This is a genomic window from Peribacillus sp. ACCC06369 (genome assembly GCF_030348945.1).
GTDB lineage: Bacteria > Bacillota > Bacilli > Bacillales > DSM-1321 > Peribacillus.
Genome location: NZ_JAUCEN010000002.1, coordinates 5,072,225 through 5,129,895, shown reverse-complemented (window position 1 = coordinate 5,129,895; position 57,671 = coordinate 5,072,225). Strand labels below are relative to the sequence as shown.

Here is a 57,671-nt window from a genome sequence, read left to right as displayed (position 1 = left end):
CAAATCAGCCATCAACTTAGAGCATCAGCGTCTTGCCGAATTGGAAGCAGCTCGTAAAAAAGCGGCAGCCGAAGCGAAAAAACGTGCAGAGCAAGAAGCGGCACAAGCTGCAGCACAAGCAGCTTCACAAGCTTCCGAAACAAAAAAACAATCCACTTCTTCAGGATCTAGTGCAAAAAGCAACAGTTCATCATCTGCACCATCATCTTCACAAGTTTCGTCTAATGTAAGTCAAGCGCCAGCTGTATCATCAGGTACTTTCACTAGACCAAGTGCAGGATATGTATCTTCAACAATGGGTGAACGTTGGAATAAACAGCATGCCGGCATCGATATTGCTGCAAGTGGAACGGTTCCGGTTGTAGCGGCAGCCGACGGAGTCGTAAGCCGTTCTTACTTCTCAAGTACATACGGTAACGTTGTCTTTGTTACCCATTCAATCAGCGGTCAGCAATGGACTACTGTGTATGCACATTTAAGTTCTAGACAAGCAGGCGAAGGTTCTGTTGTTGCCAAAGGTCAACAAATTGGCATCATGGGTAACACAGGACATTCATACGGTCAGCATTTACACTTTGAGCTACATAAAGGCGCATGGAATTATAGCAAGTCAAATGCTGTTAATCCATTAAACTATATAAATATTTAATACCCAATATATCATCGGAAAAAACAGACTAGGATAAATTCCCTAATCTGTTTTTTTTGTGGTGCCGCCATTTTCTTCAAGCATATTCTTACCAACCCCCTCATATAGTGAATTACATATCAGGTCAGAAATGGGGATAAATATGGTCAAAAAATGGGTACTTCCTCTAGCAATCATCATGTCACTAGCCATTGGAGCAGTGGGGGGCATATATTGGACAAGCCTTCCGGATAAGAATGAAGCAAAGGATGAAAGCCAAACAATATTGAAGGATAAGGAATGGGCAAAAGTGGAACAAGCTTACGGTTTGATCGTAAGTCAGTATGTAGAACAGGTGGACGGTTCTAATCTGGTGGAAGGTGCCATCCAAGGCATGCTGTCAGCATTGAAAGATCCTTATTCCGTATATATGGACAAGGAGACCGCTAAGCAATTCAATGAAACCTTGGACTCCTCTTTTGAAGGGATAGGTACTGAAATTGGTATGGAAGATGGTAAGGTCATAATCGTATCTCCTTACAAAGATTCGCCTGCTGAGAAAGCTGGATTAAAGCCGAAAGATCAAATCCTTAAGGTGAATGGTGAAAGTGTAGAAGGTTTGGATCTGTATGAAACACGCCTGAAAATCCGTGGTGAAAAAGGGTCACCCGTCAAAATGGAAATCAAGCGGGCGGGGGTTTCCAACCCACTTGAATTCAATATGGTGCGTGCCGAAATTCCATTGGATACCGTATTTTCATCAATTAAGGAAGTCGCCGGGGAACAAATCGGTTACATCGAGCTGACCACATTCTCGGAAAATACTGCGAATGATTTCAAAAAGCAGATGAAGGAGCTGGAAAAGAGGGGGATCGGAGGCTTGGTCATAGATGTACGCGGCAACCCAGGTGGCCTTCTTTCTAGTGTGGAAACGATTCTTGGCGAGTTTATCACAAAAGAAAAGCCCTATTTGCAAATTGCAGAAAGAACGGGAGAAACACAATCGTTTTTTACAAGCCTTAAGAAAGCGAAAAGTTATCCAATTGCCGTCTTGACGGATAAAGGCAGCGCTTCGGCCTCTGAAATCCTGGCTGGCGCGATGCAAGAGGCGGGAGGCTATCCATTGGTCGGCGAGAAGACCTTCGGGAAAGGCACAGTACAGCAAGCAGTACCAATGGGTGATGGCAGTAAGATTAAACTTACGTTATATAAGTGGCTGACGCCTTCAGGGAACTGGATCCATAAAAAAGGGATCGAACCGACCATCAAAGTAAAACAGCCCGATTACTTTGATGCCCATCAGCTGGCTGTTGAGAATGTCTTGCAGCGGGATATGAATGATGAACAAATCCAGTATGCCCAAAGCATTCTGAAAGGACTTGGATTTGAACCTGGTCGTGAGGATGGATATTATGATTGGAATACAGAAATCGCCGTAAAAGCATTCCAAAAACAATTTGGCCTGAAAGTGACAGGTAAGCTGGACGCAAAAACCGCAGCACATCTGGAATCCGCCATTCTGGACAAGATCCAGGATGAAGATAATGATATTCAGTTACGCACGGCTTTGAATTATTTAGTTAAATAACTGTAGTGCGCCGTTCCCTTGGAGCGGTGCCTTTTTTGCGTTGGATCAACGCCTGTCTGCAAACATGAAGGCAGTATAGGGAAAACATGAGATAAAGCTATTTTTTCTGCATCTTAATAGGCATGGAGGTTACATTTTTGATAGAATAGGAGGTAACTGACCAGAACGAAATTTGACAAAATATTGATACTTTGAGGATGGTGGAAAGAAATTGACAACGGATTGGCTGATAGCATGCTTAATGGGATTAGGAAAACTCTTCCTTCATCCTTTGCTTTATGTTTCGATTGCCTATTGTTTATTCATCGGCTATCTTCGAGTTAAACGGGAACGACATGATTTTAATACGAAGATCTACAGAGTTTCCATGGAGCTACGTTCCATGCTACCACAAGGATTGATATGGGGATTGATCTTTTCTGTCCTCACGTTGGCTTCGGGAATCACCATTCCTTTGGCGGCACTGTACATCATGGCTGGGGTTACGATCTTGTCCATGTTATCCATGAAAAAGCGGTTTGTTTCCCCCGTTTATACAGTGGGACTCACCTTCTTCATCCTTTTTTTTCTATATGATAGAGATATCAAGCTGACGGTATTTCAGGATGTTTTTAATCAGCTTGATCGGTCCGTGTATCCGACACTTGTTATTTTAATAGGGTTATTACTGATTGCTGAAGGGTTTTTGATTGTTGGCAATGGAAGCAAAAAGGTCTCCCCTCAGTTGGAGGTATCCAAGAGGGGGCAGCCGATTGGTGTGTATGTTTCACAACGAATCTGGCTAATTCCCATGTTCGTCATGATTCCGGGAGGACAACTTCCAGTTCCCTTCGAATGGTATCCGGTTTTTTCAATCGGGGACACATACCTGTCGCCAATCTTGCTTCCCATTTTAATCGGCTTCAAGCAAAAAGTTCATGGGACGCTCCCGGAACAGGCCATAAGGGCGCAAGGCAAAAAGGTAGGGGCATTGGGATTTGTGATTACGGCATTGGCAGTGGGTAGTTACTGGTACCTCCCATTGGCAATCATAACGGCCGTTTTAGCAATCTTGGGTCGTGAATTCCTTCATTATTCCCAAAAGGCATTGGATGAAAAGCTGCCTTTTTATTTTTCGAAAAGTAAGCTTGGTGTCCAGATCTTAGGCGTTATCCCTCAATCTCCGGCGGATAAAATGGGGTTGCTAAAAGGCGAGGTCATTTCGAAAATAAATGGTGTCGTCGTCAGGGAAGAAGAAGAGTTATACAGGGCTCTCCAAATAAACCGGGCGCATTGCAAGCTTGAGGTCATCGATAATAATGAACAGATTCGTTTTGTGCAAAGAGCTCTTTTTGACGGGGAGCATTACGAATTGGGCATCTTGTTCGTTGACGATCAATTGAAGGAAAGCGGACAAGTGGGTTAATGCCGCAAAAGCGGTGCACATGCATATAAAATAAAACGGCCTTTCTCGAAATATATCGAGAAAGGCCGTTTTCAATAGAAACGTGTTATTACTTTTCAAGCATGATCTTTTCTATATCATCCAGCATTTTATTAGCTGCAAGTACTCCACCAGCTGTATTCCATGTTGCGTCGCTAACTTCATGAGCATTTCCATTTTTGACTGCATCAAGGTTTTTCCAAAGTGGATCATTTGTCCATTCTTTTGCTGTGCTTAGAGCTTGTTTGTCGCCTTCAGGAGCGTAGGTGAAGTAAAAGAGAAGATCTCCATCCATTTTAGGGATGACTTCTTTTCCTACCTCGATGGCAAGGTTACCTAATTTATTATCTGCAGTGAACAGTTCCTTTTGTTGTTCTGCACGCTTAAATCCTAATTGATCGAAAATCACTCCAGAGAATGAGTCTGTGTAATAAATACGAGTAGTTCCAGCCATGAAACGAACAACGGAAACTTCTTGATTTACCTTATCACCCAATTTAGCTTTAAGATCTTCTGTGTGTTTATCGAATTCTGCAATTACGTCGTTTCCTTTTTCTTCAAGGTTCAAGGCTTTTGAATATAGTTTAAAGTTTTCTTTCCAATCTCCTCTTAGCGTTTCAGATAATACGGTAGGGGCAATTGCATTTAATTTATCATAAACAGCCTCTTGGCGAATCTTGCTTCCAATAATCAAGTCAGGCTTCAGTGATGCGATTTTCTCTAAGTTAACTTCATGTTCTACACCAACAACTTCGACTCCATCCATATCATCTTTAATATGGTCGTACCAAGGGTCGCCAAGCCATGATTGAACGGCACCAACAGGTTTGATTCCTAAAGCAAGTAATGCTTCAGTACCTTCATTTGTCAGAACGACCACTCTTTTAGGCGTTTCTTTCAATTCAGCAGTGCCCATGGCATGCTCAATTGTGTAGCTTTTCTCTTCTTTCTTGTCTTCAGCTTTATTTCCTTCGGCTTGATCATTCGAATTCCCGCAAGCTGCTAGAAGGAAGACTGCAAATATTGTAAAAATCGTTAATAATGACTTAAATCTAAACATCTATGTATCCCTCCCAATTTTTCGGCAAATGATAATCATTCGCACTTAACAGCATCATCATAAAATGAATATACTTTTCTGTCAATATATAATTGAAAATGATTCTCAAATTCGTTGACATAATCCTGTTAACGCCAGTACAATTGAATTAAATAAGATATACAAACGTGATTGGAAAGGTAACTGGATATGTTATTAAAAAATTCATGGCAGAAATGGATGGGGCTGTTCATTACCATTATTTTGCTGCTGTTTTTAATGTGCTCAAGCATAGTATACGGATATACAAATACAACATGGCAAATGGCCATTGATGCTTTTACCCATTTCAATGGGACGAATGAACACATTGTCATTCAATCAGTAAGACTGCCACGAGCCCTGATTGCATCGGCAATTGGTGCAAGTTTGGCCATCTCAGGGGTGTTAATGCAAACGCTAACTAAAAATCCACTCGCTTCTCCAGATATATTCGGTGTCAACGCAGGCGCGGGATTGGCGGTTGTCACTGGGGTCACCGTTTTTGGGATAAGCAATCTTCAAGTATTCACATGGTTGTCTTTTATAGGGGCCGCCATAGCCGCGATAAGCATATATATGATTGGAAGCATGGGACGGGGCGGCTTGACACCGATGAAGCTGACATTGGCCGGTGCAGCCATGACTGCCATGGTATCTTCACTCACACAGGGTCTTCTCGTTTCTAATGAGGCCCTTTTAGAGCAAGTGCTGTTCTGGCTTGCTGGATCAGTTTCCGGGAGAAGTCTGGACAATTTAATTGCCGTCCTGCCGTATCTTGTTGTTGGTTGGGGCATTGCCTTGATTGTGTCCGGTAAAATGAATGTGTTATCCATGGGTGAAGATGTTGCAAAAGGTCTAGGACTGAACATAGTTTTCCTTAAACTGGTTCTGGGACTGGCAGTCATCCTGCTAGCTGGAGGATCAGTAGCGGTTGCGGGTCCGATTGGTTTTATTGGAATCGTCGTTCCGCATCTTACCCGTTCTATAATAGGCATCGATCATCGCTGGTTGATTCCTTTCTCTGGACTTTTCGGGGCGGTGCTTTTAATCGTAGCCGATATCATATCCAGGTATATCCTGATGCCCCGAGAAGTTCCTGTTGGAGTCATGACAGCCATAATCGGGACCCCATTCTTTATTTATATAGCTAGAAAGGGGTTCAGCGGTCGATGAAGTCATATAAGAGCTTTCGTTTGTTTAATGAAAAAATATCATTCTTAATGGATAAAAAAGCAATGATCGTGATTTTCGCATTATTTTTAGTCACTTCATTAGTGTTTGTGATCAGTACTGCTGTGGGTGAAATGAATATCCATCCGTTGAGCGTACTTCAGGTCTTTATTGGAGGGGGGACGGAAAGCGATCGGCTTATTATCCAATCTTTCCGCCTGCCCAGAATAATTGTTGCTCTCTTGGTAGGGATGGGTCTTGCGGTAGCTGGAGGTATCCTTCAAGGGATGATTCGAAATCCACTTGCCTCCCCGGATATCTTGGGGATAACAGGAGGGGCGACTGTAGCGGTCGTTGGATTCATGGCCTTTTTTAGCGATAAGAACCATTCGTTAACGGTAAGCATCAATTGGCTTCCGTTAGCTGCATTCATTGGGGCGACAGTCGTGGCATTGCTTGTTTATTCTTTAGCCTGGAAAAATGGAGTTCCCCCGATAAGGCTTGTGTTGATTGGGATCGGGGTGATGGCTTTAATGAAGGCACTCACTACAATGATGATGATTCTTGGGCCCGTCTTTCAAGCGAGCCAGGCAAACCTTTGGATCACGGGTTCAGTATCTAACTCCACCTGGAGTAATATCGCGGTGCTGGCTCCATGGACGATTCTATTCCTTTTACTTGCCTTTCTATATGCCAGGAATATTAATTTACAGGAGTTAGGCGATGACCTTGCAACGGGGCTTGGAGGACATGTCCAAAAACAGCGGTTTACATTATTGATGATCAGTACGGCATTGATTGGTGGTTCTACCGCTTTTGCTGGAGGAATTGGCTTTGTGGGACTAATGGCGCCTCATATGGCTAGAAGGCTGGTTGGTTCGAGTTTTGGGGTGTTGTTGCCTACTTCAGCTTTGCTTGGCGGCATCCTTGTTATGGTAGCGGATTTGATTGGACGGACCTTATTCTCACCTTTGGAAATACCTGCTGGTGTCTTTACAGCGAGCATCGGTGCACCATACTTCATTTACTTACTTTATAAAACGAGGAATTCGTAATTCCGATAAAATGAATACTTTGAATAAGAAAGAAGCAGCCATCCTGGGGATGGCTGCTTCTTTCTTATTCATTAAGCTACTTTAGCAACTTCGATTTCGATGGTAAGAGTGATTTGATCGCCGATTAGTACGCCGCCTGTTTCTAATGCTGCGTTATAGGTCAAACCATAATCACTGCGTTTAACTTTCCCTTTTCCACTAAATCCCGCTTTTTCATTTCCCCATGGATCTTTTCCTTGGCCTTCGAAGGTGATGGCGAAAGTTTCTTCTTGTGTGATTCCGTTAAGAGTCACATTACCTGTTACATCGTATTCATCTTCATTCGTTTTCACGATTTTAGTTGATTGGAATGTTAATGTAGGGTTTTTTTCTACATTAAAAAAGTCAGCGGAACGCAAGTGGTTATCCCGGTCTGCATTCCGTGTGTCTATACTGGCCACATCTACGGTAAAATCAATATCTGCAGTTGTTAGGTCCAGTGGATCTGCTGAAATGTTTGCCTCGAACTTATTAAAACTTCCTTTTACTTTGGCGATCATCATATGTTTTACAGAAAATTCAATAGCACTGTGAGTCGGGTCGACTGTCCACTTTGTATTTGTCATGGTTATTCCTCCTGATTATTAATCTCGAATATATATATCTTTAATTTGAGATATCTTAACTTAATGTAATTATAAGAGGTGAAAGTAGAAGTGTCAACTGAAAGTTTTCCTTATTTTAGAAAACGTGTAAAAACCCTGTGCATTTAAGGAGCACAGGGTTTTTCTTTTTAAGAAGGGTAAAAGCTAACTTTCTTTATTAATTGGCATGTTCATTCTCTTTTTGATTAGTCACCTTACTCGGCCAAAAGGCATGGCGGCCAAGAAGGGAGGTGATTGCTGGGACCAGGAACGGGCGCACGATGAATGTGTCCATTAACACACCAAGAGCAGTAATGAGCCCGAATTGAACCAATACTTGAATCGGAAGTGTGGCAAGAACGGAAAAAGTGGCTGCCAAGATTATGCCGGCTGAAGTGATGACACCGCTAGTTTCGGCAACGCCTTTTCTAATGGCCTGCTTGATTGGCATCGTTTTTTTCTTACGCCAAATGCTTGAAACCATGAAAATGTTATAATCTTCTCCAAGTGCAACCAGGAATACGAATGAATAAAGCGGAATTGTCCCCTCTATGGCATCCACACCCATGAAATAATGCAAGATTATCCAACCTAAGCCCATAGCTGCAAAGAAAGAGAGAATGACAGTTCCCATTAAATACACCATGGCTGTCACAGATCGCAAGTAGGCTAAAAGGAGCAATGAAATCAGGACGATGATGATCGGGATGATCATGAATTCATCGGCTTTTACGGTATCCCTTTTATCAAATTGTGTCGCAGTTTGCCCGCCAATCCAAACCTTTTCATCAACAGAAGAGATATTGGCGGCCTTCAATTCTTTCTCTGCCATGGTGCGGATTTCTGGAATTGAATCAATGGCTTCAATATCGTATGGGTTTATGTTGAATGTGACTTCATAGGACTTCAGATCTTTATTAGATTTACTTGTGACGGGATCAGCAACATTTTCAACGATATTCATCCCTTTTAATGCCGACGCTAAATCGATATCTTCACCATCCGTATCGACAACCACTGTGGCTGGTGCCAGTTCGCCTGGTGAATACGAGTCGGAAATGACGGAATAGCCTTCACGTGAGTTCATATCTTCAGGGAAAGAAGAGAGAATATCATATGAATATTTTATTTGCGAAGAATATCCAGCTAAAACACTGAAGATAATCAGGCATGTAAGAATGACGGTCCATGGCTTGGTTGTGACGATAGTACCAATCCAATTACCGATACGACCTGATTCTTTATGCTTTTTGACTTCTTTTCCCTTTTTCTTGGCCCGTGCTTCTTCCATTTCTGGAGTACGCGGAACGATTGGGAAGAAGGAAGCCCTGCCGAATACAGAAAGCAATGCCGGTACAAGGGTTAAAGCTGCCAGCATCATGATTAAAATGGACAAGCTGAATGGTACAGCGAAACGGTGATAGGCTCCGTATTTGGCTACAAGCAATGTTAGCAGGGAAATGACGATCGTAAGGCCGCTCATTGCAATGGCACCTGATGAATCTTTAAATGCTGCAATCATGGCTTTCCGTTTACTTTCATGATTCCTTAATTCACTTCTGTAGTGAGAAATTAAAAATAGACAATAATCCGTTCCGGCACCGAATAATAATACGGTCATGATTGAAATGGCCTGTGAATCGACTGTAATCCAACCATGGTCTGCCATGAATCCAAGGATCGGGCTTGTGACAATATAGGCGAAGCCTACTCCGATTAAAGGAATAATGGCTAAAAGCGGGGAGCGGTAAATGAGTAATAAGACAACAAGTACAAGAATTACGGTTGCTAATAGCAATTTGAAATCCGCACCTGAAAATAATCCCGTTGCATCGACGGATATCCCTACAGGTCCTGTCACTCGAAGGGATAATTCACCTGAATCTGTTGGTACCTTGAATGGGTCCGATCCAATGCGTTCAGATACTGTTTCATTAATGCTTTCAAGATTTTTTTCCAGAATGGCAGTTTCGGTCTTTTCTTTAAAGAAAAGCGGCTGTACGAAAGTCGTTCCATCTTCCGAAACCGACCCTTGCAGAGCAGGCAACGGAATTTCATGTAGCGGTGGTAGAAAAGATTGCTGGGACAGTGGGTTATCTGTAAGTTCTTTGGAAAGGTACTGGATTTCAGCCAAGTCGGCTTCTGTCAGTCCACCTTCCCGATGCCATGTAAGCAGGGCAGGTAATCCAGAAGATTTCGGGAATTCTTTTTTAATAAGTTCATCAGCCACGACGGAAGCTGAGTCTTCGGGCAAGTCAGCGGCATTATTTGTTGTTCGATCATTTACGGCAGGCAATGTGAAGGTTAAGAGAATTGCTACAATTATCCATAAAGCAATGACAACCCAACGACTGGTTTTTCCTGTCATCATCCTGCCAAGTCTTCCTATTATTGATTCGCCCAATGAAGGCACCTCGCTTTTTGAATTTTTTATCCTTATTTCATTATAATGGAGTGCTGTTGACTTATTCAAAAATGGGTATGCTGCCTCTAAAAAGCCTTGAATGGATGATTGCCATTCAAGGCTTTCATATCATTTTATGAGTTTAGAACAGACGAAGATTTCTTTTAAATCCATAGGAGCTTGCTGTAACGTTAACCGTTGTTGAATCGGTGCGGGCCATTCGATGATCGCGGGAAGGACACAAATATCAGGATTGCTACTAAAAGGTAATTATTCTTTCTTTCATAAAGCTCGCTCCTTGTCATTATTACTAGAAAAAATATAGTGAAGTTTCTTGAAACATTAATGAATAGTCAGCCCGTTTTTAATTCGATGTTATGAAGATATGTGTTGGTGTTGTGAAAATGAACTTATTCATATATGAGAAAAGCACTCATTTATCCAATTTCAATAAAGTTTGAAGATTGAAGAGTGAAATATAGGGAATAGGGAAAAGTATAGTTGTATTGTGGAATTAATTAACATAGGAGGGATTTTTTTGTCTGATAAATCAAAAAAAACAAATGATGAATCGAAAGAAACATTAACGAACAGGCAAGGGCACCCCGTAACGAATAACCAGAGTCTTAGAACTGTAGGAAACAGAGGTCCTAGTACACTTGAGAACTACGATTTCCTGGAAAAGATCAGCCACTTCGATAGGGAGCGTATTCCTGAACGGGTGGTGCATGCCCGTGGTGCAGGTGCACATGGTTATTTTGTTCCAACTGGTAAAGCGGGGGACGAGCCGATTTCAAAATATACGAGAGCGAAGGTTTTTCAGGAAGAAGGTAAAAAAACACCGGTATTCGTGAGGTTTTCTTCTGTTATTCATGGAGGGACTTCCCCGGAAACGTTACGTGACCCCAGGGGATTTGCCGTTAAATTTTATACGGAAGATGGAAATTGGGATCTTGTAGGCAATAACCTGAAAATTTTCTTTATCCGTGATGCCATGAAATTCCCGGATTTAATTCATGCCTTCAAACCGGATCCGGTCACGAATATTCAGGACGGCAGAAGGATTTTCGATTTTTGCTCGAGTTCCCCGGAAACATTCCATATGATTACCTTTGTGTTTTCCCCTTGGGGCATTCCAGCTAACTACCGCATGATGCAAGGGTCAGGGGTCAATACTTATAAATGGGTGAATGAGGAAGGCAAAGCCGTACTTGTTAAATATCACTGGGAACCGAAACAAGGGATCAAGAACCTGACGCAGCAAGAGGCTAATGAAATTCAAGCTACGAATTTCAATCATGCCACACAGGATTTATATGAAGCGATCGAACGCGGGGACTACCCGGAATGGGATCTCAACGTACAGATCATGAGTGATGATGATCATCCCGAGTTGGATTTTGATCCTCTTGATGACACAAAGATCTGGCCGAAAGATGAGTTCCCATGGCTGCATGTCGGTACGATGGTATTGGATAAAAACCCGGAAGACTACTTCACTGAAGTGGAACAGGCTGCATTCGGCACGGGTGTCCTAGTGGATGGACTGGACTTCTCTGATGACAAGATGTTACAGGGACGTACATTCTCTTATTCCGATACACAGCGTCACCGTGTTGGCGCGAATTATCTGCAATTGCCGATCAATGCTCCAAAGAAGCCAACAGCCACGAATCAGACGGGCGGACAGATGCAATATGAAGTTGGCAGAGGTAACCAAAGCCCCCACATCAACTACGAACCATCAACTGTAGGAGGTTTGAAAGAAGCCAAGCAGACGGGCAAGGAGCATACACCTTTGGTAGAAGGAAAACTTGTTCGTGAGACAATCGATCGCCAAAACAATACGAAGCAGGCTGGTGAAACATTCCGTGAATTCGAAGATTGGGAAAAAGACGATTTAATCTCCAATTTAGTGTCGGCATTGGCTCCTGCCGACAAGCGCATTCAGGAAAAAATGATAGCCCTTGCCGAAGAGGCTGATGAAGAGTATGGCCGCAGATTAAAAGAGGGATTAGCCTCGGCTTCTGAACATACGGAATCTTCAAAACCTATGGGTGGAACGGATAACCCAGAGGATGCAGTCAGAAAAGGACATGAAGCAGATCCATATTGATTGGTCTGAAAGGAAGCAAACTTCCCTTTAAAGGGTTTGCTTCTTTTTTTAATGGGCATAATTTATGGATGGGTGGAATGGTCTTCAGGGGATGCCGTCTAAAATCAAGCAGGAAATAGATTGGCAAAAAACTTCATAATCATTTAAACTGAAACTACTCTATTTTTCTCTTATAAAGGAGATGAAAAAATGATTAAAATTCTTTCTGCCCTTTTCCTTCCTTGTCTACTTGTCATGCTATTTTCAAGAGTCACCTATAACAATGTCGTTGGCCTTGTTTTAACGGTTGCCTTGATTACAGCTTCCGCATATAAAGGTTATACGCATACAAACTTATTGATCATCGTGGATGCCTTATCCCTGACTGTGGGATTTTGGTTATCAAAAAGAATGATGAAACAAACATCCAAGAGCGCCTGACATCAAAGGTGCTTTTTTTGTACTCAACTTGTCATTCCCCTCAATACCCATCGAGTCTATAAACAAAAAATAGAATGGATGTTCGCTTATCGCTGGTTTGTTTTGAGGCGATTGTGGTAGAATGTGTATATATACATTCTTAAACCGGAATAAATAGAAGGGATATAGCCATGTCCCGTTTTCATATAAAAATATTTCAATAGGAGGCTATGCTTGGTGAAGGATAAGTTTGAGTTAGTCTCAAAATACTCTCCTGAAGGAGATCAACCTGCAGCAATTGAAATGCTTGTCGAAGGCATTAAAGAAGGCAAGGAAATGCAGACATTATTGGGGGCAACGGGGACAGGGAAGACGTTCACCGTTTCCAATGTGATTCAACAAATAAATAAACCGACTCTTGTCATTGCCCACAATAAAACGTTGGCAGGACAGCTTTACAGTGAATTCAAAGAGTTTTTCCCAAATAATGCCGTTGAATACTTCGTCAGCTATTATGATTACTACCAGCCAGAAGCTTATGTTCCATCCACGGATACATTCATCGAAAAAGATGCAAGCATCAATGATGAAATCGATAAACTGCGTCACTCGGCTACCACTTCATTGTTCGAAAGGAAAGATGTCATCATCATCGCCAGCGTTTCGTGCATATATGGACTCGGTTCCCCGGAAGAGTACCGCGAGATGGTCGTTTCTCTCCGAACAGGCATGGAAATAGACCGGAATGCCTTGCTGCACAGACTCGTGGATATTCAATATGAGCGGAATGATATTGCTTTCCAACGGGGGACTTTCCGCGTTCGTGGCGACGTGGTCGAAATTTTCCCTGCCTCACGTGATGAACATTGCGTAAGGGTCGAGTTTTTCGGAGATGAGATTGACCGTATCCGTGAAGTGGATGCCTTGACTGGTGAAATCACCGGCGAACGTGAACATATCGCCATTTTCCCGGCTTCCCATTTCGTTACTCGCGAAGAGAAAATGAGGATAGCCGTTCAAAATATCGAAACGGAACTGGAAGAGCGATTGAAGGAATTAAGGGAAGATGAAAAGCTCCTTGAAGCCCAGCGCTTGGAGCAGAGGACCCGTTATGATTTGGAAATGATGCGGGAAATGGGCTTTTGTTCAGGGATCGAGAACTATTCCCGCCATTTAACGCTTCGCCCCTCAGGTGCGACACCTTACACTTTAATGGATTACTTTCCAGAGGATTTCCTTTTGGTCGTGGATGAATCACACGTGACCCTTTCGCAAATCCGGGGAATGTTCAATGGGGATCAGGCACGTAAGCAAGTACTCGTCGATCATGGCTTCCGTCTGCCGTCTGCAAAGGATAACCGCCCGCTAAGATTTGAAGAATTTGAAAAAAAGGTCCATCAATCCATATTCGTTTCGGCAACTCCGGGACCATATGAACTCGAACATACGCCAGAAATGGTTCAGCAGATCATCCGTCCTACCGGCTTGCTGGATCCAACGATAGAAGTGCGGCCGATTGAAGGACAGATAGATGACTTGATCGGTGAAATACAAGAGCGCGTCAAAAAGAACGAGCGAGTCCTCATTACGACCTTAACGAAAAAGATGTCTGAGGATTTAACCGATTATTTAAAGGAAATTGGCATCAAGGTCCAATACCTTCATTCGGAAGTGAAGACCTTGGACAGGATAGAAATCATCCGGGAACTGCGAATGGGCAAATATGATGTACTCGTTGGAATCAATCTTTTAAGGGAAGGCCTGGATATTCCGGAAGTGTCATTAGTGACAATTCTGGATGCCGATAAAGAAGGGTTCCTTCGCTCGGAGCGCTCGCTTATTCAAACGATGGGCCGTGCAGCCCGTAATGCCAACGGCCACGTCATCATGTATGCGGACCGCATCACGAATTCGATGGAACTTGCCATCAATGAAACGAAGCGGCGCCGTGAAATTCAGGAAAATTATAACAAAGAGCATGGAATAATGCCGCAGACCATTCAAAAGGATATCCGGGACTCCATCAGGGCCACTCACGTAGCGGAAGAAGGAGAAGCGTATAAAGAAGATCTTGCACCAAGTCTCGCGAAGCTTCCTAAAAAGGAGCGCGTAAAAGTGATGGCAAGCATGGAAAAAGAAATGAAGGAAGCGGCAAAGGCACTGGACTTCGAGCGAGCTGCCGAGCTGCGTGATTTATTACTAGAGTTAAAAGCGGAAGGGTGACGAAACATGGCAATGGATAAAATTGTGATTAAAGGGGCCAGGGCCAATAATTTAAAGAATATTGATATCACGATACCGAGAGACAAACTTGTCGTGCTGACCGGCTTATCCGGATCTGGAAAGTCTTCCTTGGCTTTTGACACGATTTATGCAGAAGGGCAAAGGCGTTATGTAGAATCACTGTCCGCTTATGCCCGTCAATTCTTAGGCCAAGTGGATAAACCGGATGTCGATGCGATCGAAGGCTTGTCGCCAGCCATTTCCATAGACCAGAAAACGACCAGTCGAAATCCGCGTTCAACCGTAGGGACTGTGACTGAAATCTATGATTATTTAAGGCTGTTATTTGCACGGGTCGGCAGGCCGACCTGTCCGATCCATAATATTGAAATTACCTCACAAACGATTGAGCAAATGGTGGACCGCATTCTTGATTACCCTGAGCGTACCAAGCTTCAGGTATTGGCACCGCTTGTCTCAGGCAGAAAAGGGACACATGCAAAAGTTTTGGAGGAAGTTAAGAAACAAGGATATGTCCGCATTCGTGTGAACGGGGAAATGCATGATCTTAGTGATGAGATCACTCTCGAAAAAAATAAAAAACATTCGATTGAAGTCATTATAGACCGGATCGTCATTAAAGAGGGTGTCATGGCGCGGCTTGCAGATTCATTGGAAAGTGCTTTGAAGCTCGGTGAAGGCAAAGTCATCATTGACGTCATGGGTGAAGAAGAGCTGCTGTTCAGTGAACATCATGCTTGTCCATACTGCGGGTTTTCGATTGAAGAGTTAGAGCCGAGGATGTTCTCCTTCAATAGCCCGTTTGGAGCCTGCCCGGATTGTGATGGTTTGGGGGCGAGGCTTGAGGTGGACCGTGATCTGGTCATACCCAATAAGGAATTAAGCCTCCGTCAACATGCTATCGCGCCATGGGAGCCGACGAGTTCTCAATATTATCCTCAGCTTCTTGAAGCGGTGGCCAACCATTATGGGATAGATATGGATATCCCCGTTAAAGATTTACCGGAAGATAAATTGGAGAAGGTCTTGCTTGGTTCAGGTAAACATAAGATATATTTCCGTTATAAAAATGATTTTGGAAGAGTGCAAGAAGGATATATTCCTTTTGAAGGAGTTTTAAGAAATATCGAAAGGCGCTTCAAGGAGACGAGTTCAGACTATATTCGTGAGCAAATGCAGAAATATATGTCAGAACATCACTGTCCAACCTGTAAGGGTCATCGATTGAAAAAAGAGAGTCTTTCCGTGCTCATTCAAGGGGTCCATATAAGTGAAACAACAGCTTTATCAGTGGAAGATGCGTTAGTATTTTTTGATGAGCTGGATTTGACGGAAAAGGAAGCTGCCATTGCGAGATTGATTTTACGTGAGATTCGTGAGCGGCTCGGATTCCTGGCTAATGTAGGTTTGGAATATTTGACTTTGAGCAGGGCAGCAGGGACATTATCAGGTGGCGAAGCGCAGCGTATACGATTGGCGACGCAGATCGGTTCCCGTTTGACGGGAGTCCTGTACATTTTAGATGAACCTTCAATAGGGCTGCATCAGAGGGATAACGATCGATTAATTGAAACATTGAAGAATATGCGCGAAATCGGGAACACCCTGATTGTTGTCGAGCACGATGAAGATACGATGCTTGCTGCGGATTATTTGATCGATGTTGGTCCGGGCGCAGGAGCACATGGAGGAGAAATAGTGGCCGCTGGAACTCCGGAAGAGGTCATGAATAATCCTAAATCCTTAACGGGCCAATATTTAGCAGGGAAGAAATTCATTCCATTGCCATTGGAACGCCGGAAAAATGATGGCCGCGTCATTGAAATAAAAGGTGCCAAGGAAAATAATTTAAAAAACGTTAATGTTAAATTCCCTCTTGGAGTCTTTACAGCCGTTACAGGAGTCTCGGGATCAGGGAAAAGTACATTAGTGAATGAGATCCTCCATAAGTCATTGGCTCAAAAGCTGAACCGGGCAAAAGCTAGACCAGGCGATTTTCGTGAGATCAAGGGAATTGAGCATTTAGATAAAGTCATTGATATTGACCAGTCACCGATCGGTAGAACCCCACGATCAAATCCAGCTACCTATACAGGTGTATTTGATGATGTTCGTGACGTTTTTGCCTCGACTAATGAAGCGAAGATTCGCGGTTATAAAAAAGGACGGTTCAGCTTCAATGTGAAGGGCGGCCGCTGTGAAGCATGCCGTGGTGATGGGATTATCAAGATAGAAATGCATTTTCTCCCGGATGTCTATGTCCCATGTGAAATCTGTCATGGAAAACGTTATAACAGGGAAACGCTTGAAGTGAAATATAAAGGGAAAAACATTTCCGACATTCTCGATATGACAGTTGAGGAAGGCGTTAGTTTCTTTGAAAATATCCCGAAAATCAAACGGAAGCTACAAACCATTTTTGACGTTGGTTTGGGTTATATCAAGCTTGGACAGCCTGCTACCACTTTATCAGGCGGTGAAGCGCAAAGGGTGAAACTTGCATCTGAATTGCATCGCCGTTCCACTGGGAGATCCTTTTATATCTTGGATGAACCAACTACCGGACTTCATGTCCACGATATAGCAAGGTTGCTCGAGGTCCTGCAGCGGCTGGTTGACAATGGGGATACAGTTTTGGTGATTGAGCATAATCTGGATGTCATCAAGACGGCGGACCATATTATTGACCTAGGACCGGAAGGCGGAGATAAGGGCGGAACGATCGTCACTTATGGAACACCTGAAAAAATATGTGAAGTTTCCGAATCATATACGGGAAAATACTTAAAACCTGTACTGACCCGTGATCAAATTCGCATGGAAAATTGGATTGAAGAAAAAGAACAAGAGCATGAACATGCTTAAAAGAACAAGCCATCCGGCTTGTTTTTTTGTAGAAAAATGACGGTGTGCATTTAATCAATCATTTGATTAAACAATAGGAAAACAGGATATTTCCGGGGAAATGATACATCTTTCCTTTTCGGAAATTGTCATTTTCCTTTGTCGAATGATGGGAAAAAGGGTATTTATGAAACTTTTTAGATATCTAGGCGTATGTATGAATAAAATGATAGAAGAAAGCGAGGAATGTTCATGCAGGAGGAAAGAAAGAAAATTTTAGAAATGATTCAGGATGGAAAGTTATCAGCGGAAGAAGCGATGGGTCTTTTGGAAGAATTGGATAAAGCCAGTCAGGAAAGTGAAGCTAAAGAGCAGAAATTGCAGAATGAATTATCGACGGTAGTCGTGGATAAGAAAAGCGAAGGAAGCACTCAGGATACGTTTAAGAAGAATATCCAGTCATCGAAAGAAAAGATTATTGATTTCGTTGAAAGTGCTTTTAAGAAAATCAAAGAAACGGACCTTGATTTCAATTTCGGGAAATCTGTGGAGGTCAGTCATATTTTTCAGCATGATTTTGATTTCCTCAATGAAGTTGATGTAGATATAGCAAATGGGAAAATAAAAATCGCTGCATGGGACCATAATGATGTCAGGGTTGAATGCCAGGCAAAGGTATACCGGGTGGAAGATATAGAAGAAGCTAGGAAAAACTTTTTGGAAGAAGTCGATTTTTCGATTGAAGATGGAAAGATGATGTTCAAGGTTCGTGAGAAATCCATAAAGGTCGATACGATCATGTACATTCCAAGGAAGGAATATGAAGTCATTCATGTAAGGATGTTCAATGGTGCAATCACGACTGAATCTTTGAAATCGGAGAACCTTAAAGCGAAGACAGCGAATGGTGCCATTCATATCATGCAGGGTACGGGTGATTCTTGTGAGCTTGAAACGGGTAACGGGATGATCACCATATCAGATACCAACTTTAATGACTTGGAAGCTGAGACCTTGAATGGGGCGATTAATGCCGATGGATACTTCAAGAAACTGGATGTCCAGACTTTCAATGGGGAAATCGTCTGTACGAATTCAGGGATGGATTGCGATTCAATCCATGCTAAGTCTATTACTGGGAAAGTCCAGCTGATCCTGCCACCAGGTAAGGCGATTGAGGGAGAGTTGAAATCTAATTTAGGAAGCTTTAATGTAACTTTAGAAGGGATGACCATCATCGAAGAGAAAAGTGATGTGGTTCAGAAAGTCCTTAAGTTTAAGACGGTTAAAGAAGAGGTTCCTGTGCTTCATGTTTTTGCAGAAACAAAGACTGCCGCGATAACAGTTTCCTGAAGAAGCAGAAAGCCTGCCAGACGGGCTTTCTGTTCGTAGACAAAAGGGGTTCTATCTAAATTTCAAAACAAAGTTTATTGGAACGTAAGGTACGAGACTCCTGCGGGTAAAGCGTGTCTAGGGAGACCCCGCAGGCGCAAAGGTGAACCGCCCGCGGAAAGCGAGTTCCTGGAGTGAAAATCAACGTTAAATTGTGCAAGACCTTAAAAAACTGTAGACAAAATCGATTGTCATCGAGTTGTCCACAGTCTGAAAGCCCGCCAATATAAACTGGCGGGCTTGCTTTTATTTTGGTGTAAGGATTCATGTATGTTCCTCTCATCTCTTTACTGGTTATGGGGCCATCCCGCGCCATCATCCGGGCGGAGTGAATAAAAAAACAATAAATCGATAATGCTTTGTTTGGTTATTAACAGAAAAATGCTAAAATAGAAAAAGTATCTCTAAAAATAGCATCGCTCCAAAAGGAGGAAAGATATATGGCAAAAGTCCGTACAAAAGATATAGTTGAAGCGTTCGGTCTAGAACTTATCAGTGGGGAAGAAGGAATTAACCGTCCAATTGTCACGAGTGATTTATCTCGTCCAGGACTTGAAATAGCCGGTTTTTTTGATTATTATCCCGCCGATCGAGTACAGCTTTTAGGCATGACGGAAATGTCCTTTTTTAATCGGTTGAATGAACCGGATCGAATACAGAGGATGGAAGAGTTATGCAGGGACTTTACTCCAGGCATCATCATTACGCGTGGTCAGGAAGTGCCGATAGAGTTGATAGAAGCTTCTGAGCGGGAATCCGTTCCTGTGATGAGATCTAATATGAAGTCAACGCGCTTATACAGCCGTTTGACGAATTTCCTTGAAAGTAGGTTGGCACCAACTACTGCTGTTCATGGTGTATTGGTGGATATCTATGGGCTGGGTGTGTTGATCACAGGTAAAAGCGGTGTCGGTAAAAGTGAGACAGCCTTGGAATTAGTGAAACGGGGTCATCGTCTCGTAGCCGATGATTGCGTCGAAATCAGGCAGGAAGACCAAGATACGCTAGTCGGGAATGCCCCGGATTTAATCGAACATCTTCTTGAAATAAGAGGGTTGGGAATCATTAATGTAATGACGCTTTTTGGAGCTGGTGCAGTCCGGAGCAATAAAAAGATCTCAATCGTCATCAATCTGGAACTATGGGAAAAAAACAAGCAGTATGACCGGGTGGGTCTTGATGAAGAAAAAATGAAAATCATTGATACGGAAGTGACGAAAATTACCGTACCTGTGCGCCCAGGTCGAAATTTAGCTGTTATCATTGAGGTGGCAGCCATGAATTACCGCCTGAAACGAATGGGAGTAAATGCTGCAGAACAGTTTTCAGATCGCTTGAATCATGCAATTGCAGATCCTGAACATGATGAATTTTAAAAGGTATATAGGAAAAGAGGGGACAATATGGAACAAGGAATACAACCGCTGAATCCAATAGCGATTGATCTTGGCCCTATTCAGGTTCATTGGTATGGACTGATCATCGGTTTCGGTGTGTTACTGGGTCTTATTATCGCTTTAAGGGAATCTGAGCGAAGAGGTCTCGATAAGGAAGTTTTTACCGATATGATTTTGTTTGCTGTCCCAATTGCGATCATTAGTGCCCGTATTTATTATGTCATCTTCCAATGGGAGTACTATTCACAAAACCCGGGGGATATCATAAAAATATGGAATGGCGGAATTGCCATACACGGTGCGCTGATTGGAGCGGTATTGACTGCCATAGTTTTTGCCAAGGTCAAGAAAGTCTCATTTTGGAAGCTGGCGGATATTGCTGCACCGAGTTTATTGTTGGGGCAGGCAATTGGCCGTTGGGGTAATTTCATGAATCAGGAAGCACATGGGGGAGAAATAACAAGGTCCTTCCTGGAAAATATGCATTTGCCTGAATTCATCATTAATCAAATGTACATAAACGGTACGTATTATCACCCAACCTTTTTGTATGAATCGATTTGGAATATCGTCGGTGTAATCATCCTCTTAAGTTTACGGAAAGTGAACTTGCGCAGGGGTGAACTATTTTTAACTTATGTATTATGGTATTCCATCGGCCGTTTTTACATTGAAGGTTTGCGGACGGATAGTTTGATGCTGACGGAGTCGCTGCGTATCGCACAAGTGATCTCGATTGTCCTGGTAGCTGTGGCCATTGCTTTAGTGGTCTATAGAAGGGTCCGTGGGCATGCAGACAAAAGATACTTAGATGCATAGGGAATATGTGTAAAGGGAGAGGGCATAGTGATAGTGGATTCGGTTAAAAGGGGACTTCTTTCCGGCTTGAATACAACTTGGTCTTTGGGTAAAGTGATATTTCCAGTTACTCTGATCGTCACTGTGCTTCAATATACGCCTGTACTGCCATTTATCATTAACTTGATAGCGCCTTTGATGAATCTCATCGGTCTTCCAGGGGATGCGGCAATTCCGCTCGTGTTAGGGAATTTCCTGAATTTATACGCAGCGATAGCAGGCATATTAACGCTTGATTTGACTGTGAAAGAGGTTTTTATTATCGCTACGATGCTATCTTTTTCACATAATCTATTGATCGAGTCTGGTGTGGCGATGAAAACCGGCGTCAAGCTGTGGATCATTTTAACAGTACGGATCGGGCTTGCACTTTTGTCAGCGGTCGTCATCAATCTTGTTTGGCAAGGCGGATCTGAAATGGCACAAGGAGTGGCTATCGGGGAGACGGCAGAGATTAACGGAGCGGGTGCAATCCTTATACATGGTGTAATCCAGGCCCTTTCCGGAATCGCCCAGCTGGCGGTCATCGTTATACCGCTTATGGTAGTGGTTCAAATCATGAAAGATTTAAAATGGCTGGAAGCCTTCTCAAAAGCCCTTGCTCCCTTTATGAAGGTCCTTGGGATGAAACCGAATGCTTCCATGCCGTTCGTTACAGGTCTGACTCTTGGATTGGCATATGGGGCTGGCGTAATGATTCAAGCAGCAAAGGAAGATAATGTCTCGAAGAAGGATATGACGATTGCATTCATCTTTTTAGTTGCCTGCCATGCTGTTGTAGAAGACACACTGATTTTTATTCCACTGGGGATTCCGGTCTTGCCGTTGTTACTTATTCGGTTACTCACTGCTATTGTTCTAACGATGGTCGTTGCGTATATTTGGAATCGGACTGACAGTGTACAGAGAAAGGAAGCTGTATATGAACAGTAACATAACTACATTATTATTTGATCTTGATGGTACGTTGATCAATACAAATGAATTGATCATCGCCTCTTTTACAGAAACTTTAAACCATTTTTGTCCTGGAAAGTTCAATCGGGAAGATATCATTCCATTTATCGGTCCGACTTTGGTTGATACTTTTTCTTCCATCGATCCAAAGCGAGTGGATGAAATGATCGCTTTCTATCGGGAGCATAATTGGAAAAACCATGATTTGCTTGTCACACAATTTGACGGGGTATACGAAACCGTTCAAGCATTGAAGCAGAGCGGCTATAAATTGGCAGTCGTTACGACAAAGAAACGTGATGTCGTCGAAAAGGGCCTGCGTTTAAGCAAACTGGATCAATTCTTTGAAGTGGTGGTCACACTTGATGATGTGCAAAATGCAAAGCCGGATCCAGAGCCTTTGGTAAAAGCTTTAAATCAACTCGGTTCGGTTCCTGAAGAAGCGATCATGATTGGCGACAGTTATCATGATATTCTTGGCGGGAAAAACACAGGTACAAAAACGGCAGGTGTCTCATGGTCCATTAAAGGCCGTGAATTTTTGGAAAGTTATCACCCAGACTATATGCTGGAGAAAATGGCAGATTTATTGAATATCGTTGAGGTTGAAAAGCTCACGGAGGCTAGAAGATGAGACGTACGTCCCGCTATCCAGTTGACGGGGCTAATTCACTATGGCATGTGTATAAGACCGTTCCTTTCTGGAAAGTCGTAAAGAACTTTGTGGTGATACAGCTAGCGCGTTATACGCCTTTTCTCGGTATGAAAAATTGGCTTTACAGGACTTTTTTACATATGAAAGTCGGAAAGCATACTTCGTTTGCCTTGATGGTCATGCCGGATGTGATGTTTCCGGAAAAAATATCAGTGGGAATAAATACAGTCATTGGCTATAATACGACGATTCTTGCTCATGAATATTTGATTCATGAATATCGTTTAGGAGATGTAGTTATCGGGGATGAGGTATTGATCGGAGCCAATTCGACCATCCTTCCAGGCCTTTCAATTGGAAATGGGGCGATTGTCTCTGCGGGGACGCTTGTCCATAAGGATGTTCCAGAGGGAGCTTTCGTCGGCGGAAATCCAATGAAAATCATATATACCAAAGAGGAAATGCTTGAGCGGGATCAGCAAACTTCCTTATGAAAAAGGACTTGCCCATTTATGCGGCAGGTCCTTTTTAATGGCATTTTGGATATAACGGACTCAGTTCATTTTTAGGTGATCTACTATCCATTTAAGATTTATGAATAGGGGGCTGAATAACTTCAGCCCCCATATCTCATTTGTTCATTTCCGTTTTCAATAAATCGGCAACCAATACGTACCGTTCTGGTGCACTGCCGATATATGAAAAAGGATAGCAGGTTGTTACTGTAAGTGTGGCTTTAGGTTTGGGAACGATCACGGTACGGTCATCTGCATCGACGATACGTACCTTCCTCACTTTATATGTAAACGTACCTGCTTCTGTCTTGGCAATCAGCAAGTCACCTTGACCGACTTCACCCAGATCTCTGAAAATAGTATCTCGATGACCGGATAAAACGGAATTATCCTTTTCACCAGGGAGGACAGACCCTGCATAATGGCCGACGCCCTTTTCGAGTTCATCCTCGTCCGTTCCGTGGTAAATTGGGAGAGTTGCCTCGATTTTTGGAATATAAAGCTCACCCATCAAATCACCTGTCTCCGGTCGTTCATCATAAAGTTCGCGCCCATCGGGAATATCTGCATTCGTCTTCATTTCGGGTAGTTTAGCCGTTGCCTCCGGTTCTGGGAGCTTAGCCGTCGCCTCCGGTTCTGAGAGCTTAGAAGTTACCTCGTTTGTATCAGACTTATTCCATTTATATATGGCATAGCCTTTTAACAGTGTATAGGCGTTTGTCGTTGTAAAATAAAAACCTATGATTAAAAAGCAAACAGCAGTGATGAGTAACCATTTTCTCTTATGCCTGGATTGCCTATTTTCTCTCATCTTAATTAGCAAGTCTCGCTTTTCTAATTAATCCGAAAGCGATGCCCATCATCACTAAACCGATTAAAGCACCGAATAGGTAATTACCAGCCGTTTTAGGAAGCACTCCGCCTTTTTCCGTTTTATGTACGGTTTTTACGGGTTTCTTCTTTTCCTTTTTTACATCAACCACTTTAGAAATGACCTCAGTTGACTGTTTAATGTCATTACCTGTTTCTTTCACTAAATCGGAACCGATCATTTCACCTGTCAATTTAAAATCGAGCAAAAGATTGCCGTTTAGATCATAAATGGAAACTAGTAAACTAGCATTCGTCAAATCCTTAAGCTGGAATAAAGCCTCAAGGGATAGGTTAGTAGTTACACCATCATGTATCAAGGCGAATTTGAATTGAATTTGCAGCAAACTTTGCAGATCATTATATATCGAAAGCAATTCAGCCACTTGCTCTGCAGACAATTCATCAATTGTTTCGAAATATTCGAGTTGATCCATCCTATCGGAAATGGCCATTAAGCGATCTTCAAAGGAAGGGTCCTCGACGATAGGTAAAAGATGGTTCATGAATCTGTCGAGCTCTTCGTCCGTAAGACCGATCTCAGTAAAGAGCCCGTCCATTAAATCGATGATCTCTTCATCATCATATTCCGTCTCTTCATCTTCATAACCCATTTCTAAATCGATGATATCTTCTATGTCGTAAATGAAGTGGAAGGTATCGACGATGGAATCTCCCTCTTCCAGTTCGCCGTATTCTACCAATAATTCCGTGAGTTCTGCTTCTGTCATTTCATATTCTTTAAGTAGATTCAATAAAGTCTCGGGAGTGACGGCAGGCCCTAATGTATCACGCAACTCTTCTACCGATTCCAGTTCATTCAATGTTAGGTCGTAATAGCCTAAATATTCTTCCAATTCTTCTTGTGTCATCCTAACTTCAGAAAGGTATGCATTAAGCTCATCCTGGTTGATCTTAGTGGCCGCAAAACCCTTTGTTCCGCTTAAACTAAGCGAAAAAAGAACAATAAGCGCCAAAAAAAATGAAAGATATCTCTTCAATTCCATTTCCCCCTAAAATTTTCTAATATATCCAAACACCTGAATTATTATAAAACAGCTAAACCAAAAGGTATACATTAATAACAATGAATGGCTAAAGATAGGAATAAATATCCGGGGAAAAAGGTATGAACCCTTCCGTTTGACCTTAAAACGATCATGAAGAAATATCAAAGAGCGTCGTGGGATTGGAGGCACTTTTTTCTTGACGTGAGGAAGGGGCAGGAGTAAACTATTAATAACTTCATCCCGCTACCATATTAGCGAACTAAAGTGATTTAATAGATTATTGAGATTACTTATATGATTATGACATTTTATTTGATACTATTTTTATATGTTATCTGAAATTTGGATTTAAGCGTGCAACCTTGGAAAGATAAAGGTATAAACAAAAAAGGAATAGTGGCAATGACATCGGTTTTTGCCTATAAGGCAGACCGATTGGATATATATAGTTTTCAATATTTCAAAAGGATGTGCAGTCGTGACAAAGCCATTTATGTTTGAGAAACCGTTAGGCATGAGAGATACATTGCCGGTGCTATATGAAACGAAAGTGTCGGCCAGAAATAAAATGAGTGATGAAATCAAGAAGTGGGGTTACCAATTTATTGAAACTCCTGCATTGGAATATTATGAAACGATTGGCGAGGCTTCGGCAATTTTAGATCAACAATTGTTTAAACTTCTTGATTCCCAGGGACATACGCTCGTACTGCGTCCCGAGATGACAGCCCCCATTGCACGAGTCGCAGCATCCAAACTGTTAAAACAGCAAATTCCGCTTCGCCTGGCCTATTCTGCGAATGTATATCGAGCACAGCAGCGTGAAGGAGGCCGGCCGGCAGAATTTGAACAGATTGGTATTGAGTGTATCGGGAATAAGTCAATAAGTGCCGATGCTGAAATGATTGCCCTGCTTGCTGATGTTCTAAAGGCTGCGGGTCTTCAGGATTTTAAGATTTCGATTGGACATATAGGATTTTTACAAGAATTTTTCTTAAGCATTTTAGGTACGGAGGAAAGAGCCTCTAAATTAAGGAAGTTTTTATATGAAAAGAATTATGTTGGTTTTCGGGAGCATGTAAAATCGCTGCCGCTTTCATCCATTGATAAACAGCGGCTTATCGAATTTACCTCCTTAAGAGGCAGTGAAGGCACCCTGAAAAAGGCTCTAGGGCTGATTGAAAATAATGAAGGGCAAGATTCTTTGGCTGAACTGAAGGAATTGTCTGCGCAGTTGAAAGAATTTGGCGTTGATCAATATGTGAGCTTCGACTTAACATTGGTCAGTCATATGAGTTATTACACGGGAACTTTATTTGAAGTGTATGCGGGACACGTGGGTTCGCCAATCGGCAATGGCGGCCGGTATGATAATCTGCTTGAAAAGTTCGGTTGGAATGCTTCTGCCACTGGTTTTGCAATCCGGGTGGATCGTCTTGCAGAAGCTCTTGGGGAGCCGATGCAGCCTGTCGCACCAGAATGTATTTTATTCAGTCCCGAACGGAGATTGGAAGCCATTGAATTTGCAAGAATAAAACGATCCGAAGGAAATTTGGTAACGATTCAAGATATTACAGTCGTTCAAAATGTCGATGCTTTTACAAGAACATTTTCAGAAGTGCATTTATTTGTAGGGAATGGAGGGAATGGAAAAGATGAATAATAGCTTTTTGACGATTGCGATGCCGAAAGGGAGAATATTTGAAGAAGCGGCAGAGCTATTAAGAAGGGCCGGTTTTCGTCTCCCTCCTGAGTTTGATGATTCCCGGAAATTGATCCTTGAAGTGGAAGAAGAGAATCTGCGTTTCATTTTAGCTAAACCGATGGATGTCGTAACCTATGTGGAACACGGTGTCGCTGACATTGGAATTGCAGGGAAGGATGTCATGTTAGAGGAAGAACGTGATGTATATGAGTTACTTGATTTGAAAATCAGTGCTTGCTATTTAGCTGTAGCTGGTCTGCCTGGTACGAAAATAAGTGACATCGCCCCCAAAATAGCCAGCAAATATCCGAATGTTGCCTCCAGTTATTTTCGCGAGCAGGGAGAGCAAGTCGAGATTATTAAGTTGAATGGGTCTATTGAGTTAGCGCCGTTAATTGGTTTAGCTGAACGAATTGTGGATATCGTTTCAACGGGGCGGACATTGAAGGAAAATGGTCTCGTGGAATATGCAAAAATTGCCGATGTGACTTCGAGGCTTGTGGCAAACCCTGTCAGCTATCGAATTAAAGAAGCAAGGATTACTGAAATTGTGGATCGGCTAGCAGAAATAATTGAACAGTAAAGAATCGCTAATGAGGTGAGCGTATGAAAATAGAACGGTTTGCAGAAGGGATTTCACTGAAACGCTCGGTCGATGCAGGTACTGCCGATCAAAGAAAAGCGGTTCAGGATATCATTTATGATGTCAGGAAAAGTGGAAACGCCGCTTTACATAGTTATACCGAAAGATTCGATGGTGTCAGTCCGGGGGAATTACTTGTATCGGAACAGGAAATGGAAGAAGCGATAGCGTCCTTAGCCACGGAGCAGCTTAATATTCTTAAAGAAGCTGCGAATAATATTCGATTGTTTCACGAGAAACAAATTAGAAATTCATGGTTTACTACTGACGATACGGGAACGATGCTAGGACAAAAATTAACACCTCTTGATGCTGTGGGTGTTTATGTACCTGGAGGCACAGCGGCATACCCTTCATCTGTACTGATGAATACGATGCCTGCAAAGGCTGCGGGAGTGGAACGGATCGTTATGGTATCTCCTCCAGGGAAAGATGGGAAATTATCGCCAGCGGTTTTGGCTGCTGCCAAAATTGCCGGTATTACGGAAATATATAAAGTTGGCGGGGCACAGGCCATAGCGGCACTCGCTTATGGGACGGAAACAATAAAGAAAGTGGATAAAATAGTGGGGCCGGGAAATATTTATGTGGCGTTAGCGAAGCGGGAAGTATTCGGGGATGTCGCCATTGATATGATTGCAGGACCAAGTGAAATAGCGGTATTGGCGGACGAGTCCGCCATCGCCAAAGAAGTCGCGGCAGACTTGCTATCACAGGCAGAGCATGATGCCCGTGCTTGCAGTGTTTTGGTGACGACGTCAGCGTCTCTTGCAGAAGATGTGGCTGCGGAAGTGGCCAAGCAGGTGGCGGTGCTTCCACGCCATGATATTGCTGCAGCATCCATAAAGGATTATGGAAGAATCATTGTATGTGGAAATATGGCAGAAGCTGTTGAAGCCATTAATGAACTTGCACCGGAACATTTGGAGATTGTGACCAATGATGCACTTGAAGTCATGGCTAAAATCAGGCATGCCGGGGCAATCTTCATTGGCCGCTTTAGTTCGGAGCCTGTTGGGGATTACTTTGCAGGTCCCAATCATGTGTTGCCTACAAATGGAACCGCCCGTTTTTCCAGCCCGCTTAATGTTGATGATTTCCAAAAGAAATCGAGCATCATCATGTATAGTGAAACGGCCTTCCGTAAAAATGCAGAAAAAATCGCGGCATTTGCCCGCATGGAAGGACTTGAGGCTCACGCCCGTGCCATAGAATCACGTGGTGTGAATGAATCCGGGAAATAGTTCCTGAATCCTTACGAAATAAGGGAAATACTTATATAAGACTTTTGAAAAGCTTTTTACATCTTGGGAAAAGGGGTCTTGCCCCGATTAGGAGGAGTTGTAATGGAACGTTTTGCCAGTGTGGAGAGAAAGACGAATGAAACGGAAATCAGTTTGAAGTTTGGTGTGGACGGGGAAGGTAATTCCACCATTAAGACGGGCGTTCCGTTTATGACGCATATGCTTGATTTGTTCACGAAGCATGGGAAGTTTGATTTATCTGTAGATGCAAACGGCGATACAGAGGTGGATGATCACCATACAACTGAAGATATTGGCATTTGCTTGGGTCAAACGTTATTGGAGGCCCTTGGAGACAAGCGCGGGATAAAACGTTATGGAAATGCTTTCGTACCGATGGATGAAGCACTAGCCCAGGTTGTCATCGATTTAAGCAACCGTCCGCATCTTGAGTTCAGGGCTGAGTTTCCTTCACAAAAGGTTGGTACTTTCGATACTGAACTGGTGCACGAGTTTCTTTGGAAATTCGCTCTTGAAGCCAGGATGAACCTTCATGTAGTCGTTCATTACGGGCACAACACACATCATATGATCGAGGCAATATTCAAAGCGCTAGGACGGGCATTGGATGAAGCTACGACGATCGATCCCCGGGTCAAAGGCATCCCTTCAACGAAAGGAATGTTGTAAATGATCGGGATCGTCGATTACGGCATGGGGAATTTATTTTCTGTAAGTAAAGGGCTTGAGCGGCTTGGTGCTGATTCATTCATTTCCGATGACCCTGAAGAACTTTCAAAGTCGAAAGGGATCATTCTTCCTGGCGTGGGCTCTTTCAGGGATGCCATGAGTCTTTTGGAAAAACAAAAGCTGGATGAATTCCTGAAGGAATATGTAGCCGGCGGTGGGTATCTATTGGGCATTTGCCTTGGTATGCAGCTTCTATTTGATGAAAGTGAGGAAAATGGACCGGCAAAAGGATTATCTCTCATCCCGGGTAAAGTGGTTCGTTTTAAGGGAGTGGATGCGGATGACCAGGTTTATAAAGTGCCGCACATGGGCTGGAACCGCCTTGAATTTAAACACGAGTCACCAGTGAATCAGGGTCTGGAAGAGGAACATGTTTATTTCGTCCATTCTTATTACGCAGATACGGATGAATCATTTATTACTGCTTCAGCGACGTATGATGTGGATGTACCGGCAATTGTCGGTAAAGGGAATGTATTCGGCATGCAGTTCCACCCGGAAAAAAGCGGGAAGATGGGCATGTCACTTTTGAGAAATTATTTGTCATTAGTAGAAGGGAAGGAAAGAACATGAGCAACTTTACTATTTACCCGGCGATTGATATGCGCGGTGGCAAATGCGTCCGCTTAATCCAGGGAGATTACAATCAGGAAACCGTTTATGGCGATTCCCCCTTCGATATGGCTAAAAACTTTGCCGAACAAGGAGCCGATTGGATACATATGGTCGATCTTGACGGAGCTAAAGAGGGAGTTCGCATCAATGATTCATATGTGATTAAAGCTGCAAAGGAGTTAGGGGCACGAATTCAAATCGGCGGCGGTATCCGTACGGAACGGGATATATCCCATTATCTGGATAATGGAGTGGAACGGGTCATTCTGGGCAGCACGGCCGTTTCAGACCCTGATTTCACTAAAGATATGATAAGGAAATATGGAAGGCATATCGCAATCGGAATAGATGCGAAGGATGGCATGGTTGCCACACATGGTTGGCTTCAAACGTCTGGAACGCTTGCGATAGATCTTGGTAAAATACTGGCGGATGCTGGTGCAGAGACCTTTATCGTGACTGATATCGCGACAGATGGGATGCTTTCGGGTCCAAACGTGAAAGGTATATTGGCTATGGCGGAGGCAACTGGGAAAACCGTGATTGCTTCGGGAGGCATTAGTTCCCTGGAAGACCTTATCACTCTCAAAGAGTATGAAGCTCAAGGAATTGCAGGGGCAATCATTGGCAAGGCGCTTTATACGAATCGCTTTACTGTGGAAGAAGCACTAGAAAAGGTGCGTGGTTAAATGCTCACTAAACGAATTATTCCTTGTCTTGATGTTAAAGATGGGCGTGTAGTTAAAGGCATACAATTTGTTTCCCTTAGGGATGCTGGAGATCCGGTCGAACTTGCTGCCTTTTATGACCAAGAGGGTGCCGATGAGCTTGTCTTCCTTGATATTTCCGCTTCACATGAAGGCAGGGAAACGATTGTCGACGTCGTTCAAGCCGTTGCAGGCAGCTTGGCCATCCCATTCACAGTGGGTGGCGGTATCAATTCATTAGCGGATATGAAGAAGATCTTACGCGCTGGTGCAGATAAGGTATCCTTAAATACAGCAGCCATTCTGCGGCCGGATTTAATTAATGAGGGTTCAGATTATTTTGGTGCCCAATGTATCGTGGTCGCTATAGACGCCAGATATGAGGAAGAGATTGGATCATGGCGCGTATACACCCACGGCGGTCGAAAACCGACTGAATGGGAAGTGATCGATTGGGCGAAGGAAGCAGTCAGCCGTGGTGCAGGTGAAATTTTATTGACTAGCATGGATTGTGACGGGGAGAAACAAGGATTTAATATCGCTTTAACAAAAGCGGTATCTGAAGCTGTTTCGGTGCCGGTCATCGCCTCAGGGGGTGCAGGTAACGCTGGGCATTTCCAGGAAGCCTTTGAAGAAGGTAAAGCGGACGCAGCACTAGCCGCATCGATTTTTCATTATAAAGAAACATCCGTCAAAGAAGTCAAAGCGTTTCTCAAACAACAAGGAGTGGTTGTAAGATGAATCTTGAAACTATTAAATACGACGAAAAAGGTCTGATACCGGCAATTATCCAAGATGCCGGAACCGGAGAAGTGCTGACACTTGCTTACATGAATGAAGAATCTCTAAAATTGTCCATTGAAACGGGCGAAACGGTTTTCTTCAGCCGTTCGCGCAATGAATTATGGCATAAAGGAGCAACCAGCGGTAATACACAGAAAATCGTCGAAATGAAGTATGACTGCGATCAAGATGCATTGGTCGTTCGAGTCATTCCTGCAGGTCCTGCGTGCCATACTGGGGCAACAAGCTGTTTTAGCGAATCGATTTACCTAAACAGTGAAGCCCGGCAAGCCGTGAAGGTGAATGTGACTTTCTTGACGGAATTAGAAAAATTGATTGAAAAAAGAAAATCGGAAATGCCTGAAGGTTCATATACAACCTATTTATTCGAAAAGGGCGTTGATAAAATCCTGAAAAAAGTCGGAGAAGAAGCGGCTGAAGTGATCATTGCTGCTAAGAACCGTGATGCAGAGGAACTTTCCATGGAAAGTGCCGACCTCCTCTATCACTTATTCGTTCTACTTCAGGAACAGGAATTGCCTTTCCAAGCGGTGCTTGATGTTTTGAAGGCTAGACATTCCGATAAGGACGAACCCAAAGAAACCGAATGAATGGTGACTGCCCTCCGTCAATAGGAGGGCTTTTTTTACTTAAAAAGGATTTTATTCATGTAATTAAGACTATGAGCAACAATCTTGACTCCCCATTTAACCAGGAATATACTTCAATTCAAAAGTTGAAATGTTTTGCTTTTCTCTATGGATTTACAATAAGGGGGATACACAAATCAATGACCAAACTGTAAATGGTGTCCGGATGTCGCGTTTGGAGGAAAGAAAATAAGAGGAATGGGACGCTTCGGTAACCCTTGGGTAGTGGAGGGATTCACTGTAATTAAATGGATTTTCAAACAGAACATAGCTCGTCAATATCCTTTTGAAAAGCATTTCATCCAAACCGGTCCAATAGTATCCTGCCCCAATATTAACCAACCGATGGTTAAAATTCATGTAGGCTTTGCCAAATTTTTTCTTGAAGATTGAATGATGATTATCATTTTCCATTTTCTTGAATTGTTCGGCAAATTTACTCCAATATGTTATAATACTATGGTTAATCAACTTGTAGATGGAGGATTACATGAGTAAAGACTCTAAATTTGGCCAACAGGCAAAAATTCTAACTTTTCACCCAACAGGTGAGTATTATTTCACCAAGGGTTTAAAAGCTTATCATAGAAGAGAACTACCTAAATCAAAAAAATACCTGGAACGTGCGCTGGAACTTGAACCTGCAGAACCGATGATAGCCTGTCAATTGGCAATCACATGCTCGGAAATCGGTGAATATAATTATTCAAACAACCTCTTGGAAAACATCTTGGATGTGATGGATCCCTATATGTCGGAATGCCATTACTTCCTGGCGAATAATTATGCCCACTTAGGCATGTTCAAGGAGGCTTACCGTCACGCCAGTGCTTATCTTGATAAAGAAGAAGACGGGGAGTTCAGCGATGACGCAGAGGATCTGCTTGAACTGATAACTTTTGAGTCCGATGAGTCAGAAGAAAACCCCTTTAAGCATGATGGACTCATTACCAAACAGGAAAAAGCCCGTGAGTATCTGGAATCGGGGAATTTCCCGAAGGCAATCGAAGTCCTGAAAGAAACGATTGCCGAATACGAGGATTACTGGTCCGCTTATAATAACCTGGCACTTGCCTATTTCTATCTCGGTCAAGTAAATGAAGCTTTTGAAACACTGGAAGAGGTACTGGAAAAAAGTCCTGGAAATCTGCATGCACTTTGTAACCTTGTTGTTTTTCATCATTATCAACAGGATGAAGAAAAGGTTGAAGAGCTCATACAGATGCTGGAGAAAATTCGTCCGATGCTATCCGAACATCGTTTCAAGCTTGGAGCGACATTCGCTTTGATCGGAAACTATGCATCTGCATATAAATGGCTGAAAGTATTGCAAAAGCAAGGGTTCGAGGGAGATGGAACCTTCTACTATTGGCTTACCATTTCCGCTTTCCACTTAGGTCATGAACAGGCTGCCAGAAAGGCATGGAAAAAGGTCGTGGAAATGAACCCGGAAAAGGAAGGCATGGAGCCTTGGGGAGATATGAATGCGACTTCAGATGGTTTTGAACATCATTTTCCTTCTATTATAAAAAGGCTGGAAAGCGAATTCATCGAAGAAAGGCTGTTTGCCATTTTCCTTCTGAAACATTCGGTCCATAAACAGAAGCTATTGAAAAACCAGGTCCTCAACCTAAATCAGAATTTCACTGATTTGGAACGTGATTATGCAGACCTTGTGCAGACTCCCGCCAAAGATCGCCAATTAACACCGATTGATTTTGCCGATCGCACAGCTGAGCTATTATATCAGCATTTCCAACCGATACAATTAGATGAAGCCGGACTCTATTTAATGTGGTTTTCCGTCTTTATCGAAGCGGTGAAATCCGAGCAGAAGTTAAATAATCCAGCAGGCTGGGCATCTGCGGTGGAGTATGTGTGGAATCAGCTTAAAAATGAAAAGGCGAGCAAACAGGCAATCGCAGACAAACATTTCATATCGGTGTCCACCTTATCGAAGTACGTAAAGTTGGTTCAAACACTTCTGGGATGAGCAGATATTTGGACGAAAAATTATTTGTTATATAGGATAATAGGTAGGGAACACTAACGGTAGTGAAGGTTCCATTTGTAATGGAATATGGAGGAGTGAGAACATGTCTGAAAAAATTTATGACGTTGTTATTATTGGAGCTGGTCCTGCAGGGATGACGGCGGCTGTCTATACATCACGTGCGAACCTTTCAACATTGATGTTAGAACGCGGAGTGCCAGGCGGGCAAATGGCCAATACAGAGGAAGTAGAAAATTACCCTGGATTCGACACAATCCTCGGACCTGAACTTTCGACGAAAATGTTTGACCATGCAAAGAAATTCGGTGCGGAATATGCTTATGGTGATGTTAAGGAAATCATTGACGGTGAAGAGTATAAAACGATCAAAGCCGGTTCCAAGGAATTCAAAGCACGTTCAATCATTGTTTCATCGGGTGCCGAATACAAGAAAATCGGCGTTCCTGGCGAAAAAGAATTGGGCGGCCGCGGTGTATCGTATTGTGCAGTTTGTGATGGTGCATTTTTCAAGCAAAAGGAACTGTTCGTCATCGGCGGCGGAGACTCTGCTGTTGAAGAGGGCGTTTACTTAACACGCTTTGCTTCAAAAGTGACGATCGTTCACAGACGTGATGAACTTCGTGCTCAAAAGATTCTTCAAGATCGTGCATTTGCCAATGAGAAAATTAGCTTCATCTGGAATCATACTTTGAAGGAAATTAATGAAAAAGGCGGCAAAGTGGGCGGTGTCACTCTAGTTTCCACCGAAAATGGAGAAGAGACAGTGATGGACGCTGACGGCGTATTCATTTATATCGGAATGCTTCCGCTGACTAAACCATTTGAGAACTTGGGCATCTTGAATGCTGCAGGCTATATTGAAACGAATGATCGGATGGAGACACGGATTCCGGGTATTTTTGCTGCGGGTGACGTTCGGGAAAAAACTTTGCGCCAAATCGTTACAGCTACAGGTGATGGAAGCATAGCCGCTCAAGCCGCTCAGCATTATGTTGAGGAACTTCAAGAAAAGTTGCAGCCAAAAGCTTAATTTCATAAGAATCGTAATTCGCTTTTAACGAGGTTGTAACACGCGTGAAATAATGATTGGGTATAGTATGGGTAGAAGTTGACCCCCTTTAATTATAAACGTTTGAGGACACAGATTAAGTATCTGTGTCCTTTTTTTTGTCCTGCTTTAAGACCTGTATATTTCGTACCAATTTTTAGGTGATAACTTTTAATGTGAAGTAAGCCAGCCTTTTGCATTTAGGGAGGGAAAGTGGAGAAGAATAGGAGTTAAGCAGGAGATGAAGACTTACTCCGTACTTCCTTGCGAATGAATATTCGGCCAATGCAGGAAGTTTACTTTATTGTTAGCTCATTTCAAAGATAGTATAATGATAAGATATACTAAACATATATATCTTTCATAAAGGTAAGAAGATGTAAAATACAACTTGTTTGAACTATTAGCATTTGTAAATCGCCAAATGGAAATCTTGCGGCGGTTTAAGGATATGAACTGAATCTCTTCAACACGGAGGGTGAAGGTTTCTATAGTCGAGCAGAGGCCAATTGAGGTGAAGAACGTGCAACGTGTCACAAACTGTGTATTGATTAAGGATGATCAAATCCTCTTATTGAAAAAACCTAGACGCGGATGGTGGGTAGCTCCAGGCGGCAAGATGGAACCTGGAGAATCTGTACGTGATGCCTGTATTAGAGAATATCGCGAAGAAACAGGCGTTTATTTAAAAAACCCTTCCATCAAAGGTATTTTCACCTTCATTATGAAGGACGGGGATAAAGTTTTGTCAGAATGGATGATGTTCACTTTCTTTGCAACGGATTCCGATGGTGTCAATGTGGATGTTTGTGAAGAAGGGGAACTAAGCTGGCATCCGGTTGAAGATGTTAAAAACCTGATGATGGCTGAAGGTGATTTTCACATTCTGGACTATATGGTTCATGGAAGAGGAATCATTTATGGAACGTTTACCTATACGCCTGAGTTTAAGTTACTCTCTTATCGATTGGATCCAGGTTAATATTCACTTATAAAAAAGATTGTTATACATGGGGGCGGAGAACTATGAGTACAGGGCAGATGAGTGAAACGCAATTGGTCATCATTACCGGAATGTCAGGAGCAGGTAAGACAGTGGCGGTTCAAAGTTTTGAAGACCTCGGCTTTTTTTGCGTCGATAATTTGCCGCCCACACTATTGCCAAAGTTTTTGGAGTTAATGAAGGACTCTGGGAATAAGATGAATAAAGTGGCCCTTGTCATGGATTTGAGGGGGAGGGAGTTTTTTGATTCCTTATTTCTTGCACTGGATAATTTAACGGATACAGCTGCAGTATCACCAAGAATCCTTTTTCTTGAAGCGGATGATGATTCCTTGGTACGCAGATATAAGGAAACGAGAAGGACCCATCCTCTTGCTCCATTAGGTCGGCCATTGGAAGGCATTAAAATGGAACGGGAACTTTTGGACGAATTGAAGGGAAGGGCTCAGTTGATTTTTAATACTTCACAACTTAAACCGCGCGAATTGAGGGAGAAAATCGCTTCTGAATTTTCTGCGGATAAAAGTGTAGGTTTTACAGTCAATGTCATGTCCTTCGGATTCAAGCATGGTCTGCCCATAGATGCTGACCTTGTGTTTGATGTACGTTTCCTGCCAAATCCATATTATATTGACCATATGAGGCCAAAGACTGGTTTGGAACAGGAAGTGTCGAGTTACGTTTTAAAATGGAGTGAGACTCAAAAGTTCTTGGAAAAGGTGACAGATCTGCTTGCCTTCATGCTTCCATATTATAAACGTGAAGGAAAAGCACAGCTTGTTGTTGCGATTGGTTGTACAGGCGGTCAGCATCGTTCTGTAGCATTGACGGAGTATATTTCAAACCACTTCAAAAAAGATTACAGGGTTCAAGTATCACATCGCGATATCGAAAAAAGTAAGGGGAAAGCAGATGTTAGATAATAAGAAACAACCTAAGGTTGTAATCATCGGAGGGGGAACTGGCCTTCCTGTTTTGTTGAGGGGTTTAAAGAAACATCCAGTTGATATAACGGCAATCGTTACGGTAGCTGATGATGGTGGAAGTTCAGGTCGCCTTCGCGAGGATATGGATATCCCCGCGCCAGGTGATATCCGTAACGTGCTGGCTGCGTTATCGGATGTAGAGCCTCTTGTTGAACAAATGTTTCAACATCGCTTTCAAAGTAAAAATGAGCTGTCCGGGCATTCGCTGGGGAATTTGATACTTGCGGCTATGACCTCGTTGACTGGGGATTTTGTCCATGCAATCCAGGAAATGAGTAAATTCCTTAATGTCCGCGGTAAAGTGCTTCCGGCTGCCAACCAAAGCGTGGTTCTTCATGCGAAGATGGATGACGGAACGGTTGTTACTGGAGAATCCAAGATTCCCTTTTCAGGAAAGAAAATAAAAAAAGTATTTCTGTCTCCTCAACATATAAAGCCGCTCAGTGAAACTCTCCAGGAAATCAAGCAGGCAGATCTAATTGTCATCGGTCCAGGAAGCTTATATACTAGCATTCTGCCTAACTTACTTGTCCCGGGTCTAGGAGAAGAAGTTGCCCGTTCCAAGGCTAAGAAGGTGTACATTTGCAATTTGATGACACAAGCCGGCGAGACGCTGGATTATAGTGCGAGCGATCATATAAAAGCTATATATGACCATATGGGGAATGCATATATTGACAGGATACTTGTTAATAATGAAGAAATACCAACCGAAATTCAGCAACGTTATCAAGCTGAATATGCTAAACCGGTTATGTATGATGTGGAAAGTTTGAAAAGAATGGGTCTTGAGATCATACAAGAACGCATTTTCAGCTATGAAGGGAATGTAATACGCCATGACACGAAAAAAGTGGCGGATTTGCTTTATAATATGCTTGTAAATGAAACAAAAAGCCACATAGTTCCGTAGATATAAGCGGGGACGGTTTTTTGATTGATAAAAATAGATTACCTGCGTTCGATTGGGGGTGAAATGGATGTCTTTTGCTTCAGAAACTAAAAAAGAGCTTACTACATTAGAGGGAAAGGATTGCTGCGGAAAAGCGGAATTGTGTGCGCTTATCCGGATGAACGGATCCCTTTCATTTTCTAATCGGAAGCTTGTTGTGGATATTCAAACTGAAAATGCTGCGATTGCCAGAAGGATATATACGCTGCTGAAAAAAAGTTATGAGGTCCAGGTCGAGCTTTTGGTCCGTAAAAAGATGAAGCTTAAAAAGAATAATGTTTATATTGTCAGGATGTCATCAGGAGGGCAGCGGATTTTAACCGATTTGGAAATTTTAGGCGATGGCTTTGAAATTCTCCATGCCATATCCGATACTATTGTTGGGAAGAAATGCTGTAAGCGTTCATACCTAAGAGGTGCATTTCTTGCGGGGGGTTCGGTAAACAATCCGGAAACGTCTTCCTATCACCTTGAGATTTTCTCACTTTATAAAGAGCACAATGATGCCCTTTGTGAGCTAATGAATAAGTTTGGCTTGAAGGCCAAGACACTTGAACGCAAAAAAGGGTACATCATTTATTTGAAAGAAGCCGAAAAGATTGCCGAGTTTTTAAGTATAGTTGGTGCCCACTCAGCTTTATTAAGGTTCGAGGATGTACGGATTGTCCGTGATATGCGTAATTCAGTGAATCGACTTGTGAATTGTGAAACAGCCAATTTGAACAAAACGATTGGTGCCTCATTGCGCCAGGTTGAAAATATCCATTACATTGAGGATACGGTGGGACTAAGCATTTTACCGGATAAGCTTCGGGAAATTGCGGAGCTTAGGATAGCATTTCAGGATATAACCTTAAAGGAACTTGGAGAAATGGTATCCGGAGGAAACATCAGTAAGTCCGGAATTAATCACAGATTGCGAAAGATTGATGAAATAGCTGACAGGCTCCGTGGGGGAGAGGCTATTTCTGCGAAAAAATAAAGCTAACAGGGGAGATCAAGATGGTGGAAAAACAAGTTGAGGTAAAATTGAAAACGGGTTTACAAGCCCGGCCGGCGGCTCTTTTTGTACAAGAAGCTAACCGCTTTCATTCAGATGTTTTTCTTGAAAAAGAAGGAAAGAAAGTGAATGCAAAAAGTATAATGGGATTAATGAGCCTTGCCATCAGTTCTGGCGTGTCCGTGAAGTTAATCGTCGAAGGACGCGATGAAAAAGAAGCATTAGAGGCATTGGAAGAGTTCGTTCAGCAAGAGGGTTAAAAGAAGAGGATGCCTAAAAGTGCATCCTTTTCTTTTGTATTCTTCAGATTAAGAAAAAAGCTCCGAAAGTCGCTTAAGACGACTTCCGGAGCCTTTTTGTATAATAATTATTATTTAGAGTCTTTTTTATCATCAAGAGCGCTGCGTGTGATTACTTTGTCAATCAATCCATATTCAAGAGCCCTTTCGGAAGTCATGAAGTTATCACGCTCCGTATCTCTTTGAAGGACTTCAATAGGTTGACCAGTACGTTCTGCTAATATTTGGTTCAGTTTATCTTTCAAGTGAAGGATACGGCGGGCTGCAATTTCAATTTCAGTAGCTTGACCTTGAGCTCCTCCAAGTGGTTGGTGAATCATGACTTCACTGTTTGGCAACGCATAACGTTTGCCTTTTTCACCAGCTGCCAATAGGAATGCACCCATGGAAGCAGCCATACCGATGCATACAGTGGATACATTAGGTTTGATATATTGCATAGTATCGTAAATGGCCATACCGGAAGTGATGCTTCCACCGGGGCTGTTGATATATAGAGTGATATCTTTTTCAGGATTTTCTGCTTCTAAAAATAGTAATTGAGCTACAATTGAGTTGGAAACATTATCGTCAATTGCACTTCCTAGCATAATGATCCGGTCTTTTAATAAACGGGAGTAAATATCGTAGGCACGCTCCCCACGACTTGTTTGTTCGATAACTGTAGGAATTAAATTCATGTTCATTTCCTCCTTCGATTAAGAGAATCATTTAAATTCTTTATGTATGTATGATACACTTTTTGGTCAATTTAGGTCAAACAAAACAAACCCTATAATGGATAATTTGTTCGACAATTTTCTGGCCAAGGCTCCTTCCTGATAGATTGCTTTATATATTATGCCGCACAGGGATGAATTTCCACATTACCCATAATACCCAAAAGGCGAAGTTTTAAACCTGATAACCCTTGCAAAGGATGGGATTCTATCATATAATGAAGTCTGTCGAAAAAATATTTTCTATTACGCCCTCGTAGTGCAACGGATAGAACGCAAGCCTCCGAAGCTTGAAATGCAGGTTCGATTCCTGCCGAGGGCATTACCAATCTTCTGCTTAATAAAGTGGGGGATTTTTTATTGGCCATTTTTAAAAGATCGCATCAATTGGGTTCTTGCGGTTTTTGATGGATTTACTCGATTTCCGTAAAATTCCATCGAATCTTGCTATGTCAGCTTTCTTTGGAAAAAATTCGCCCACACCTTTGAAAAATGGTGATTTTTCAATAAAAGTAGTTGTGAAAATTGCATTTCTAACATATAGTATTTAAAACAAATACACTATTCAGAAAAAAACGTAAGCGTTTTCATGGGTTTTTGTGTAGAATTTTCTCCTGATAATGTAAAATGGAGTGGGGGAGGGATGAATCGATGAGTATGAATATGAAAGCAGGACTTTTTCAACAGCAAACATTAAAGATGGCAATGACCCAGGAGCTAATGCAGGCTATTACATTGCTGCAATACTCCTCACAGGAGCTATCGGCTTTCTTAGAAAATAAAATGGTGGAAAATCCATTACTGTCCCTAGATCAGCCAACATCGGCTTTATTTCAGCCAACCTTTGACCGGAAAAAGGGTAAACGTACTCTTAAAAATACGTATGATGCCAACTATTGGATTGAACAGATCAGTGAGGATACTCTATCGCTTGAACAGCATGTCATGTCCCAGGTGAATCACCAGCAACTTTCCGGTGAGCAGCAGAAGGCAATGCTGCTATTAATTCATAATCTTGATGAAAACGGTTACTTAAGGACTCAGCTGGAGGATATATGTGTTCCAGGAATTTCTTCAGTCGTGTTGGAAGAGAGCCTTTCGATTTTACAGCAACTCGAGCCACATGGAATTGCAGCAAGAAATCTCCAAGAGTGCCTTTTGCTTCAGGTAAAAGCAGAAGGGGTGAATCAGCTGGCAGAATCGATCATAGAAAACCATTTCCTCGATTTTGCTGAAAAGCGTTGGAAAGACTTAAGTAAGAAAATCGGTGTTACAATGAAGGAGATTCAAGAAGTATTTGATTATGTCCAGACGTTGAACCCGCGTCCAGCTTCACTATTTTTTCAGGAAAAACCTTCTTATATAGTGCCGGACGTGGTCGTGGAAGTTCGTGATGGGATACTGCTTGTCGGGAATTATGACGGCAACTCTCCCAATCTTAATGTGGATAAAGGGTATTTAAACCAAATGAAGAGCCATAAGGACCAGGGAGTGCAAAAGTTTATCCAGGATAAGTGGCAGGAGTATCAATGGATCTCTAGAGGGATTCAACAGAGAAAAGAAACGATACTGAAGGTTATTCAATGCATCGTCGAAAAACAGCCGGCGTGCTTTCATCATGGCTTGAACTATTTGAAGCCGATGACGATGAAGGAAGTCGCCGATGAGCTTGGTATACATGAGTCCACAGTAAGCCGGGCCGTTAAAGGGAAATACGTGCAGACGCCATTTGGCACGATAGAGATGCGGATATTTTTCACTACTTCTTTACAGTCAGTCGGCCTTGATGAGGATATGTCGGGCATGCAAGCAAAAAAGAGCCTCCAGGCAGCCATCAATGGTGAAAATAAACAAAAGCCGCTTTCGGATCAAGACTTGGCGGAACGATTGAAAGAGGAGCATGGAATTATCCTCGCACGTCGAACCGTTGCCAAATACCGGGAACAATTAGGGATCCCTTCTTCATCTAAACGAAAAAGATATGATTGAAAAGGATGAGTGGTTTGGAATCAAATGCGTTTGTTTTATATAGTCGGGATAAATGTCCATTATGTGATAAGGCCAAGCAGATACTTGAAGAAGTGAAATTTGAGTCAGGCATAGGATATAAGGAAATCGATATCCATACCGATGATGATTTGCTTGAGAAATTCGGCTTGATGATCCCTGTTGTAGAATGGAAAGATGATATCGTTCAATTCGGAAATGTTGATAAATCAGCTCTAAATAGGCTTTTGGAAAAATAATTTTTCAAATCATTTGAAGAAACATTCCGTTCCTGCTAGAATAAAATATGTAGCAGGAATATTTTTTTGTTTTAAGTGGGACAGAAAATGACTACGTGGGACATTGTGTGTCCAACCCAACCTTTTTTAGGAGTTTTAAAATATGCGTACATTACTCGAGGTACAAAGAAAATTATTACCTGATTTCCTTATGGTTATGCAAAAAAGATATGATATCCTGCGTTATATCAAAATGATGCAGCCAGTTGGAAGGCGAAGTCTGGCCGTGAGCCTTAATTTGACAGAGCGGACGCTTAGGAGCGAGGTTGATTTTCTGAAAAGTCAGAACCTGGTTAACATATTCAGTTCTGGCATGACGCTGACTGATGAAGGGATTGAAATCCTGGATAAGTTAGAAGGAATAATGCGTGAAGTAATGGGTATAGACATAATGGAACGGCAATTGCAGGATTTGTTGCAAGTGGACGAGGTCATTATTGTCTCAGGAAATTGTGACGAGACCCCATGGGTGAAAAAAGAATTGGGTAAAGCTTGTGCAAACCGTATGAAACGAGAATGGAATTCAAAGAATATCATAGCGGTCACTGGTGGATCGACAATGGCCGAAGTGGCTGATTCGCTGTCACCTGATGAAGCATCGAAGAAATTGACATTTGTCCCAGCACGCGGGGGAATTGGTGAAGCAGTGCAGAATCAGGCCAATACGATTGTCGAAAAAATGGCACATAAGGCGCAGGCCTCATACAGAGTGTTATATGTACCCGATCAATTAAGCGGTGAGGTTTATGCTTCCTTTATGAAGGAACCTGCAATCAAAGAAGTGATTTCCCAAATCAAATCTGCTGATATGATCATTCATGGAATTGGTGACGCCATGGCGATGGCAGAGAGAAGAAATTCTCCGCCAGAAATGTTAAAGAAGCTGTTAGATGGAAATGCTGTAGGAGAAGCATTCGGTTATTATTACGATGAAAACGGAAAAGTCGTTCATAAAGTTTTGACGGTCGGCATCCAGTTAGATGATCTTAGCCCTGAAAAGCGAGTGATAACTGTGGCAGGTGGGAAAACTAAAGCTAAGGCTATCCGTTCTTACATGAAAGGCGCGCCTTCATCAACCGTTTTGATCACGGATGAAGCAGCGGCACAAGAGTTAATTCAGGGGAATTACACCCCTTAATATATTTGTGAACTTTAAAGGAGGAATTTTTCATGGCAGTAAAAGTTGGAATTAATGGTTTTGGACGTATAGGACGTAATGTATTTCGTGCAGCATTGAGTAATCCTGAGGTGGAGATCGTTGCTATTAACGACTTAACGGATGCTAATATGCTAGCGCATCTTCTTCAATACGATACAATTCATGGATCTCTTAATGAAAAAGTAACAGTTGATGGGGATTATCTTGTTGTTGATGGTCTTAAAGTCAAAGTATTGGCTGAACGTGATCCTGCACAATTAGCATGGGGTGAACTAGGAGTAGAAGTAGTTGTAGAATCTACAGGACGTTTCACAAAACGTGCAGATGCAGCTAAGCATTTAGAAGCTGGTGCGAAAAAAGTAATCATCTCTGCTCCTGCATCTGATGAAGATATCACAATCGTCATGGGTGTAAACGAAGACAAATATGATGCAGCAAACCACCATGTTATCTCTAATGCTTCTTGTACAACGAACTGCTTAGCTCCATTTGCAAAAGTGCTTCATGAACAATTCGGAATCAAACGCGGTATGATGACTACTGTTCACTCATATACAAATGATCAGCAAATCCTTGATTTGCCTCATAAAGATTACCGTCGTGCACGTGCAGCTGCTGAGAATATCATTCCTACAACAACTGGGGCAGCAAAAGCTGTTGCACTTGTCCTTCCTGAACTTAAAGGGAAATTGAATGGTATGGCAATGCGCGTACCTACTCCAAACGTCTCTGTTGTCGACCTTGTTGCAGAACTTGAAAAAGACACAACAGTTGAAGAAGTGAATGCAGCATTTAAAAAGGCTTCTGAAGGCGAACTAAAAGGAATTCTTGAGTACAGCGAACTTCCGCTAGTATCAACTGACTATAACGGTAACCCATCTTCTTCTACAATCGATGCCCTTTCAACAATGGTAATGGAAGGAAACATGGTTAAAGTATTATCTTGGTATGATAATGAAACTGGATATTCTAGCCGTGTTGTTGATTTGATCGACTATTTGGCTAAAAAAGGATTGTAATTAGAATAATTAAAAAAACCTCACCAAGGTGAGGTTTTTTTAATCACACCTCTAAAAAAACTTGGCAGAAGATGATATTATTAGTAAGTCATTAATCGGTCAAGCGTTTACATTTCTTGTTTTTGGATAATTTCCTGGAAACCGACTATAATGAAAAAGAGAAAAGGGGAGTTGGGATATTTACCCTCTCCCTTTTTGACTAAAAGAATCAAAAATATGATAACAATATCTAAGGGGGTTCTTGGATTATGAATAAAAAGTCGATTAGAGACATTGAATTAAAGGGGAAACGCGTATTTTGCCGTGTTGATTTCAACGTGCCGATGCAGGACGGGAAGATCTCGGATGATACGAGAATCAAAGCTGCACTTCCGACGATTTCCTATCTGACGGAACAAGGCGCTAAAGTCATTTTAGCTAGTCACCTTGGCCGCCCTAAAGGACAAGTCGTTGAAGAATTGCGTTTAGCTCCTGTTGCGGAAAGACTAAGCGAACTTAGTGGAAAAGATGTGCAAAAGGCTGAGGAAGCTTACGGTGATTCCGTTCAATCAATCATTGATAACATGCAAAATGGCGAGATCCTGTTGTTGGAAAACGTTCGTTTCTATCCAGGAGAAGAGAAGAATGATCAAGAATTGGCGAAGTCATTCGCTGCACTGGCGGATGTATATGTAAATGATGCATTCGGAGCTGCGCATCGTGCACATGCTTCAACTGAAGGAATAGCACACCATCTCCCAGCTGTTGCCGGATTGCTGATGGAAAAAGAACTTTCTGTGCTAGGAAAAGCGTTATTCAACCCGGAACGTCCTTTTACAGCTATAATTGGCGGAGCAAAAGTAAAGGATAAGATAGGCGTTATCGAAAACCTTTTGGAAAATGTCGATCACTTGATCATTGGTGGTGGACTGGGTTATACATTTATTAAAGCGCAAGGTCATGAAATCGGTAATTCTTTATTGGAAGAAGACAAAATAGAATTGGCCAAGTCTTTCATCGAAAGCGCAAAAGAAAAAGGCGTAAAATTGCATTTGCCTATCGATGCGGTCGTAACAGCTGAATTTTCACCTGATGCAGAGACAGAGAATGTCGATATCGATGCTATTCCAAGTGATAAAATGGCTCTGGATATCGGTCCGAAAACAAGTGAATTATTTGCGGATGTAATCAAAGGATCCAAGCTTGTCATATGGAATGGACCAATGGGAGTATTCGAGTTCGATAAATTTGCTAATGGAACGAGAACGGTTGCTGAAGCATTGGCGGAAGCAAAAGATACTTACAGCATTGTAGGCGGAGGGGATTCGGCCGCAGCTGCTGAAAAGTTTGGCTTAGCAGAAAAGATGTCCCATATTTCAACAGGCGGCGGTGCATCTCTTGAGTTCATGGAAGGCAAGGAATTGCCTGGTGTTGTGGCCTTGAACGATAAATAAGCGTAAACCGTTACATATTTCAACTTTAGAAGGGATGATAAACCAAATGCGTAAACCGATTATTGCAGGAAACTGGAAAATGAATAAAACACTATCTGAGGCGACTGCCTTTTTAGAAGAAGTGAGCAATTTGATTCCAAAGCAAGATTTAATCGATACGGTTGTATGTGCTCCAGCCTTGTTTTTGGATCAACTGGTTCAAGCAGCAAAAGGAACCGATGTGAAAATCGGGGCGCAGAACATGCACTTTGAAGAAAGTGGTGCTTTCACGGGAGAAATCAGCCCGATCGCTTTAGCTGATCTTGGTGTATCCTACGTCATACTTGGTCATTCCGAACGCCGGGAAATGTTCAACGAAACGGATGAAGCCGTTAATAAAAAAGCGCATGCCGCTTTTGCCCACCGGATGACCCCTATCGTTTGTTGCGGTGAAACACTTGAGCAAAGGGAAGCTGGCGAAACGAATGATTTCGTTGGAAGCCAGATTGAAAAAGGCTTAGCTGGATTATCAGACGAACAATTGAAACAAGCCGTCATTGCATATGAGCCGATTTGGGCGATTGGAACAGGAAAATCGTCATCTGCTCAAGATGCAAATGAAGTTTGTGCACATATCCGTTCTGTGGTTGCTGACAAATTTTCAAATGAAGCAGCCGCTGCCATCCGCATCCAGTACGGTGGCAGTGTAAAACCTGAGAATATTAAAGAGTACATGGCACAACCTGACATTGACGGTGCGTTGGTAGGCGGGGCTAGCTTGAAAACCGATTCCTTTTTACAATTGCTGGAGGCTGGTCACTATGAGTAAGTCGCCTGTGGCACTTATCATCTTGGACGGTTTTGGCTGCCGTAACGAAGAAGAAGGAAATGCTGTTTTTCATGCGAAAAAACCGAACTTTGACCGTTATTGGGAACAGTATCCGCATTCCCATTTAACTGCAAGCGGGGAAGCGGTCGGCTTGCCTGCCGGTCAAATGGGTAACTCGGAAGTGGGCCATTTGAATATCGGGGCAGGACGGATCGTTTATCAAAGTCTGACCCGTGTTAACCTGGCAATCCGTGAAGGGGAGTTTGCAGAAAACCCAACTTTGGTCGATGGCATGAGCCATACCAAGAAAAAAGGGACGGACCTTCATCTTTTCGGTCTTCTTTCAGATGGCGGCGTTCACAGTCATATTGAACATATGTATGCCCTGCTGAAATTGGCCGCTAAAGAAGGAGTTAAAAATGTATATGTACATGCATTTTTAGATGGACGTGATGTCGGACCTAAAACGGCGCAAGGTTATATTAAGGAAGCGGAAGCGAAAATGAAGGAAATCGGTGTTGGTCAGTTCGCGACCATTTCAGGAAGGTATTATTCGATGGACCGTGATAAACGCTGGGAGCGTGTGGAGAAGTCCTACCGTTCTATGGTGTATGGTGATGGACCTTCTTACCCTTCTGCCATGGAATGTGTCGAGGATTCCTATGAACATGGTATTTTTGACGAATTCGTGATACCTTCAGTCATAACGGCGGAAGATGGTAAACCGGTGGCGACGATTAAAGATGATGATGCCGTCATCTTTTATAACTTCCGTCCAGACCGGGCGATCCAGATTTCGAATACGTTCACGAACGAGGACTTTCGCTCATTTGACCGCGGTCCTGGACATCCGAAGCATCTTCATTTTGTCTGCTTGACACATTTTTCGGAAACAGTTGACGGATATGTTGCTTTTAAGCCGACAAATCTTGATAATACATTAGGGGAAGTACTTTCCCAAAACCAGCTTACCCAGCTTCGTATCGCTGAAACTGAAAAATATCCGCATGTGACGTTTTTCATGAGCGGCGGACGTGAAGAGAAGTTTCCTGGTGAAGAGAGGATTTTGATTAATTCTCCGAAAGTAGCTACATATGATTTACAGCCGGAAATGAGTGCTTATGAATTGACTGATGCATTGATGGAACAAATTGAGGCTGACCGCTTCGATGCGATCCTCTTGAATTTTGCCAATCCGGACATGGTTGGTCATTCAGGGATGCTTGAGCCTACCATTAAAGCGATTGAAACCGTTGACGAATGCCTAGGCAGGATAGTCGATTTAATCGTCTCAAAAGGCGGTACGGCCATCATTACAGCTGACCATGGGAATGCTGATGAAGTCGTAACGCTCGAAGGCAACCCAATGACAGCCCATACAACGAATCCTGTGCCTGTCATTATCACTAAAAATCAGGTAACATTAAGAACAGGTGGAATCCTAGGCGATTTAGCTCCAACGATGCTTGATTTGCTTGGAGTCGAAAAACCTGTTGAAATGACAGGGAAATCCCTATTATCTAAATAAAATTGTGAATTGGAAAAGGAGAGATTTATAATGCCGTACATCGAACATGTATATGCACGTGAAGTGCTAGATTCCCGTGGTAATCCAACAATAGAAGTAGAAATCCAAACAGAGTCCGGTTACTTCGGACGTGCAATCGTACCATCAGGTGCTTCCACAGGTGAACACGAAGCGGTTGAGCTTCGTGACGGAGATAAATCTCGTTACCTGGGTAAAGGGGTACAAAAAGCAGTTGATAATGTAAATGATATCATTGCTGATGCTGTCATTGGTTTGGATGTAACGAACCAAGCTGGCCTAGACCTAACTATGATTGAATTGGATGGTACTGAAAACAAAGGGAACTTGGGAGCTAATGCAATCCTTGGTGTGTCAATGGCTGCTGCCCATGCCGCTGCGGAATTTTCAGGTTTACCATTGTATCGTTACCTTGGAGGCTTCAATGCGAAACAACTTCCAACTCCAATGATGAACATTATTAACGGCGGATCACATGCCGATAACAATGTTGACTTCCAGGAATTCATGATCCTTCCTGTAGGTGCTCCAAGCTTTAAAGAAGCGGTCCGTATGGGTGCTGAAGTATTCCATGCATTGAAATCAGTCCTTTCTGCTAAAGGCTTGAATACGGCAGTTGGCGATGAAGGTGGCTTTGCGCCAAACCTTGGTTCAAACCGTGAAGCGCTGCAAGTCATCATCGAAGCAATTGAAAAAGCAGGCTATAAAGCAGGCGAAGATATCTACCTTGGTATGGACGTAGCATCATCTGAATTCTATAACAAAGAAACAGGCAAATATGACCTTGCAGGCGAAGGTCGCAATGGCGTTACATCCGAAGAAATGGTTGCTTTCTATGAAGAGCTAGTGAATGAATTCCCTATTCTTTCCATCGAAGACGGCTTGGACGAAAATGACTGGGATGGCCACAAACTTCTAACGGAACGCATTGGTTCTAAAGTTCAATTAGTGGGTGACGATTTATTCGTAACGAACACGAAAAAATTGGCTGAAGGAATCGAAAAAGGGATCGGTAACTCCATCCTGATCAAAGTGAACCAAATTGGTACACTGACTGAAACATTTGATGCAATCGAAATGGCTAAACGCGCAGGCTACACTGCAGTCGTTTCCCACCGTTCAGGTGAAACGGAAGATGCAACGATCGCTGATATCGCCGTTGCAACAAACGCTGGACAAATCAAAACCGGTTCCATGTCCCGTACAGACCGTATCGCTAAATACAACCAACTTCTTCGCATCGAAGACCAGCTTGGTGACTTGGCTGTATATGGCGGCTTGAAATCTTTCTATAACTTGAAAAAGTAATTATTTTGAATTCGGCTTCTGACGAGAAGCTTGCGGATTCAGTATCGTAATTTCTTTTCACCTCCTATTCAATGTGGCAATCCACATTCGAATAGGAGGTTTTTTATATTCATGAAGTTGGCGAAAGGGACTGGGAGGGCTGATTAACGTATTTAATCAAACGTTTGATTAATACCAATTCAAAAAAAAAAGTGCCGCATCCGGGCACCTTTTTTTCATTTATCCGATACAGCTTCCACTGGTATGGCATTATAGTATTCTTCTAATGTACTCTTCGTTTCATAGATTTCAGTTGCGGCATCGACACCGACATAGCGGATGTGCCATGGTTCGTATTTATAACCTGTGATGTTTTCCTTGCCTTCAGGGTAGCGGATGATAAATCCGTATTCATGTGCATGTTCAGCAAGCCAGGCGGCTTCATTCGTATCACCGAAGCAGTCTTGGGCGGCACATGCACCATCTTGGGTCGTGACATCAATCGCGAGTCCCGTTTCATGCTCGCTTGTCCCAGGCATTGCACTGTAGGTTTTCGCTTTTTCTTCCCCATCTTTAGCCACATAGTTATTAAAGACCGCGATCTGTCTTTGGTGTGAGCGATAAGCGGAAACTCCGGCAAAGTGCATGTTTTCTTTTTCGGCAGCCTGGAACATTACTTCAAGTGCCTTTCCCGCTTCCTCGCGCATCATTCTTTTTTCAATTTTATCTTGAAAGATGAAATCCACTTTTGGGTAGATAAGGTCTGCAGGTTTGTAATCTTCAGGTAGGCTGTATTGTTTATTGACAAGTACAGGAATGCCTTCCGGATGGGCTAATGTCTGAAGGCCAGCCTGTCCGGGTTTAGCTGTTTCATCAACTTCCACCTGGCGTTGGGCCGATTCTTTTTCATCATTATTCTTGTCAGTTTCTGTCTCCGTCTCCGGGGAGCTCGGTTGTTCTTCTTTTTGCTCTTTTTCATCATTGCTGGTCAGATCGAATGAACAGCCAGCCATCAGAATGAAAGATGATAGAGCAGTTGCTGCAAATATAGGTTTTAACATGTGAAAGGCCCCTTGCTTTTAATATAAGATTTCCAATAAAAATAGTTTTGAAAGATTATCGTGATAAGTAATCCCTTGTTAACTCACTTTGATATTTATCAAGAAATAAGCCAATCCAGACGACCATCAACAAAAAAGGATAATCATTACGGACTGCGGTTTCCACGACGGGATCGGACCAAAAGTGTGAAAGGAAACCGGATGACATCCTGATTGTCTCGAATGTGACAAGGGCATGCAGCGATAACCATAGGATCGTAAGGGTATTGGTTCCAAACCCAATGACAGCTGCTATGATGCTCAGCAAGACGGCTGCCGCCCCTATCAGGAGGACATTGAAGCTTGATTGGAAAAAGTCGATACCGCTATTGGAAAGTCCATTATAAATAATAGCAGTAAAATAAACGGTTGTCGTGATATATGCAGCAAATAATAAGTATCGATTTCCGTGATACTTTGCCAGCAGCAATAAAAGCGGTGATAGGATGATTAATAGGATACTCAAAAGATTGCTTCCGCCTGCCCATAAAGAATAGCCGGCAACTGCCGAGAATAGGATGGTCAGGAGATCAAGAATCCGAAGTATGGACTTAAACATGGTGACACCTCTTTCTCTCTTTATGCAAATTATCTCAAACTTTGTATCAAAAAGAAATAAATGACTATGGGTGTTTAGGAATTCTTTCCATTATAGTATAACAAAGATTGTGGATATTTAGTGGGTGTGGTAAAGTTAAAGTAATTGTTTATTGGTTCTTCAGGAGGTGTCATTGCATGCATGCATTTCTCATAACGCTTTTAGTGATTGTCAGTATCGCCCTCATTGTGACGGTATTGCTTCAATCAGGTAAAAGTGCAGGTTTATCAGGTGCGATTGCCGGCGGTGCCGAGCAGCTATTCGGAAAGCAAAAGGCACGCGGTTTGGACCTTGTTTTACATCGCGCAACGGTAGTATTAGCCATTTTATTCTTTGCTTTAACTTTACTTGTTGCATTCTTTGATGTGTAATGGATCAAAAATGAGTCTAGCTAAATAGCTAGGCTTTTTTCTTTGCACAATAGTTGCATGAATAGATATAGTGATTTTAGTACTTAATTATAGGATAGGGAATTTTTTTGGATTCTATTTACCGATAAAGGAGTTAAAATCATGAAAATCAAACTGCAGCAGCCCTTTACTTTTAAAGGCGGAAAAAGAGCTGTCTTACTTTTACATGGATTTACGGGGAATTCCGCAGATGTGCGGATGCTTGGCCGTTACTTGGAGAAACAGGGATACACCTGCCATGCCCCGCACTATAAAGGACATGGCGTTCCGCCGGAGGAGTTAGTGAAAACGGGTCCTTCAGATTGGTGGAAAGATGTCATGATGGGCTATGATTTTCTTAAAAGTGAGGGCCATGAAGAAATTGCTGTTGCTGGACTCTCATTAGGAGGCGTATTTTCTCTTAAATTAGGTTACACTGTACCTATAAAGGGTATCGTATCAATGTGTGCGCCTATGTATATCAAAAGTGAAGAAATGATGTATAAAGGAGTTTTGGAGTACGCCAGAGAATTTAAGAAGTACGAAGGGAAAACTCAAGAGCAAATTGAGCTTGAAATGGACCTCCTTGCCGATAAACCAATGAATACATTGAAAGCCCTTCAGGAATTGATAACTGATGTACGCGAGCACGTCGATCTTATTTACGCGCCGACATTTGTCGTGCAGGGTCGTCATGATGATGTTATCAATCCAAAAAGTGCCGATATTATTATTGATGCCATTGAATCACCAGTAAAAAAAATCAAGTGGTATGAAGAATCCGGTCACGTCATAACTCTTGATAAAGAACGAAACCAGTTGCATGAAGATGTATTTGAATTTTTAGAAAGTCTGGATTGGTCCGAATAACAAATTTATCATACCCTGAATAGGAGGGTTTTCATGGAAGATAACATTCAAGAACATATTAATAAGCTTCTTACGTACATGACGGATGAAGCATATAAGCCATTAACCGTACAGGAACTTGAAGAGGCTTTGAAAATTGAAGACTCGGCAGATTTCAAGAATTTCGTTAAGGCTCTAGTTAAAATGGAAGAAAAGGGACTGGTGGTCAGAACGAGAAGCAATCGTTACGGCCTGCCGCAAAAAATGAATTTGTTCCGCGGTAAATTAACGGGGCATGCAAAGGGATTCGCTTTTGTGACACCAGAAGATAACCCAGGCATGGATGATATTTTCATTCCGCCGAATGAAACGGGTACAGCGATGCATGGAGATGTCGTCATGGTACGCGTATCTTCGGAAACATCCGGCTCAAGACAAGAAGGCACGGTCATCAGAATACTTGAACGCGGCATTACACAAGTGGTCGGTACATACTCTGAAAGTAAAAGTTTTGGTTTCGTCATCCCAGATGATAAAAAGATCGCAAACGATATCTTCATTCCACAACATGCTTCCCATGGAGCGGTAGAGGGCCATAAGGTTGTCGTCAAGCTGACTTCTTATCCTGAAGGACGCGTAAGTGCTGAAGGCGAAGTCATTGAGATTCTTGGGCATAAGAATGACCCTGGTGTAGATATTCTTTCAGTGATCCATAAGTATGGTTTGCCGATGGAATTCCCGGATGACGTCATGGAGCAAGCCAATGCCGTTTCGGATACCATTCAAGAAAGTGAAATTGGCAGCCGCAGGGATTTGCGGAATGATGTTTTGGTCACGATTGATGGGGCGGATGCAAAGGACCTGGATGATGCCGTCACTGTTTCCAAACTTGAAAATGGCAACTATAAGCTGGGTGTGCATATTGCTGATGTCAGCCATTATGTAACGGAAGGCTCTCCAATCGATAAGGAAGCCTTAGAAAGAGGGACGAGCGTTTATTTGGTGGACAGGGTAATTCCGATGATCCCGCATCGTTTATCGAATGGCATTTGTTCCTTGAACCCGCAAGTGGATCGTTTTACACTCTCTTGTGAAATGGAAATCACGCCAAATGGTGAAGTCGTCAACCATGAAATTTTTGAAAGTGTCATTAAGACGACGGAACGTATGACATATGGCAATGTGAACAAAATCCTTGTGGATAAAGATGAAGAACAACTCGAACGCTATGAAGCTTTGGTTCCGATGTTCCAGGACATGGAGAAGTTAGCGGCCATCCTTCGTAAAAACCGGATGAATCGCGGTGCAATCGACTTTGATTTTAATGAAGCGAAAGTTATCGTTGATGAAGAGGGACATCCGACTGATGTGGTTTTACGTGAAAGGTCGGTTGCGGAAAAGCTGATTGAAGAGTTCATGCTTGCGGCTAACGAAACCGTTGCAGAGCATTTCCACCGACTTGATGTACCGTTCATTTACCGTATCCATGAAGATCCCAAGCCAGAAAAACTGCAGCGTTTCTTTGAATTCATTACGAACTTCGGATATATTGTTCGGGGATCGGCAAATGACGTTCATCCTAAGGCGCTACAGGAAATCATTGAGGCAGTTGCCGGTAAACCGGAAGAAACGGTCATATCCACCGTCATGCTTCGTTCCATGCAACAAGCGAAATATGACCCGGAGAGCCTAGGCCACTTTGGTTTATCAGCTGAGTTTTATACACATTTCACATCACCGATTCGCCGGTACCCGGATTTGATCGTACACAGGTTGATCAGGACCTACTTGGTGGAAGGTAAACTCGATGAAGCCACGAAGGAGAAATGGAATGCCATTTTACCTGAGATTGCCGATCATACATCGAAACGTGAACGTCGCTCAGTCGATGCCGAACGGGAAACGGATGATTTGAAGAAAGCGGAATATATGCTTGATAAAATCGGCGAAGAATATACCGGGATCATTGGTTCCGTTACGAATTTCGGGATGTTCGTCGAGTTGCCGAATACCATTGAAGGTCTTGTCCATGTCAGCTTCATGACGGATGATTATTACCGCTTTGATGAGCGTCAGCTTGCAATGATCGGGGAACGTACCGGTAATGTGTTCCGGATTGGCGATGAGATCGACGTCCGAGTTTCCAACGTCAATAAAGAGGAACGCGCCATCGATTTTGAAATTATCGGCATGAAGGTAAGCCGTCCGCGTCCATCTGGCGAGAAGAAAATATTCAAAGCCAATTCAGGTGAACGTAAACGTAGCCGTGGTGGCAATGGGGGACGTAACGAGGGAAAAGGCGGCGGCCGTAATGGAAATGCGCCTTCTTCCGAGAAAAAATCGAAAAAGAAGAAAAAATTCTTTGAAAATGCGCCGGCTGCCAAGCGCAAGAGAAAACCAAAAAAGAGATAAAGATTGAGGCGGGGGGATGATCATTTCATCCTCTCTCCGCGATTGGATGTAAAAAAGGGGAGAGTTAGATGCCAAAAGGCTCAGGTAAACAACTAGCACAAAATAAAAAAGCTTATCATGATTTCTTTATTGAACAAACATTTGAAGCAGGTATCGTTTTGAAAGGGACGGAAATCAAGGCAATCCGTGCAGCCCGAGTGAATTTGAAGGATGCCTTCGCTAAAATAGAAAATGGTGAAATCTATCTTCATAATATGCATGTAAGTCCTTATGAGCAGGGAAACCAGTTTAACCATGACCCGTTGCGGACACGGAAGCTTCTTTTGCATAAGAAAGAAATCAGTAAACTGATCGGTGAAACAAAGGAAACAGGTTACACCATCGTCCCGTTGAAAATGTATTTAAAGAATGGCTTTGCCAAAGTTTTAATCGGACTTGGAAAAGGGAAGAAACAATATGACAAGCGTGATGACCTGAAGAAGAAGGAAGCGAAGCGTGATATTGAACGTGCTTTCCGTGATCGTCAAAAGATGTAGAACTGCCAAGACCTTACAATTGATTTTTTGAACCAATCTGTTATAATTAAACCTGTACCGATGACAATTGAATATCAGCCAACTTGCTGACTATTCTTCTCTCGTACGCTCCATTTCAATCATGGGGACGTTACGGATTCGACAGGGATAGTTCGAGCTTAAGTTGCGAGTCGAGGGGATCGGCCTCGTTAAAACGTCAACGCCTATAACTGGCAAACAAAACAACAACCTAGCTTTCGCTGCGTAACAACAGTCGTTAGCTGTTCCTCCCTCCATGGCCCACGTGGTAGGGTAAGGGACTCACTCTAAGTGGGATACACCGGAATCCACCGTCTGAGGATGAAGGAAGAGACCAATCAGACTAGCTGCTCTGCCGCCTGTCGATAGGCTAATGAGTTCGCGAAATGCGAATATATCGACTACACTCGTAGAAGCTTAAGTGCCGTTATGTCTGGACGTGGGTTCGACTCCCACCGTCTCCACCAATACATATATTGGTGGTTTTTTATTTGCGTTTTTTTAATCGATTTGTCGAAAAATCGATAAATCGTATAATTCGTAGATATATCATGAGTTTTCGCTGATATATCTCCATTTTCGGAGATATATTCCCGATTTCGCTGATAAATTGTATAATCGCTATCATTTAAAGGAATATTCCCTACTGCTGTAGAATCCTTTGGGAGAAACCAAGATTGGAGCGATGAAATTGATTGTAAAAAGGCGAAAAGTTCCTCTTACTATATGTAAATTACGTGCTTTAACGCGCAGGCTTTCTCCGAATCATCCTAAAATCCCCTTAATCATCAAAGATCTCAAAAAAAGGGAAGCGGGCTATAAAGGGGAATGTTCCATTGATTTTCCATTAAGCTTTCTTCAATCGAAAAGCTATTTCATCTTCCACGATTTAAGGCTGCAGGATCAGTCCCGTTTTTTTCAAATGGATACCTTATTAGTGTCGAAGAAATTCGCCCTTATCATTGAAGTGAAGAATATAGCTGGTTCGATCTATTTTGATCCGCATTTCAATCAGCTCATTCGAACGAAAGATGGAAAAGAGACGGCATTTCCAGATCCCATCGTTCAAGTCAACCGCCAGGAATCACAGTTGAGGAATTGGTTCTTGAAAAATGGCTTTCCCTCACTTCCCATCCTTTCATTTCCCATCCTTTCATTGATTGTCATCAGTAATCCCCAAACAATCATCCGTACGTCTCCTGAAAACCGTAAGCTCCACTACAAAGTCATCCATCCCGATGGGCTTCCCTCAAGAATCAATCTGATGGAGCATTCCATCACAGATTCCATTTTAGGTGAAAAGGATTTGAAGAAAGTAGTTCGTATTTTAAATAAGTATCATATCGAAGCGGCCTCTTCCATTCTGGAACGATACAACCTTACCGAAGAGGACCTAATAAAAGGAGTGATATGTGAAAATTGTAAGGGGTTTCCGTTAATTAGAAGGCATGGCACCTGGTTTTGCAATCAATGCCAGCTATCCAATAAGGATGCACATATTCAGGCTTTTCGAGATTATTTTCATCTATTAGGATCGACTATAACGAATCGGCAGTTGAGGGATTTTTTAAACATTTCCTCTGCATCCAGTACAACGAGAATCTTGCAATCATTGAAATTGACAAGCAAAGGTGCGAATAAAGGGAGGGTGTTCAGCCTGAATTTTGATGAGTGATTTCTGAGTGATCTTGCCTTAATTATTAAAAAAGGAATAGTTTCTATACCATTCCTTAATAGTAAAAATCATTTCTCTATATTCACATCAACATTTTGGAAATCCCCCAAAATAATATCTATTACTGGAAAAACCCCATCAGCTTGATAAGCTAATAAGATTTTTTTTACTGAGGCAAGATGTAATTCTTCAATCTCCATATTTTTTATA

At 42.5% G+C, this 57,671-nt stretch carries 52 protein-coding genes, 1 tRNA gene, 1 other RNA gene and 1 pseudogene (2 of these 55 running past the window's edge); 46 read left to right on the top strand and 9 right to left on the bottom strand.

Features of this window, described 5'->3' with window-relative positions:
* The 3 genes from QUF78_RS26085 to QUF78_RS26075 form a co-directional block, all read left to right on the top strand.
* A protein-coding gene (locus QUF78_RS26085) for a murein hydrolase activator EnvC family protein (protein WP_289326969.1) crosses the window boundary here: on the top strand, window positions 1-649 show its 3' end. 743 nt of this gene lie to the left of the window's left edge; the window shows 649 of its 1,392 coding nt (coding positions 744-1,392); its start codon lies beyond the left edge, outside the window; the stop codon is at window positions 647-649.
* A gap of 142 nt (window positions 650-791) precedes the next feature.
* Window positions 792-2,216 carry a S41 family peptidase gene (locus QUF78_RS26080; RefSeq protein WP_289326968.1) on the top strand — a complete coding sequence of 475 codons (1,425 nt, stop codon included), beginning with the start codon at window positions 792-794 and terminating at the stop codon, window positions 2,214-2,216.
* Between the two features lie 211 nt (window positions 2,217-2,427).
* Complete coding sequence (locus QUF78_RS26075) at window positions 2,428-3,621, top strand: PDZ domain-containing protein (protein ID WP_289326967.1); 1,194 nt, start codon at window positions 2,428-2,430, stop codon at window positions 3,619-3,621.
* A gap of 88 nt (window positions 3,622-3,709) precedes the next feature.
* On the opposite strand, the gene QUF78_RS26070 is transcribed toward QUF78_RS26075, so the two are convergent.
* Window positions 3,710-4,699 (bottom strand): ABC transporter substrate-binding protein, encoded by a 990-nt coding sequence (locus tag QUF78_RS26070; protein WP_289326966.1) that lies wholly within the window; start codon window positions 4,697-4,699, stop codon window positions 3,710-3,712.
* A gap of 189 nt (window positions 4,700-4,888) precedes the next feature.
* On the opposite strand from QUF78_RS26070, the gene QUF78_RS26065 reads away from it, so the two are divergent.
* Window positions 4,889-5,893 carry a FecCD family ABC transporter permease gene (locus QUF78_RS26065; RefSeq protein ID WP_289326965.1) on the top strand — a complete coding sequence of 335 codons (1,005 nt, stop codon included), beginning with the start codon at window positions 4,889-4,891 and terminating at the stop codon, window positions 5,891-5,893.
* Entirely contained in the window at window positions 5,890-6,945 is a 1,056-nt protein-coding gene (locus QUF78_RS26060) for a FecCD family ABC transporter permease (protein ID WP_289326964.1), read from the top strand. Before QUF78_RS26065 ends, QUF78_RS26060 begins: the two co-directional genes overlap by 4 nt.
* Before the next feature lie 71 nt (window positions 6,946-7,016).
* Here the strand turns inward: QUF78_RS26060 and QUF78_RS26055 are convergent, their stop codons facing one another.
* Window positions 7,017-7,550 carry a YceI family protein gene (locus QUF78_RS26055; protein WP_289326963.1) on the bottom strand — a complete coding sequence of 178 codons (534 nt, stop codon included), beginning with the start codon at window positions 7,548-7,550 and terminating at the stop codon, window positions 7,017-7,019.
* Between the two features lie 196 nt (window positions 7,551-7,746).
* Window positions 7,747-9,972, bottom strand: a complete 2,226-nt coding sequence (locus QUF78_RS26050) for an MMPL family transporter (protein WP_483313897.1) — start codon at window positions 9,970-9,972, stop codon at window positions 7,747-7,749.
* Window positions 9,973-10,510: 538 nt separating this feature from the next.
* On the opposite strand from QUF78_RS26050, the gene QUF78_RS26045 reads away from it, so the two are divergent.
* The 10 genes from QUF78_RS26045 (at window position 10,511) to QUF78_RS26000 (ending at window position 23,328) form a co-directional block, all read left to right on the top strand.
* Window positions 10,511-12,088 carry a catalase gene (locus QUF78_RS26045; RefSeq protein WP_370016797.1) on the top strand — a complete coding sequence of 526 codons (1,578 nt, stop codon included), beginning with the start codon at window positions 10,511-10,513 and terminating at the stop codon, window positions 12,086-12,088.
* A 189-nt stretch (window positions 12,089-12,277) separates the two neighbouring features.
* Complete coding sequence (locus QUF78_RS26040; protein ID WP_289326962.1) at window positions 12,278-12,508, top strand: CsbA family protein; 231 nt, start codon at window positions 12,278-12,280, stop codon at window positions 12,506-12,508.
* A gap of 216 nt (window positions 12,509-12,724) precedes the next feature.
* Window positions 12,725-14,710 carry an excinuclease ABC subunit UvrB gene (gene uvrB / locus QUF78_RS26035; RefSeq protein WP_289326961.1) on the top strand — a complete coding sequence of 662 codons (1,986 nt, stop codon included), beginning with the start codon at window positions 12,725-12,727 and terminating at the stop codon, window positions 14,708-14,710.
* Window positions 14,711-14,716: 6 nt separating this feature from the next.
* On the top strand, window positions 14,717-17,596 hold the full coding sequence (gene uvrA, locus QUF78_RS26030; RefSeq protein WP_289326960.1) for an excinuclease ABC subunit UvrA: 2,880 nt from the start codon (window positions 14,717-14,719) through the stop codon (window positions 17,594-17,596).
* 231 nt (window positions 17,597-17,827) lie between these two features.
* Window positions 17,828-18,928 carry a DUF4097 family beta strand repeat-containing protein gene (locus QUF78_RS26025; protein ID WP_289326959.1) on the top strand — a complete coding sequence of 367 codons (1,101 nt, stop codon included), beginning with the start codon at window positions 17,828-17,830 and terminating at the stop codon, window positions 18,926-18,928.
* A 479-nt stretch (window positions 18,929-19,407) separates the two neighbouring features.
* A complete protein-coding gene (hprK, locus tag QUF78_RS26020; protein WP_289326958.1) occupies window positions 19,408-20,343 on the top strand; it encodes an HPr(Ser) kinase/phosphatase in 936 nt (311 codons plus the stop codon).
* Window positions 20,344-20,370: 27 nt separating this feature from the next.
* Entirely contained in the window at window positions 20,371-21,183 is an 813-nt protein-coding gene (lgt, locus tag QUF78_RS26015; protein WP_289326957.1) for a prolipoprotein diacylglyceryl transferase, read from the top strand.
* Window positions 21,184-21,210: 27 nt separating this feature from the next.
* Window positions 21,211-22,155: a nucleoside recognition domain-containing protein gene (locus QUF78_RS26010; RefSeq protein ID WP_289326956.1), complete on the top strand. Its 945-nt coding sequence runs from the start codon at window positions 21,211-21,213 to the stop codon at window positions 22,153-22,155.
* The gene (gene ppaX, locus QUF78_RS26005; protein WP_289326955.1) at window positions 22,145-22,813 is read left to right on the top strand and encodes a pyrophosphatase PpaX; all 669 of its coding nucleotides are present in this window, start codon (window positions 22,145-22,147) and stop codon (window positions 22,811-22,813) included. The genes QUF78_RS26010 and ppaX overlap by 11 nt, the downstream gene beginning before the upstream one ends.
* Complete coding sequence (locus QUF78_RS26000) at window positions 22,810-23,328, top strand: acyltransferase (RefSeq protein WP_289326954.1); 519 nt, start codon at window positions 22,810-22,812, stop codon at window positions 23,326-23,328. Before ppaX ends, QUF78_RS26000 begins: the two co-directional genes overlap by 4 nt.
* A gap of 136 nt (window positions 23,329-23,464) precedes the next feature.
* On the opposite strand, the gene QUF78_RS25995 is transcribed toward QUF78_RS26000, so the two are convergent.
* Both QUF78_RS25995 and QUF78_RS25990 read right to left on the bottom strand, forming a co-directional pair.
* Window positions 23,465-24,160 carry a class D sortase gene (locus QUF78_RS25995; RefSeq protein ID WP_289326953.1) on the bottom strand — a complete coding sequence of 232 codons (696 nt, stop codon included), beginning with the start codon at window positions 24,158-24,160 and terminating at the stop codon, window positions 23,465-23,467.
* Between the two features lies 1 nt (window position 24,161).
* Window positions 24,162-25,220 (bottom strand): processed acidic surface protein, encoded by a 1,059-nt coding sequence (locus QUF78_RS25990; protein WP_289326952.1) that lies wholly within the window; start codon window positions 25,218-25,220, stop codon window positions 24,162-24,164.
* 487 nt (window positions 25,221-25,707) lie between these two features.
* Between QUF78_RS25990 and QUF78_RS25985 the strand changes: the two genes are divergently transcribed.
* From QUF78_RS25985 to QUF78_RS25910, 16 genes and pseudogenes are all read left to right on the top strand, one after another.
* On the top strand, window positions 25,708-26,892 hold the full coding sequence (locus QUF78_RS25985) for an ATP phosphoribosyltransferase regulatory subunit (RefSeq protein ID WP_289314414.1): 1,185 nt from the start codon (window positions 25,708-25,710) through the stop codon (window positions 26,890-26,892).
* Window positions 26,885-27,517 (top strand): ATP phosphoribosyltransferase, encoded by a 633-nt coding sequence (gene hisG, locus QUF78_RS25980; RefSeq protein WP_289318267.1) that lies wholly within the window; start codon window positions 26,885-26,887, stop codon window positions 27,515-27,517. Before QUF78_RS25985 ends, hisG begins: the two co-directional genes overlap by 8 nt.
* Window positions 27,518-27,540: 23 nt before the next feature.
* Complete coding sequence (gene hisD / locus QUF78_RS25975) at window positions 27,541-28,821, top strand: histidinol dehydrogenase (protein ID WP_289326951.1); 1,281 nt, start codon at window positions 27,541-27,543, stop codon at window positions 28,819-28,821.
* A gap of 102 nt (window positions 28,822-28,923) precedes the next feature.
* The gene (gene hisB / locus QUF78_RS25970) at window positions 28,924-29,511 is read left to right on the top strand and encodes an imidazoleglycerol-phosphate dehydratase HisB (protein WP_289314416.1); all 588 of its coding nucleotides are present in this window, start codon (window positions 28,924-28,926) and stop codon (window positions 29,509-29,511) included.
* A complete protein-coding gene (gene hisH / locus QUF78_RS25965) occupies window positions 29,512-30,144 on the top strand; it encodes an imidazole glycerol phosphate synthase subunit HisH (protein WP_289326950.1) in 633 nt (210 codons plus the stop codon).
* On the top strand, window positions 30,141-30,875 hold the full coding sequence (hisA, locus tag QUF78_RS25960) for a 1-(5-phosphoribosyl)-5-[(5-phosphoribosylamino)methylideneamino]imidazole-4-carboxamide isomerase (RefSeq protein WP_289326949.1): 735 nt from the start codon (window positions 30,141-30,143) through the stop codon (window positions 30,873-30,875). Before hisH ends, hisA begins: the two co-directional genes overlap by 4 nt.
* Window positions 30,876-31,634, top strand: coding sequence for an imidazole glycerol phosphate synthase subunit HisF (gene hisF / locus QUF78_RS25955; RefSeq protein ID WP_289314419.1), 759 nt, complete (start codon window positions 30,876-30,878; stop codon window positions 31,632-31,634).
* Window positions 31,631-32,287, top strand: coding sequence for a bifunctional phosphoribosyl-AMP cyclohydrolase/phosphoribosyl-ATP diphosphatase HisIE (gene hisIE, locus QUF78_RS25950; RefSeq protein WP_289326948.1), 657 nt, complete (start codon window positions 31,631-31,633; stop codon window positions 32,285-32,287). Before hisF ends, hisIE begins: the two co-directional genes overlap by 4 nt.
* Window positions 32,288-32,426: 139 nt before the next feature.
* A pseudogene (locus QUF78_RS25945) lies at window positions 32,427-32,614 on the top strand (aldehyde dehydrogenase); the annotation flags it as partial.
* Window positions 32,615-32,816: 202 nt separating this feature from the next.
* Window positions 32,817-34,319: a tetratricopeptide repeat protein gene (locus QUF78_RS25940; RefSeq protein WP_289326947.1), complete on the top strand. Its 1,503-nt coding sequence runs from the start codon at window positions 32,817-32,819 to the stop codon at window positions 34,317-34,319.
* Between the two features lie 103 nt (window positions 34,320-34,422).
* The gene (trxB, locus tag QUF78_RS25935) at window positions 34,423-35,370 is read left to right on the top strand and encodes a thioredoxin-disulfide reductase (protein WP_289326946.1); all 948 of its coding nucleotides are present in this window, start codon (window positions 34,423-34,425) and stop codon (window positions 35,368-35,370) included.
* Between the two features lie 541 nt (window positions 35,371-35,911).
* Entirely contained in the window at window positions 35,912-36,370 is a 459-nt protein-coding gene (locus QUF78_RS25930) for an NUDIX hydrolase (protein WP_289318268.1), read from the top strand.
* A 44-nt stretch (window positions 36,371-36,414) separates the two neighbouring features.
* A complete protein-coding gene (gene rapZ, locus QUF78_RS25925; RefSeq protein WP_289314423.1) occupies window positions 36,415-37,314 on the top strand; it encodes an RNase adapter RapZ in 900 nt (299 codons plus the stop codon).
* A complete protein-coding gene (locus tag QUF78_RS25920; RefSeq protein WP_289326945.1) occupies window positions 37,304-38,290 on the top strand; it encodes a gluconeogenesis factor YvcK family protein in 987 nt (328 codons plus the stop codon). Before rapZ ends, QUF78_RS25920 begins: the two co-directional genes overlap by 11 nt.
* A 67-nt stretch (window positions 38,291-38,357) precedes the next feature.
* Window positions 38,358-39,311, top strand: a complete 954-nt coding sequence (gene whiA, locus QUF78_RS25915; protein WP_289314425.1) for a DNA-binding protein WhiA — start codon at window positions 38,358-38,360, stop codon at window positions 39,309-39,311.
* Between the two features lie 20 nt (window positions 39,312-39,331).
* The gene (locus QUF78_RS25910; protein WP_048688029.1) at window positions 39,332-39,589 is read left to right on the top strand and encodes an HPr family phosphocarrier protein; all 258 of its coding nucleotides are present in this window, start codon (window positions 39,332-39,334) and stop codon (window positions 39,587-39,589) included.
* A 110-nt stretch (window positions 39,590-39,699) separates the two neighbouring features.
* Here the strand turns inward: QUF78_RS25910 and clpP are convergent, their stop codons facing one another.
* The gene (gene clpP, locus QUF78_RS25905; RefSeq protein ID WP_289314426.1) at window positions 39,700-40,308 is read right to left on the bottom strand and encodes an ATP-dependent Clp endopeptidase proteolytic subunit ClpP; all 609 of its coding nucleotides are present in this window, start codon (window positions 40,306-40,308) and stop codon (window positions 39,700-39,702) included.
* 289 nt (window positions 40,309-40,597) lie between these two features.
* Here clpP and QUF78_RS25900 point away from each other — a divergent pair.
* From QUF78_RS25900 to eno, 9 genes are all read left to right on the top strand, one after another.
* Window positions 40,598-40,669 (top strand) — tRNA-Arg (locus tag QUF78_RS25900).
* Between the two features lie 329 nt (window positions 40,670-40,998).
* Entirely contained in the window at window positions 40,999-42,336 is a 1,338-nt protein-coding gene (gene rpoN / locus QUF78_RS25895) for an RNA polymerase factor sigma-54 (RefSeq protein ID WP_289326944.1), read from the top strand.
* A 5-nt stretch (window positions 42,337-42,341) separates the two neighbouring features.
* Entirely contained in the window at window positions 42,342-42,593 is a 252-nt protein-coding gene (locus QUF78_RS25890; protein WP_289318269.1) for a glutaredoxin family protein, read from the top strand.
* A 142-nt stretch (window positions 42,594-42,735) separates the two neighbouring features.
* Window positions 42,736-43,770, top strand: a complete 1,035-nt coding sequence (locus tag QUF78_RS25885) for a sugar-binding transcriptional regulator (protein ID WP_289326943.1) — start codon at window positions 42,736-42,738, stop codon at window positions 43,768-43,770.
* 32 nt (window positions 43,771-43,802) lie between these two features.
* Complete coding sequence (gene gap, locus QUF78_RS25880; RefSeq protein ID WP_289314429.1) at window positions 43,803-44,810, top strand: type I glyceraldehyde-3-phosphate dehydrogenase; 1,008 nt, start codon at window positions 43,803-43,805, stop codon at window positions 44,808-44,810.
* A 248-nt stretch (window positions 44,811-45,058) separates the two neighbouring features.
* On the top strand, window positions 45,059-46,243 hold the full coding sequence (locus QUF78_RS25875) for a phosphoglycerate kinase (RefSeq protein WP_289326942.1): 1,185 nt from the start codon (window positions 45,059-45,061) through the stop codon (window positions 46,241-46,243).
* 46 nt (window positions 46,244-46,289) lie between these two features.
* Window positions 46,290-47,051, top strand: coding sequence for a triose-phosphate isomerase (tpiA, locus tag QUF78_RS25870; protein WP_289314431.1), 762 nt, complete (start codon window positions 46,290-46,292; stop codon window positions 47,049-47,051).
* Window positions 47,044-48,579 carry a 2,3-bisphosphoglycerate-independent phosphoglycerate mutase gene (gene gpmI / locus QUF78_RS25865; protein ID WP_289326941.1) on the top strand — a complete coding sequence of 512 codons (1,536 nt, stop codon included), beginning with the start codon at window positions 47,044-47,046 and terminating at the stop codon, window positions 48,577-48,579. The genes tpiA and gpmI overlap by 8 nt, the downstream gene beginning before the upstream one ends.
* A gap of 30 nt (window positions 48,580-48,609) precedes the next feature.
* Window positions 48,610-49,905 carry a phosphopyruvate hydratase gene (gene eno, locus QUF78_RS25860; protein WP_144478107.1) on the top strand — a complete coding sequence of 432 codons (1,296 nt, stop codon included), beginning with the start codon at window positions 48,610-48,612 and terminating at the stop codon, window positions 49,903-49,905.
* Window positions 49,906-50,120: 215 nt separating this feature from the next.
* On the opposite strand, the gene QUF78_RS25855 is transcribed toward eno, so the two are convergent.
* Both QUF78_RS25855 and QUF78_RS25850 read right to left on the bottom strand, forming a co-directional pair.
* Window positions 50,121-50,945, bottom strand: coding sequence for a M15 family metallopeptidase (locus tag QUF78_RS25855; protein WP_289326940.1), 825 nt, complete (start codon window positions 50,943-50,945; stop codon window positions 50,121-50,123).
* Window positions 50,946-51,000: 55 nt separating this feature from the next.
* The gene (locus QUF78_RS25850; protein WP_289326939.1) at window positions 51,001-51,543 is read right to left on the bottom strand and encodes a hypothetical protein; all 543 of its coding nucleotides are present in this window, start codon (window positions 51,541-51,543) and stop codon (window positions 51,001-51,003) included.
* Between the two features lie 176 nt (window positions 51,544-51,719).
* Here QUF78_RS25850 and secG point away from each other — a divergent pair, with 176 nt between their 5' ends.
* The 6 genes from secG to QUF78_RS25820 all read left to right on the top strand — a co-directional run bounded on the left by secG (window position 51,720) and on the right by QUF78_RS25820 (window position 57,461).
* Complete coding sequence (gene secG / locus QUF78_RS25845) at window positions 51,720-51,953, top strand: preprotein translocase subunit SecG (protein ID WP_061465545.1); 234 nt, start codon at window positions 51,720-51,722, stop codon at window positions 51,951-51,953.
* A 141-nt stretch (window positions 51,954-52,094) separates the two neighbouring features.
* On the top strand, window positions 52,095-52,841 hold the full coding sequence (locus tag QUF78_RS25840; protein ID WP_289326938.1) for an alpha/beta hydrolase: 747 nt from the start codon (window positions 52,095-52,097) through the stop codon (window positions 52,839-52,841).
* A gap of 33 nt (window positions 52,842-52,874) precedes the next feature.
* A complete protein-coding gene (gene rnr, locus QUF78_RS25835) occupies window positions 52,875-55,232 on the top strand; it encodes a ribonuclease R (RefSeq protein WP_289326937.1) in 2,358 nt (785 codons plus the stop codon).
* 68 nt (window positions 55,233-55,300) lie between these two features.
* On the top strand, window positions 55,301-55,768 hold the full coding sequence (gene smpB, locus QUF78_RS25830; protein WP_057912049.1) for an SsrA-binding protein SmpB: 468 nt from the start codon (window positions 55,301-55,303) through the stop codon (window positions 55,766-55,768).
* 123 nt (window positions 55,769-55,891) lie between these two features.
* Window positions 55,892-56,253: a transfer-messenger RNA gene (ssrA, locus tag QUF78_RS25825) on the top strand.
* 194 nt (window positions 56,254-56,447) lie between these two features.
* Window positions 56,448-57,461 carry a nuclease-related domain-containing protein gene (locus QUF78_RS25820; protein WP_289326936.1) on the top strand — a complete coding sequence of 338 codons (1,014 nt, stop codon included), beginning with the start codon at window positions 56,448-56,450 and terminating at the stop codon, window positions 57,459-57,461.
* Window positions 57,462-57,529: 68 nt separating this feature from the next.
* Here the strand turns inward: QUF78_RS25820 and QUF78_RS25815 are convergent, their stop codons facing one another.
* Window positions 57,530-57,671, bottom strand: the 3' portion of a protein-coding gene (locus QUF78_RS25815; RefSeq protein ID WP_289326935.1) for a hypothetical protein. It continues 137 nt past the right edge of the window; only the last 142 of its 279 coding nucleotides appear in the window; its start codon lies off the right edge, out of view; the stop codon is at window positions 57,530-57,532.

Excerpts from the sequence above, each read along its gene's own strand:
- QUF78_RS26080 (WP_289326968.1), top strand. The coding sequence starts at position 792 with ATGGTCAAAAAATGGGTACTTCCTCTAGCAATCATCATGTCACTAGCC.
- QUF78_RS26070 (WP_289326966.1), bottom strand. The coding sequence starts at position 4,699 with ATGTTTAGATTTAAGTCATTATTAACGATTTTTACAATATTTGCAGTC.
- QUF78_RS26065 (WP_289326965.1), top strand. The coding sequence starts at position 4,889 with ATGTTATTAAAAAATTCATGGCAGAAATGGATGGGGCTGTTCATTACC.
- QUF78_RS26060 (WP_289326964.1), top strand. The coding sequence starts at position 5,890 with ATGAAGTCATATAAGAGCTTTCGTTTGTTTAATGAAAAAATATCATTC.
- QUF78_RS26055 (WP_289326963.1), bottom strand. The coding sequence starts at position 7,550 with ATGACAAATACAAAGTGGACAGTCGACCCGACTCACAGTGCTATTGAA.
- QUF78_RS26040 (WP_289326962.1), top strand. The coding sequence starts at position 12,278 with ATGATTAAAATTCTTTCTGCCCTTTTCCTTCCTTGTCTACTTGTCATG.
- uvrA (WP_289326960.1), top strand. The coding sequence starts at position 14,717 with ATGGCAATGGATAAAATTGTGATTAAAGGGGCCAGGGCCAATAATTTA.
- QUF78_RS26025 (WP_289326959.1), top strand. The coding sequence starts at position 17,828 with ATGCAGGAGGAAAGAAAGAAAATTTTAGAAATGATTCAGGATGGAAAG.
- hprK (WP_289326958.1), top strand. The coding sequence starts at position 19,408 with ATGGCAAAAGTCCGTACAAAAGATATAGTTGAAGCGTTCGGTCTAGAA.
- lgt (WP_289326957.1), top strand. The coding sequence starts at position 20,371 with ATGGAACAAGGAATACAACCGCTGAATCCAATAGCGATTGATCTTGGC.
- ppaX (WP_289326955.1), top strand. The coding sequence starts at position 22,145 with ATGAACAGTAACATAACTACATTATTATTTGATCTTGATGGTACGTTG.
- QUF78_RS26000 (WP_289326954.1), top strand. The coding sequence starts at position 22,810 with ATGAGACGTACGTCCCGCTATCCAGTTGACGGGGCTAATTCACTATGG.
- QUF78_RS25995 (WP_289326953.1), bottom strand. The coding sequence starts at position 24,160 with ATGAGAGAAAATAGGCAATCCAGGCATAAGAGAAAATGGTTACTCATC.
- hisG (WP_289318267.1), top strand. The coding sequence starts at position 26,885 with ATGAATAATAGCTTTTTGACGATTGCGATGCCGAAAGGGAGAATATTT.
- hisD (WP_289326951.1), top strand. The coding sequence starts at position 27,541 with ATGAAAATAGAACGGTTTGCAGAAGGGATTTCACTGAAACGCTCGGTC.
- hisB (WP_289314416.1), top strand. The coding sequence starts at position 28,924 with ATGGAACGTTTTGCCAGTGTGGAGAGAAAGACGAATGAAACGGAAATC.
- hisH (WP_289326950.1), top strand. The coding sequence starts at position 29,512 with ATGATCGGGATCGTCGATTACGGCATGGGGAATTTATTTTCTGTAAGT.
- hisA (WP_289326949.1), top strand. The coding sequence starts at position 30,141 with ATGAGCAACTTTACTATTTACCCGGCGATTGATATGCGCGGTGGCAAA.
- hisF (WP_289314419.1), top strand. The coding sequence starts at position 30,876 with ATGCTCACTAAACGAATTATTCCTTGTCTTGATGTTAAAGATGGGCGT.
- hisIE (WP_289326948.1), top strand. The coding sequence starts at position 31,631 with ATGAATCTTGAAACTATTAAATACGACGAAAAAGGTCTGATACCGGCA.
- QUF78_RS25940 (WP_289326947.1), top strand. The coding sequence starts at position 32,817 with ATGAGTAAAGACTCTAAATTTGGCCAACAGGCAAAAATTCTAACTTTT.
- trxB (WP_289326946.1), top strand. The coding sequence starts at position 34,423 with ATGTCTGAAAAAATTTATGACGTTGTTATTATTGGAGCTGGTCCTGCA.
- rapZ (WP_289314423.1), top strand. The coding sequence starts at position 36,415 with ATGAGTACAGGGCAGATGAGTGAAACGCAATTGGTCATCATTACCGGA.
- QUF78_RS25920 (WP_289326945.1), top strand. The coding sequence starts at position 37,304 with ATGTTAGATAATAAGAAACAACCTAAGGTTGTAATCATCGGAGGGGGA.
- whiA (WP_289314425.1), top strand. The coding sequence starts at position 38,358 with ATGTCTTTTGCTTCAGAAACTAAAAAAGAGCTTACTACATTAGAGGGA.
- QUF78_RS25910 (WP_048688029.1), top strand. The coding sequence starts at position 39,332 with ATGGTGGAAAAACAAGTTGAGGTAAAATTGAAAACGGGTTTACAAGCC.
- clpP (WP_289314426.1), bottom strand. The coding sequence starts at position 40,308 with ATGAATTTAATTCCTACAGTTATCGAACAAACAAGTCGTGGGGAGCGT.
- rpoN (WP_289326944.1), top strand. The coding sequence starts at position 40,999 with ATGAGTATGAATATGAAAGCAGGACTTTTTCAACAGCAAACATTAAAG.
- QUF78_RS25890 (WP_289318269.1), top strand. The coding sequence starts at position 42,342 with ATGAGTGGTTTGGAATCAAATGCGTTTGTTTTATATAGTCGGGATAAA.
- QUF78_RS25885 (WP_289326943.1), top strand. The coding sequence starts at position 42,736 with ATGCGTACATTACTCGAGGTACAAAGAAAATTATTACCTGATTTCCTT.
- gap (WP_289314429.1), top strand. The coding sequence starts at position 43,803 with ATGGCAGTAAAAGTTGGAATTAATGGTTTTGGACGTATAGGACGTAAT.
- QUF78_RS25875 (WP_289326942.1), top strand. The coding sequence starts at position 45,059 with ATGAATAAAAAGTCGATTAGAGACATTGAATTAAAGGGGAAACGCGTA.
- tpiA (WP_289314431.1), top strand. The coding sequence starts at position 46,290 with ATGCGTAAACCGATTATTGCAGGAAACTGGAAAATGAATAAAACACTA.
- gpmI (WP_289326941.1), top strand. The coding sequence starts at position 47,044 with ATGAGTAAGTCGCCTGTGGCACTTATCATCTTGGACGGTTTTGGCTGC.
- eno (WP_144478107.1), top strand. The coding sequence starts at position 48,610 with ATGCCGTACATCGAACATGTATATGCACGTGAAGTGCTAGATTCCCGT.
- QUF78_RS25855 (WP_289326940.1), bottom strand. The coding sequence starts at position 50,945 with ATGTTAAAACCTATATTTGCAGCAACTGCTCTATCATCTTTCATTCTG.
- QUF78_RS25850 (WP_289326939.1), bottom strand. The coding sequence starts at position 51,543 with ATGTTTAAGTCCATACTTCGGATTCTTGATCTCCTGACCATCCTATTC.
- secG (WP_061465545.1), top strand. The coding sequence starts at position 51,720 with ATGCATGCATTTCTCATAACGCTTTTAGTGATTGTCAGTATCGCCCTC.
- QUF78_RS25840 (WP_289326938.1), top strand. The coding sequence starts at position 52,095 with ATGAAAATCAAACTGCAGCAGCCCTTTACTTTTAAAGGCGGAAAAAGA.
- rnr (WP_289326937.1), top strand. The coding sequence starts at position 52,875 with ATGGAAGATAACATTCAAGAACATATTAATAAGCTTCTTACGTACATG.
- smpB (WP_057912049.1), top strand. The coding sequence starts at position 55,301 with ATGCCAAAAGGCTCAGGTAAACAACTAGCACAAAATAAAAAAGCTTAT.